We start from the raw sequence: 55352 nt of genomic DNA, 5'->3' as shown, positions 1-55352 counted from the left end.
CGCGGTTCGGGCTTCTTCGTGCTCAATGACGGCGGCTCGCTGACCTACACCCGCGCCGGTACCTTCAATGTCGACAAGGACGGCTTCATCACCAACAGTGCCGGCACCGCGCGCTTGCAGGGTTATGCGGTCGATGAGAACGGCAAAATCCTCAAGGATGTGATCGGCGACCTGAAAATCGACCAGTCGAACCTGCAGCCGAAAACCACCGGCAACATTTCCTCGAGCATCAACCTGAACTCCAGCAAGCCGATCATCGATCCGGCGGTCACCCCGTTCGACCCGACCAAGATCGACACCTACACCGACATGTTCACCACCCCGATCTACGACAGCCAGGGCAACCAGCACAACCTGGACCAGTACGTGGTCAAGACCGGCGCCAACACCTGGCAGACCTACACCCTGGTAGGGGGACGCAACCCGGACGGCTCGGCCTTCGTCCCGGCCAGCCTCGGTTCGCCGGCAACGCCGAGCAACCAGGCGGCCATGACCATGAACTTCGGTTCCGACGGCAAGCTGCTGGACATCGACGCACCGGCCAGCGGCAGCCCGTACACCGTCAGCGGCAACTCGATTGTCATGGGTGCGGGCGTCTGGACCCCGGGTACGGTCAAGGATGGCGTGTGGACGGCCAACGGTGCGGTGGGCAATGCCACGGGCGTCACCAACGACCTGGCCCTGACCACCCAGTACAACTCGGCGACCATCCGCAACCTGCCAACCCAGGACGGCTACGCCACCGGCCAGATCACCAACCTGACCATCGACGGTACCGGTACGCTGTTCGCCAACTTCAGCAACAGCAAGTCCAAGGCGATCGGCCAGGTCACCCTGGCCAGCTTCAACAACGAGCAGGGCTTGCAGGCCGCCGGCGGCACGAGCTGGAAGGAGACCTACCTGTCCGGTTTCGCCGCATACGACGCCGGCCAGACGGGCACCCTGGGCTCGGTGGTGTCCAACTCCCTGGAAGACTCCAACGTCAACCTGACCAATGAGCTGGTGGACCTGATCAAGGGCCAGAGCAACTACCAGGCCAACGCCAAGACCATCTCCACCCAGAGCACCATCATGCAGACCATCATTCAGATGGCCTGATGCCGGTGGGTTAAACCTGCGGTACAAAAAAGCCCCTCATCGAGGGGCTTTTTCGTGGGGGCGGGAAGGGTCAGCCCATCATGTCCTTGATCATCCGCTCCTGTTCCATGAGCTCGCGTTGCCGCGCATCGATCCGCGACGACAGCGGGAAATTGCTGCCGGCGCGCCGCTTGGCGAAGTCCAGTTGCTGAATGGCCTGGCGGTAGTCGCCGACCAGCGCGAAATACTCGGCGCGTGCCTGGTGCAGGCCAATGATGTTGCCGGACAGGCCGCGGGTTTCGGCAACCATGTACCAGACATCCGGGTCGTCCGGCCGCGTCTTGAGCAGGGCTTCCAGGGCCTTTTCGGCATCGGCTGGGCGATTCTGCTTGAGCAGCAGGTCAACCCGCACCTGGTTGAGCGGGTAGTTGCGCGGGAACTGGCTGAGCATCCGGTCGACCCGGCTTTGCGCGTCGGGCAGGCGATTGCTGGCCATGTCCAGGTCGACCTGGGCCAGGTTGTAGATGATTTCGTTCGGTGCCTTGGCCAGGAGCGGTTTCAGGCTCTCGCGGGCATCGCTGAGCTGGCCGGCCTTGATCTGGGCAATGGCCAGGCCGTAACGCGCCACGTCGTTTTTCGGGTTTTCGTCCAGCTGCGCGCGAAAACGCTTGGCGGCCAGGCCCGGGGTTTCTTCGTAGTGCAACTGTACGCGGGCGCGAATCAGCTGATAGGTCTGGGTGTCTTCCTTGCCACCGATGGGAGCCTGTTCAGCGCGGTTGCGGGTGTCGGCGATCCGCGATTCGGTCACCGGGTGCGTCAGGAGGAATTCTGGCGGCTTGGCATCGAAGCGGTACTGGCGCCCCAGCCGTTCGAACATGCTCGGCATCGAGCGCGGGTCGTAGCCGGCTTTCTCCAGGTTGACGATACCGATGCGGTCGGCCTCCTGCTCGTTCTGCCGGGAGAAGCGCCGTTGCTCCTGGATCGCGGCAGCCTGGGTCCCGGCAATTGCCGCGATCCCGGCGTCACCGGCGCCAGCCGCGGCCACGATGATCCCGGCGAGCAGGGCGGCCATCATCGGCACTTGCATGCGTTGCTGGGCTTCTACGCCGCGGGCGAAGTGGCGTTGCGACAAGTGCGCCAATTCGTGGGCCAGTACCGAGGCGTACTCGCCTTCGGTCTGGGCGTTGAGAAACAGGCCACCGTTGACCCCGACAATCCCGCCTGGCGCAGCGAAGGCGTTGAGCTGCGGGCTGTTGATCAGGATGAACTCAAGACGCCGGTCGTTCAACTGACTGGTTTCCACCAGGCGATAGACACTGGTTTCCACGTAGTTTTTCAGTTGGGGGTCATTGAGTTGTGACACCTGGCTGCGCAGCATGGCCAGCCAGGCGCGCCCCAGGTCATGCTCCTGCTGGGGCGAGACGATGGCAGAACTGGCGTCGCCAAGTGACGGCAAGTCGTCGGCGAAGCCTGGTGAGGCAAGCAGGCAAGCGAGCGTCAGCAGCGTGGGGCGCAGAAAATTCATGCACAAAGCCTTAGTCGACAAAGAGCTTACTGTAGCCGGACACTTGCCTCGGGACCAGATATTCTAGGCGGCTCAATCACCTGTGCGGAGTGAAGTCATGACCGACGCTGTAGCCCATGATGCCGAACTGGACGCCAGTGGGCTCAATTGCCCGTTGCCGCTGCTCAAGGCCAAGATGGCGCTCAATGGCCTGCCCAGTGGCGCCGTGCTCAAGGTGATCGCCACCGATGCCGGCTCGCAGCGCGACTTTCGCACCTTTGCCCGTTTGGCCGGTCATACCCTGCTGCGCGAAGAAGACCAAGCCGGTGTCTATCGCTACTGGCTGAAAAAAGCCTGACTGGCTGCCTACCCTTAAGGATCATTGATGTTCAAAGTGCTACGCGACTGGATTCAGCGCTACTTCTCCGACGAAGAAGCGGTGGTACTGGCCGTCCTCCTGATCCTGGCCTTCACCGCCGTGCTGACCCTGGGCGGCATGCTTGCGCCCGTGTTGGCGGGCATGGTCCTGGCGTACCTGATGCAGGGCCTGGTCAGCACCCTGGAGCGCCTGCGCCTGCCTGGCGGGGTCGCGGTGGGGCTGGTGTTCGCGCTGTTCATGGGGGTGTTGCTGGTGTTCATCGTGGTGGTGGTGCCCTTGCTCTGGCATCAGCTCACCACCCTGTTCAACGAACTGCCCGGGATGCTCGCCAAATGGCAGTCGTTGCTGCTGTTGCTGCCTGAGCGATATCCGCACCTGGTGTCGGACGAGCAGGTGCTGCGGGCCATCGAAGTGGCGCGCAGCGAAATCGGCAAGTTCGGCCAGTGGGCGTTGACCTTCTCGCTGTCGAGCCTGCCCCTGCTGGTCAACATCATGATCTACCTGGTGCTGGTGCCGATCCTGGTGTTCTTCTTCCTCAAGGACCGGGCCATGATCGGCCGCTGGGTACTCGGCTACCTGCCGCGTGAGCGGGCGCTGATGACTCGGGTCGGTCAGGAAATGAACCGGCAGATCGCCAACTACATTCGCGGCAAGGTCATGGAAATGGCCATCTGCGGCGGGGTGACCTACATCGGTTTTGTCGCCATGGGCCTCAACTACTCGGCGCTGCTGGCGCTGTTGGTCGGGGTGTCCGTGGTGGTGCCCTATGTCGGCGCGGTGGTGGTGACCGTGCCGGTGATGCTGATTGCCTTGTTCCAGTGGGGCTGGAGCGATCAGTTCATCTACCTGATGGCGGTCTACGGGATCATCCAGATCCTGGATGGCAACGTGCTGGTGCCGTTGCTGTTCTCCGAAGCGGTCAACCTGCACCCGGTGGCGATTATCTGCGCGGTGCTGCTGTTCGGTGGGCTGTGGGGGTTCTGGGGCGTGTTCTTCGCGATTCCCCTGGCGACGCTGTTCAAGGCCGTGCTGGATGCCTGGCCGCGCAAGGAACCGGTGGTTTCGCCGCTGTTGTAGTGCCGGGCCCATCGCGAGCAGGGTTTACACCGATCCTGCTCGCAATGGCGTCATCCCAGGCGCCGAACAAATCAGCCCTTGGCCAGCGCCTGGGCCGCCGCCAATACGGCATCCACATGCCCCGGCACTTTCACCCCGCGCCATTCCTGACGCAGCACGCCGTGCTGGTCGATCAGGAAGGTGCTGCGATCAACCCCCATGTACTCCTTGCCATACAGCTTCTTCAGCTTGATCACGTCGAACAGCTGGCACAGGGCTTCGTCCTTGTCGCTGATCAGCTCGAAGGGGAACTGCTGCTTGCACTTGAAGTTCTCGTGGGACTTCAGGCTGTCGCGGGAAACGCCGAACACTTCGGTGTTGGCCGCGACAAACTGCGGGTACTGGTCACGAAAACCCTGGCCCTCGGTGGTGCAGCCCGGCGTGCTGTCCTTGGGGTAGAAGTAGATCACCACCTGCTTGCCCTTGAGGGCGGCCAGGCTGACGGTCTGCCCGCTGGTGGCGGGGACTTCGAAGTCGGCGACCGGTTGGTCGATAGCGACGGCCATGAAAGCTTCCTTACATTGGGTTCTGTGGGCGCCACGGTTCGATCAGCGCGTCCAGGTTCAGCGCGTCGGCGAAATCGAGGAACTGATCGCGCAACCAACTGATCTGCACACCGGCCGGCAGGGTCACGGTGAAGGTGGCGTTGAGCATGGTGCCGCCAGTCTGGGGGGCCTGATAGGTGTCGCAGGTCAGGTTTTCCAGCTCGACGTTATGGTCGATGAAGAACTGGCACAGCTCATTGACGATGTCCGAGCGGTAGGCGGAACTGACGTAGGCCACATACGGCAGGGCCTGCGGGCGGTTTTCCAGCGCTGCGCTGCGCACCACGTTGACGGTGAAGGCGTGTTTCTTGGCCAGGCTCGGAAGACCGGCTTCCAGGCGCGCCAGGGCGTCCCAGGAACCGGAAATCTCCAGAATGAGTGCACTGCACTCGCCATGGCGAGTCAGGCGGGAGGTGACCACGGCGCAGCGATTTTCATGGCTGGCGCGGCACAGGACGTTAGTCAGCTCCATGGGGTTGGCGCCGAGGGCACTGATGACAAGGAATTGTTCGCGAACTGTGGGGGTGGACATGCAGCATTCCTAAAGCGATGAGCGGTCGGTACGTTTATAGGCTGATTCGTCGGGTGTGGGTCCGGATGCGCTATCAACAAAGCCTGAGCCAGAGGGTTGCTTCGAGCTCAAACAAGGTGAGTTCGGGTAGATGGCAACGCAGGGGCGGGGCTTGTGGAGCCGAAAATGGAGGCTTGAACCCGGCGCACGAGCCTGTCGGTACTGATCAAAGTCTGAAGGGTAGCGAAAAGCGGCGCCAAGGGGAATGGCATGAGCGCAGTACTTCGCTTGTGCAAGCATCTTGGCGCCAGTACCATTACCGCTCTCTTTTTCCGGCAGGAGCGGTTGCATGATTGCGGGCAGTATGGTGGCACTGGTCACACCCATGGATGCACAGGGTCGTCTGGACTGGGACAGCCTCAGCAAACTGGTAGACTTTCACCTGCAAAACGGCACCCACGCCATCGTGGCCGTCGGTACCACGGGTGAGTCGGCAACCCTCGACGTAAACGAACATATCGAAGTGATTCGTTATGTGGTCAAGCAGGTAGCCGGGCGTATCCCGGTGATCGCCGGTACCGGCGCCAACTCGACGCGTGAAGCGATCGAGCTGACCTCCAATGCCAAGACCGCCGGCGCCGATGCCTGCCTGCTGGTGACGCCGTACTACAACAAGCCGACGCAAGAAGGCCTGTACCAGCACTTCAAGGCCATCGCCGAAGCCGTCGACATCCCGCAGATCCTCTACAACGTACCGGGCCGCACGGCGTGCGACATGCAGGCCGAGACCGTGATCCGCCTGTCGACCGTGAACAACATCATCGGGATCAAGGAAGCCACAGGCGACCTGTCCCGCGCCAAGGCCATCCTCGATGGCGTGAGCGAGGACTTCCTGGTGTTCTCCGGTGACGACGCCACTGCCGTGGAACTGATCCTGCTGGGCGGCAAAGGCAACATCTCGGTAACCGCCAACGTTGCCCCGCGCGACATGGCCGACCTGTGCAACGCCGCCCTCAAGGGTGACGCCGTGACCGCACGGGCGATCCACGAAAAACTGATGCCACTCAATAAAACCCTGTTTATCGAGTCCAACCCTATCCCCGTGAAATGGGCGCTGCATGAGATGGGCCTGATGCCGGACGGTATCCGTCTGCCGCTCACCTGGCTCAGCGAAGCCTGTCACGAACCGCTGCGACAGGCCCTGCGCCAGTCCGGCGTATTGGTTTAATTGAGGAAGTAATACGCATGAAGCGACTGGCCGGACTTTCCGCACTTGCCTTGATTATCTCCAGCACCAGTGGCTGTGGATGGGTCTGGGGCCCGGAAGGTTATTTCCGTGACCGTGGTAGCGATTACCTCGAAGCGCAACAGACTGCCCCGATGCAACTGCCGCCGGATGTCCAGACCGCCAAGCGCCTGGACCCACTGCTGCCGATCCCGCGCAACGTGGCCGACGACACCGTCAAGGGCGAGTACGTGGTGCCACGTCCGCAGCCGTTGACGGCAATTGCCGAGGCCAGCGACTACAGCCTGCAGAAAAGCGGCGACTCGCGCTGGGTGATGGCGCAGCGTCCACCGGCCGAAGTCTGGCCAGTGGCGGTGCAGTTCTTCCAGGACAACGGTTTCCGCCTGGACCAACAGCGTCCGCAAACCGGCGAATTCACCACCACCTGGCAGCGTTCCGACGAACTGTCGGCAACCATGACCAAACGCCTGGCCAGCGCCGGCGTGGCCTCCGATGCCGAAACCCGCGTACGGGTGCGCATCGAGCCAGGCGTGCAGCGCAACACCAGTGAAGTCTACGTGGTCAGCGCCGAGCGTCCTGCCGGCAGCAGCGACGACGTGGCCTTCACCAACCGTTCGGTCAACACTGGCCTGGACGCTGCGCTGGTCGACGACATGCTGGTCAGCATGAGCCGCATCTCCGAGAAGGGCGGTTCGGTGTCGATGCTCGCTTCCCGTGATTTCGATACCCCAAGCCGTGTCAGCCTGATCGAAGACGGCAGCGGCAACCCGGTGCTCAACGTCGGCAACGATCTGGACCGTGCCTGGTCGAGCGTGGGTCGCGCGCTGGAGCAAGGCGAATGGCGCGTCGAAGACATCAACCGCAGCCTGGGCCTGTACTACATCAACCTGGCCGAAAAAGCCGAGCGCAAAGACGAGAAGCCTGGCTTCTTCGCCAGCCTGTTCGGCAGCTCTCCGGTCAAGGAAGAAGTCGAGGCCCGCGCCGAGCGTTACCAGGTGCGCCTGAGCAAGGTCGGCGAGAACGTCCAGGTGACCGTCGAGAAAGACATCAACACCGTTGCGCCGGCTGAAGTGGCGCGCAAAGTGTTGGGCGTGATTCAGGACAACCTGGGCTGATCTGATGCGTTTTGCCGTTCTCGGCAGCGGTAGCCAAGGGAACGGCACGCTGATAGCCAGTGACGACACCGTCGTGCTGGTCGATTGTGGTTTCTCCCTGCGAGAAACCGAAAAACGCCTGCTGCGCCTGGGGATAAACCCGGCGCAACTGAGCGCGATACTGGTGACCCACGAACATGCCGACCACGTGCATGGCGTGGGTTTGCTGTCTCGGCGCTACAATATTCCGGTTTACCTCAGTCGTGGCACCTTGCGCGGGATGCGCAAGCCGGTTGATCCGGCAGGGTTCGTGGCCGGGGGAGACCATCTGCAGATCGGCGGGCTGGACATTGGCGTGATCGCCGTGGCCCACGACGCGCAGGAGCCGACGCAGTACGTCTTCAGTGACGGCACCCGGCGTTTTGGTCTGCTGACCGACCTGGGTTCGTACTGCGCCACCGTGCTGGATGGCTACAAGGACCTCGATGCGTTGATGATCGAGTCCAACCACTGCCGCGACCGTTTGGCTCGTGGTCACTACCCGACCTTTCTCAAGCAGCGGGTGGGGGGTGAACTGGGACATTTGAACAACCACCAGGCGGCATTCCTGGTGTCCGAGTTGGGCTGGAAAGACCTGCAACACCTGGTACTGGCCCATCTGAGCAGCAAGAACAACCTGCCGCAGCTGGCCCGGCAATGTTTTGTCGACACCCTCGGGTGCGACCCGGACTGGCTGCAACTGGCCGATCAAGATTCAGGGCTCGACTGGCGACATATCGCCTAGCCCATCTACTTAGCAAGCGGAGCCCATCATGGAAAAACGTGAAGAACTCTACCGCGGCAAAGCCAAGTCGGTTTACCAGACCGACGACGCTAACCGTTTGATCCTGCTGTTTCGCAACGACACCTCGGCGTTCGACGGCAAGCGCATCGAACAGCTCGACCGCAAAGGCATGGTGAACAACAAGTTCAACGCCTTCATCATGCAGAAACTCGAAGCCGCCGGCGTGCCGACCCAATTCGACAAACTGCTGGGCGACAACGAGTGCCTGGTGAAGAAGCTGGACATGATCCCGGTTGAATGCGTCGTGCGTAACTACGCCGCCGGCAGCCTGGTCAAGCGCCTGGGTGTGGAGGAGGGCATGAAGCTCAACCCTTACACCTTCGAACTGTTCCTCAAGGACGACGCCAAGGGCGACCCGTTCATCAACGAATCCCACGTCGTGGCGTTCGGTTGGGGCACCGCCGAGCAACTGGTTCGCATGAAAGAACTGTCGCTCAAGGTCAACGAAGTGCTGAGCAAACTGTTCGACGACGCCGGCCTGCTGCTGGTCGACTTCAAGCTCGAATTCGGCGTATTCCATGACGGCAGCATCGTCCTGGGCGACGAATTCAGCCCGGACGGCTGCCGCCTGTGGGACAAAGCCACCGGCAAGAAAATGGACAAGGACCGCTTCCGCCAGGGTCTGGGCGACGTCATCGAAGCCTACGAAGAAGTCGCCAACCGCCTTGGCGTACCGCTGTAATCGACGCAAGCATCTGATAGCACGGAAAAAAATTCACTTTAGGGTTTGCATTCGGTGAAGCGGCTGTTATGATGCGCGCCGTTGGAGAGATGCCAGAGTGGCCGAATGGGACGGATTCGAAATCCGTTGTACCTTCACCGGTACCTAGGGTTCGAATCCCTATCTCTCCGCCATTACATAGAAAAAGCCCCCGTCGCTGAAAAGCACGGGGGCTTTTTCGTTCTGTGTTTTTTTATCTTCGGGACGCTGCCAGCGTAGTTAAGGACTACTCATCACTGAATGAGCGAGCTTGCTCGCGATGGTCCCAAGAGCGCCACGTTTCACCGGTGAGCAGGGGGTTATGCTCGCGGCCATAGCAAGCAGACGGCTCTCACATAAGACTCGAGGTGACTCAGTGCTTTCTTGGCATACCGATCACGCCGAAACCACCACCCCACCCGCCAACGGCACCGCTCCCGCCACCTTGCACAACTCCACTCCCGCCGCGGCAAAGCGGATGGCGCTGCGCATGTACATCACCCCACTCGTGGTGCTGCACACCACCTGGGTCGTGCCGCTGATGGGGTCAATGATGTGGACCAACGGTTGATCGCGCTCGATCCAGGCGCCCGGGCTGTGCAGGAACACCACCAGCCCGGCGCACGGGGCGCGCAGGGTCAGGGAGCCGTCGAAGGGGGTGATGGGCTGGAGCAGGGCGGGTAGTGGCGGCGGGGTGCCGGCGAGCAGGCCCCGGTGTTGAAGGAAGGCGTAGAGCGCGGCGGCGTCCTGGCGGGCCAGTGGGTGTTCGACTTGTGCTTCGCCGCGCAACTCGACGGTGGCGGCGACGCAGCCGGAGGGGATCGGGATGCGGCCGGCGAACTGTTGTGCCAGACGCCACCAGGGTTGACCGCAGGCTTCGTCGAACGAGCCGGCACCGGTGCCGCTGGCCAGCAGGGTGGCCTGGGCGCCGATGTAGCGGGCTAGCGGTTCGAGTTGGGCCTGATAGGGGGTTTCGCCGTACAGGTGGACCACCGCCTGGGCGTCGCAATGCAGGTCGAGGACGAAATCGGCGTCGTGGGCCAGCAGCAGTTGGGCCTGGCGCAGGGAGTCGAGCTCGCTGCCCGGCAACATTCGCTTCAAGGCTGCGGCCATGGCGCGGCGAATGAGCTGCTGGTTGTGTTGCGGGTCGTCGTTCAGCTCAGCGCCAAGCTGCGCCTGGATCATCTGCGCCAGGTCCGGGTAACGCCGGTTGAAGTTCTCGCCGCTGTTGAAGTCAAAACGACCCATGGCATCGTGCATCAGGGTCTGTTCCAGGCCGATCGGGTTGGCGATCGGCACCAGCACGATTTCCCCGAGGACCTCGCCACGGGCCTCAGCCTCGTCCAGCAGCAAACGCAAATGATGCAGCGCCAGCATGCCGGGCAACTCGTCGGCGTGCAGGCTGGCTTGCAGGTACACCTTGCCGGCGCCCCCGGGCTGACCGTAATGCAGGCTGATCAGCTGGCGCTGGGTGCAGGGATTGCGGGTCAAGAGGGGGTGGTGCCGGACGTGCATGGGGTCTTCCTTATGGGGGCCGTCGCAGCATCTTTATGAAAAACACCGACCCCCACAATCGAATAATTTGCCCGCCACTGGTGAGCAATATGATCCTTTCGCCCCGTCATCGACGGCCGCTCTGTTCAATTAAATTGGACAAAGACGCAAATTTATTTCGATTGATGTAATTGTTTTGTCACCAATACTAGAGCCCTCGAATCAGGCCGCGCATGCCTGACATAACCATAACAATACAGAGGTGCTCGCATGACCAGTTGTGCCCAGGCGCTCGTCCAGTTACTCGAAGGCTACGGCGTGGAGTCGGTGTTCGGCATTCCCGGCGTGCACACGGTCGAGCTGTATCGCGGATTGCACGGCAGTTCGCTGCGCCACATCAGCCCACGGCACGAGCAGGGTGCCGGGTTCATGGCCGACGGTTATGCCCGCGCCAGCGGCAAGCCGGGAGTGTGCTTCATCATTACCGGCCCCGGCATGACCAATATCCTCACCGCCATGGGCCAGGCCTACGCCGACTCGGTGCCGATGCTGGTGATCTCCACCACCAGCCGCCGCGAGCACCAGCGCCTGGGCCACGGCTACCTGCATGAAATGCCCGACCAGCGTGCCGTCGTCTCCGGGGTCTGCGCCTTCAGCCATACCCTGCAGCGCCCACAGGAATTGCCCGAACTGCTGGCCCGCGCCTTTGCGCTGTTCAGTTGTGCGCGGCCGCGGCCGGTGCACATCGAAATCCCCCTCGACGTGCTGGAGATGCCAGCTGATGGCCTCGACCTGCGCCCGCGCACCTTGCCGCAAGCCCCGGCTCCGGCCGCGGTGAATATCGACGCGGCGGTGCAACTGCTGGCCGCCGCGCGCAAGCCATTGATCCTCGCAGGTGGCGGCGCCCGACGTGCCGGCCCGGTGCTGCAAGCGCTGGCCGAGCGGCTGCAGGCCCCCGTCGCCCTGACCACCAATGCCCGTGGCCTGCTGGCGCCGGAGCATCCGTTGCTGCTCGATGGCGTGCAGTCGTCGGCCCATGGCCGGGCGTTGTTTGCCGAGGCCGATGTGGTCCTGGCGGTCGGCACCGAGCTGGGCGAAACCGACTACGACTTCTTTGGCCTCGGGCCGCTGGTCTTGAATGCGCCGCTGATTCGCCTGGACATCGACCCGCTGCAGATTCTCGGCGCGGCCCGTGCCGATGTCGGTTTGCTGGGCGACGCCGGGCAAGGTCTGCAGGCGCTCCTCAATGCCGTGCCTGAACGCTCCGCCTGCGACTGGGCCGGCCTCAGCGTGGCGCGGGTCAATGCCGCCGAGCGGGCGAGCTGGAGCCCCAAGCAAAACGTTATGCAGCACATGCTCGACACCCTGCGCGACAGCCTGCCGGCACCGATTGTGGTCGGCGACTCGACCCAGCCGGTGTACCAGGGCGCGCTCGGCTACCGGGCGCCGCAAGCCAACAGCTGGTTCAACGCCGGCACCGGTTTCGGCACCCTGGGCTACGGCTTGCCGGCGGCGATCGGCGCCAAGCTGGCGATGCCCGAGCGCCCGGTGCTGGCGGTGGTGGGGGACGGCGGGGTGCAGTTCTCCAGCGCCGAGCTGATCGCTGCGCGTGAGGCCGAGGCGGGGGTGATCGTGGTGCTGTGGAACAACCATTGCTACGCCGAGATCCGCGACTACATGACCGCCCGCGAAATCCCGCCGCTGGGTGTCGACATCCTGCCGCCGGACTTCGCCGCGCTGGCCAAGTCCTGCCACGTCCAGCACCAGTCGGTGAGCAGCCGCGAGCAGTTGCGCGAAGCACTGATCCGCCTGGCCGACACCCGCCAGCCGGTCCTGCTGGAACTGGACGCCGCAGCCTTCCTGTCTGCCTGAGCACCCCTTTGCCGAATCCCTTGGGAGAGAGCCGCATGGAATTGCAGAAACGATTTGCCCGTAAATGGATCGACCAGCACCGCCAGCAGTTGTCCGATTGGCACCAGATCATCTGGCACTACGCGGAACCGGCGTTTCGCGAGTACAAGTCCTGCGCCTGGTATGTAGAGCTGCTGCGCAAGGAAGGCTTCACCGTGGAAGAGGGCAGTGGCGGCATGCCGACCGCCTTCTGCGCCACCTTCAGCAACGGCAATGGCCCGGTGTTGGCGACCTACGCCGAGTACGACGCGGTCCCCGGCAATTGCCAGGCGGCGACCACCCGCAAGATGCCGCGTGAGGGTCTGTCGCGGTTTGCCCCCGGGCACACCGATCCGCATTCGGCGCTGGGCATCAGTGCCCTGGGTGGGGTGCTGGCGGCCAAGGCGGCGATGCTCGAGTTCGGCATCCAGGGCACCATCCGCTTCTTCGGCGAGCCGGCCGAAAAGCTGCGCGCCTCCAAGCCGGTGCACGCCGCCAAGGGGTACTACGACAACCTGGATGCGGCCATCAGCTTTCACCCCACCTATATGTTGCCGCTGAACAACACCACCACCTGGGATACCCATTGCGGGATCGCCTACGCCTACATCTACAGCTTCACCTGCGAAGATCCCGAGAACTGGATCGCCGCCGACCGCTACAGCCCCATCCCGCAGAACCACCTGGCCGCCCGCGCGCCCGGGGCCAACGATGCGCTGATGCACTTCTACAACCTCAACGAAAGCCTGCGTCGTTCGACCCTGCCGTTCACCGGCCTGTGGAGCTACAACGAAGCCATCCTCACCGCCGGCCAGGCCACCGCCGATAACCTGCCGCCGCATCTGTCGCAGATCCAGTACCTGCTGCGCTGCGATTCGATCGAGCAGGCCGAAACCATCTCCTCGGTGATGGACAACAATGCCGCCGCCGCTGCGATGGCCACCGGTTGCCAGTGGAAAAAGACCTGGGTGTGCAAGTCCCGTGGTGGCCTGGCCAACCATGTACTGGCCCAGGCCACCTACGACAACCTGGCCGCCATCGGCGCGCCGCAATGGGGCCTGGAAGCCTGCGAGATCGCCCGGGAAATCCAGCGCAACCTGGGCCTGGAACCGATGGCCGAACCCTTCCTGCCGGCCATCGAACAATTGATCGAGCCGCAGGAATGCGAACGTCAGATGCGCCTGCAAATGCCGGCCTGGCAGAAGTACCTGACCTCCGACGACTACCCCGAATACACCTGGCATTGCCCGACCGTGCGCCTGCTCGTCGCGCGGCCGATGCTCGCCGCACCCGCCGGCCATGTCTACCCGGACTGGGTCTCGAACGCCCTGGGCGGCATCCCGCAGACCATCGACCCGATGATCGACGTGGCGGCCAAAACCATCGCCAGCACTTTGCTCGACCTGTTCTGCAACGACGACCTGCTGGCGGCGGCCAAGGCCGAGTTCGACCAGCGCACCGGCGGTGGCATCGGTGGCGAACACTGGCAGGCGCCCCTGCTGCCCGCCGACTTCCAGGCGCCGCACCGTTTCCGCTGGCCGGAGTACATCACCACCGTGCGCGGCGAGGAGTGGTGGATCCCGGCGCGCGAGGACGAGTAATGCCCCGCCGCCCTGCGTACCGCAACCCCCAGTCTTCGAGGAGCCAGACGTGCAAGCACTCACCAACGTGAACATCCCGCAGCCGGCAGCAGACACCTCGGTCGTCGCCATTGACGACCTGCATAAAAGCTACGCCGACCACCACGTGCTCAAGGGCATTTCGATGCGCGCCAAGGAGGGCGAGGTGGTCTCGCTGATCGGCTCCAGCGGCTCGGGCAAGAGCACGCTGCTGCGCTGCATCAACCTGCTGGAAATCCCCTGCAGTGGCAGCCTGCGCATCAATGGCGAGGAAGTGCGCCTCAAGACCGGGCGCCACGGGGTCGCGCAGGTCGCCGATCCGCGTCAGGTCGAGCGCCTGCGCACCCGCCTGAGCATGGTGTTCCAGAGCTTCAACCTGTGGCCCCACCGCACGGTGCTGGAGAACGTCATCGAAGCCCCGGTCTATGTGCTCGGCGAGGACCGCAAGGAAGCCACCGCCCACGCCGAGCAACTGCTGGAAAAAGTCGGCCTGATCGACAAGCGCAATGTCTACCCGGCGTTTTTGTCCGGTGGCCAGCAACAGCGCGTGGCCATCGCCCGGGCCCTGGCCATGCGCCCGCAAGTGATGCTGTTCGATGAGCCGACCTCGGCCCTCGACCCGGAACTGGTGGGCGAAGTGTTGCGGGTGATCCAGGGCATCGCCGAGGAAGGCCGCACGATGATTCTGGTGACCCACGAAATGGCCTTTGCCCGTGATGTGTCGAGCAAGGTGATTTACCTGCACCAGGGCCGGGTCGAGGAAGAAGGCCCGCCCCAACAGGTACTGCTGGATCCGCGCAGCGAACGCTGCCGGCAATTTGTCATGGCCCAGGACAACCGCGGGTAATCACCTCGGTTTTTTCAACCTCGATAACAACAACCTGAAAGAGGCACCCTGCATGAAAAAAACTCTGTTGGTTACCCTGCAAGCCTGCTTGCTGGCCGGCATCGCGAGCAGCGCGATGGCCGCGGACAAACTGGTGTTCGGCATCGCCCTGGAACCCTATCCGCCGTTCTCGTTCAAGAGCGGCAAGGGCGACTGGAGCGGCTTCGAGCCGGAGATGATCACCGCCGTCTGCGCCCGTATGCAGGCCGAATGCACCCTCAATGAAATGTCCTGGGACGGTCTGATCCCGGCGCTCAAGTCGCAGCAGGTCGACGTGGTGCTCAACTCCCTGTCGATCACCCCCGAGCGCCAGCAGGTGATCGACTTCACCCAGCCGTACTTCTTCACCCGCGCCCTGTGGATCGGCGAGCGCAACCTGGAACTGGACCCAACCCCGGCCGGCCTCAAGGGCAAGATCATCGGCGTACAGGGTTCCACCACCCACGCCGCCTTCGTCAAGAAGTACTACGCCGAGGACTCGACCATCCGTTACTACAACGACCAGGACGACCTGCTCGCCGACCTGCGCAGCGGGCGTGTCGATATCATGCTGGCCGACCAGTTGGTGGTCGAGCCGCTGCTCGAACTGCCGGACAACGCCATGCTCGCGAGCAAAGGCGTGGCTCCGCTCGACCCCTTGTTCGGTGACGGCGTGGGGGCGGGTGTGCGCAAGGGCAACGATGCGCTGCGTGAGCGCCTGAACGTCGCCCTGCAAGCGCTGCGTACCGACGGCAGCTACGAAAAAATTCGTGAGCGCTACTTCAAGACCGACATCTCGGCCCTCGAGTAAGCCGGTACTTCAAGCAAACCCAGCGAAGGTGTGCTCATGACTGTTTCTGAAATTTCCCGGCTGTTTTTTACCGACGGCTGGCTCCAGGCCCTGGCGCAGGGCATGGTGAAAACCCTGGGTATTTCCCTGGGCGCCTTTGTCCTGGGCCTGTCGATCGGCTTGATCGTGGCCATGGTCAAACTCAAGGGACCACGCTGGATGGTGGTCTGCGCCAATTGCTACACCACCCTGTACCGCGCGGTGCCGGAGCTGTTGCTGATCCTGCTGCTGTATTACGCCGGTGCCGACCTGATCAACCTGACGATGGCGGCGCTCGGTCAACCGAGTGTCGAAATCAATGGCTTCATGGCCGCCGTGGTGGTGCTGGGCATTGTGCAGGGCGCGTACTCGGGGGAGATCATCCGCGGGGCGATCGAGTCGATTCCCCACGGCCAGATCGAAGCCGCGCGCTCCTATGGCATCAACCGCTTGATGCTGGTACGCCGGGTGATCCTGCCGAGCATGCTGCCGTTCGCCATCGCCGGCCTGTCCAACCTGTGGCTGGTGCTGGTCAAGGAAAGCGCGCTGATCAGCGTGGTCGGCTACAGCGAACTGCTGACTGCCGGGCGCCAGGCCGCGGCCTCGACCAAACACTACTTGCTGTTCTACCTCGCGGTCGCGGCGTTCTATTACCTGATCACGCTGGTTTCCAGTTCGGTGTTCCGGCAGGTCGAAGTTCGCTTCGAACGCTGGATGCCACGGCACTCATAGGGAAGGGCAGGCATGGACTTTCAGTGGTTGAGCAGTTTTTACAACGAGTTGGTCAAGGGGGCAGGGCTGACCCTGCAACTGTTGCTGATCTCGGGTTTTTTCGGGTTCCTGATGGCGGTGGGCGTGGCCCTGGGGCGCTTGTCGAAGAACCGCTTCCTGGCCAACGGCCTGCGGTTCTACACCAGCGTCCTGCGGGGCACGCCCTTGCTGGTGCAGATCTACGTGCTTTACTACGGCGTGGGTAGCCTGTTCGCCACCTTCCCGTTGATTCGCGGCAGCATGTTCTGGCCGTACTTGCGTGAAGGTTTCTGGTACGTTGCGTTCGCCCTGACCCTGAGCGTTTCGGCCTATGTCGGCGAAGTGCTGCGCGGTGGCTTGCGCGCGGTTCCGCGTGGCGAGCTGGAAGCGGGGCGGGCCTATGGCATGCGGCCCTGGCTGGTACTGCGGCGAGTGTGGATGCCGCGTGCCTTGCAGATGCTGCGCCCGACCCTGGCGGGGGAGAGCGTGATGCTGCTCAAGGCCACGGCGCTGGCCTCCACCGTCGCGGTCACCGACTTGCTCGGTGCAGCCAACCTGGTGCGTGCGCAAACGTTGCGGGTCTATGAGCCGCTGCTGGTGGTAGCGGTGATTTACATCATTCTGGCGATCTTGATCGAACAAGGCTTTGCCCGTATCGGCAAAACGCCCCAACGACAGGCCTGACTTCACACTGTGTTGATACGTCGGCCCGAGGGCTCACAAGGAGTTATTCATGAAATATTCGTCCATGGTCCAGCGCATCAGCGGTGAGACGGTCAGTGCCTGGGACATTCACTACGCCGCGTGTGATGCGCAGGCCCGGGGTGAAGATGCCATCGTCCTGAGTATCGGCGATCCGGACTTCGCCACCGCCGACGAGATCTGCGCGGCGGCGATCCAGGCCTTGAACGAAGGCGACACCCACTACTGCCACGTGATCGGCCGCCCGGCCCTGCGCGAGGCGATTGCCGCCAAGCAGACGGCCTTGCTCGGCCAGCCGGTGTCCGCCGCCAACGTGGCCCTGGTGGCCGGTGCGCAGAATGGTTTGTACGCCACCGCCATGTGCCTGTTCGAAACCGGCGATGAAGTGCTGGTGCCGGCGCCGATGTACCTGACCTACGAGGCCAGCATCCAGGCCAGCGGTGCCCGCCTGGTGCCGATTGCCCAGCCGGCGGAAAACGATTTCCGCTTGACCCTGGCCGCCATCGAGGCGGTGGTGACCGACAAGACCCGCGGCATCGCCCTGGCCACGCCCAACAACCCCACCGGCAACGTCTACACCCGCGAGGAACTGGAGGCGGTGGCCCTGGTCGCCCAGCGGCACAACCTGTGGGTGATCAGTGATGAGGTCTACGGCCAGCTCACCTACGATCGAGAACACCAGAGCGTGGCGACCCTGGAAGGCATGGGCGAGCGCACCGTGGTGCTCAACAGCCTGTCCAAATCCCATGCCATGACCGGTTGGCGGGTCGGCTGGGTGGTGGGGCCACAGGAACTGATCGGCCACCTGGATAACCTGCTGCTGTGCATGCTCTATGGCTTGCCGGGCTTCATCCAGGCCGCCGCGTTGAAGGCGCTGGAACTGGATGAGCAGGTGGTCGGCCAGGCACGTGAGTTGTATCGCCGTCGGCGTGACCTGGTGGTCGCCGGGTTGCGCAACGTGCCGCTGCTCAAGTGCAAGGTGCCCGAGGCTGGCATGTTCATGCTGGTGGATGTGCGGGATACCGGCCTGTCGAGCACCGATTTCGCCTGGCAGCTGTTCCGCGCCACCGGTGTCTCGGTCCTCGATGCCAGCGCCTTCGGGGCCAGCACCGCCGGCTTCGTGCGCATTTCCTTCACTGTCTCAGATGCCGCGTTGAGCGACGCCTGTGGGCGAATCGCCGGCTTTATCGAAGGGCTTCAAGCCCGCAACTGACGGTGGCTCATGGCACCCGGCGCCCCGAGTGAAGGGGCCGCCGGGCGTCATTCGTCTCAAGCCTGTTTGTAGCCCAACTGCTTGTCGATCAGGTCATACACCTGCTGGTGGGTGGCGTTGTTCAGCAGCTTGGTGCGGCAAGCCCGTTCCAGGAAATCTTTGACTTCTTTCTTCGCGGTCGCGGGGTAAAGCCCTGCCACATACTCGGCTTCATGGTCCTGGGTGCAGTTGAAGTACAGGTCGTCTTTGGCTTTGTCTCTGGCCACGGGTAGCTCCTTGATGGATGTCGGTTTCGCGCAGAGGCGGCGAAACTCCCTTGAGGGTAACCAGGTTTTTTCCGTGGACCAGCCCTGCTGGCGAAAAAGGAAAAGGCTGTACGACGTGGGTGGACTCGCGCGATTTATTAAACGCGGGTGTGCAATCAATCGTCGATGCCGATGGACGGCGCTCCCCACGGCTTCATAAACTGTCGCCAGGCTTGGGGACTGGGGGCGGTAGATGAATCGCAATGAACTGCGCAAGGCCGACATCAACCTGATGGTGGTGTTTGAAACGCTGATGCTCGAACGCAACGTGACACGCGCGGCGGAAAAGCTGTTTCTCGGCCAGCCCACAATCAGCTCGGCCCTCAACCGCCTGCGAACCATGCTCAACGACCCGCTGTTTATCCGGGTCGGTCACCGCATGGAACCCACGGCGCGGGCCGAAGAGCTGATCCTGCACCTGTCTCCGGCGCTCGACGCCTTGTCGTCGGCCCTGAGCCTGACCCGCGAGTTCGATCCCGCCAGCAGCACCATGACCTTTCGCATCGGCCTGTCCGATGACGTCGAGTTTGGCCTGCTGCCCCCGCTGTTGCGCGCCTTGCGCCAGGAAGCGCCGCAGGTGGTGTTCGTGGTCCAGCATGTCGACTACTGGCGGATTCCCGACTTGCTCGCCTCAGGCGATATCACCGTGGGCATCAGCCAGACCCGTGGCCTGCCGGCCAACGCCAAGCGCAAATTACTGCGCCACATCCAGCCCAGCATCCTACGCGCCGACGCCTCGGACACGCCGTTGACCCTCGACGAATACTGCGCCCGGCCCCACGTGCTGGTCTCGCACACAGCCAACGTCAGCGGCTTTGCCGATGAGTGGCTGGCCGAGATTGGCCGGACCCGCCAGGTGGTGTTGTCGGTGCCGCAATACAGTGCCTTGCCGGCCTTGCTGGCGGGCACCGACCTGATCGCCAGCCTGCCGGACTACACCGCCGCAGCCATGGCCGCCTCGGGGCAATTGTTCAAGGAGCCGTTCCCGTTCCACACCCCGACCCTGGACCTGTCCATGGTCTGGCTCAGCCACGTCGACACCGACCCGGCCGAACGGTGGCTGCGCTCGCGCCTGGAAACCTTCATGAGTGACCGCGGCGCACCGCAGATCTAGGCTTATGTCGCAGAGAGTGGCAGGAGCGGTCTGTGCTACATGTAGGCACTTTGATCGACACCCCAAGGAGCACAGTAATGCCTCACCTGCACATGGAATACACCGACAACCTGCCAGGGCTCAACGCGGACGTGGCGCTGCTGCGTTTCAACCACGCGCTGGCCGGTTCCGGGCAGTTTGCCGACGAGTTCGACATCAAGAGTCGGGCCGTGCAGGTGGGCGCATTCCGCGTGGGGACCGGCATGGGTGAGCGGGGCTTTGTGGCGGTGCGGCTGGCGATACTCAGCGGCCGTTCACCGGCGATCAAGAAGCAATTGTCCGATAGCCTGCTGGCGGTCCTGCAGGACGTGTGCGAATGGCCGGCCGGGGTCGAGGTGCAGCTGTGCGTCGAGGTCCTGGACATCGACCGCGAGTCCTACACCAAGACCGCCATCGGTCGCTGAGACCCGCCGCACACCTCAATCCAGCGCTTGCGCGGCGCATGCCTTGGTCACCTGCTCGCGCAGCCAGGTATTGGCGCTGTCCAAATCGCTGGCCTCGCTCCACAGCATATCCAGGCTGAACCCCGGCAACCCCTGGGGCGCCTCGTAATGGCTGAAGCCGGGTTCATTGGCCAGCAACTGCTGGATACGCCGTGGCATGGCCAGCAGGTAATCGGTGCCGACAATCAACTTCAGCGCCGCACTGTAGCTATTGGCCCGCGCGACAACCTGCCGTTTATGGGCCTGTTGCGCGAGCCAGCCATCGACCATGTTGGTACTGGACGTCCAGGGCGTGGGAAAGACATGCCGGCGCTGGGCGAAATCCTGCAGGCTGAAGCGCGGCGTCGGGTGGGGCGCGTGGTGGTCGACCACGCACACCAGGTCATCGGTGAGCAGCACCCGGGACTTGAAGTCACGGTGGTTCTGATGAAAGTTCGGGCCGAAGCCGATCACCAGGTCGATGCGCCCGGCGTGCAGGTCCTCGGCGGGAATGTCACTTTCGAGTTTGTGCACATTGATGGTCACCGGCAGGTCGACCTGGGCGAAGCGTTGCAGCAGGCGCGGCAGGATCAACTGTTCGAAATACTCCGGGGCGCAGAGGTTGAAGGTCACGGCCCGGCGAGTCGGGTCGAACGCCTGGACCCCGGCATGGCACAGGTTGATGCTCTCGATGATCTGCAGCACATGGGGGTACATGCTGCTGGCCCTGTCGGTCGCCCGCATGCCGGTCCGGGTGTTGATGAACAACTCGTCCTCGAAGCTGGTGCGCAGTTTCTTCAGGCAGTAACTCACGGTGGATTGGCTGACGCACAGGGCGTCGGACACGCCACTGACATTGCACTGTTCATACACCGCGATGAACACCATGAGGTCCTGCATATCGAGCTTGCGCAGCAAGTTACTGTTGAGCATCCATCGGATCCGTTCAGCGGCGTGCGCAGGTTGCGCACACGCCTGAACCGGGAATGCTAACGGAAGGCGCCGCTCAGGACCATGCGCCGCGGATCCGCTTGCTCAGTCGATGTGCCTGGCGTAGTGGCGCGGGTCAAAGCGCAGGACCATCACCATCATGACCAGCACCACCGCCGTCAGCGCCCACCAGGCCCATTCGAAACTGCCCAGTTGGTCGCGGATCATCCCGGCAATCAGCGGCGAAACACCGGCAATCAGGTAGCCGATACCTTGTACGAAGGCCGTCAGGCCGCCGGCGCGCTGGGGATGGTCGAGGTGGTCCAGCGAGACGATCAGGCTCATTGGAAACAGCCCGCCGATGCCCAGTCCCAACAGGCACGGCCAGAGCAGGCTCAGGGACTCGGGGCTAAGGATCAACCCGCAGAAACCGGCGACGATCAGGCCCAGCAACACCATCAGCACCAGGCGTTTGTCGCGGCTGCGGTTGGCCAGGGCCGGGGCCAGCAGGCCGGAGATCACCTCCATGGCCGTCAGGAACCCCAGCAGCAGGCCGGCGTTCTGTTCGCTCCAGCCTTTCTCCACGTAATACGGTGCCAGCCATGCCAGCACGCAGGTGTAGGAGGCCGTGCCCAGGCCGAAGAAAATGGCCAGCAACCAGGCGCGGGGATTGCCGGCAAAAGCTGGGTTGTTGACGGTTGGGCGGGCCTGGGGGGCGATGGCTGAACGTTGCGCGTACCAGAACAGCAAGGCGACCACCGCCAGTGCCGCCCAGATCGCCAGGCCGATGCGCCAACTGCCGGTGCGCACCATCACCAGGGGCGCGAATGACGCGGCAATGGCTGCACCGGCCATGATCGAGGTGACGTACAGGCCCATGAACAGCGAGACGTTATCGCTGAAGCGGGACTTGATCAGTGCCGGCAGCAGTGCCTGGATCAGGGCGATGCCGATGCCGGCCAGGACGGCGCTCAAGATCAGTTCGGCGGCCGAGTCGAGGAACAGCCTCGAGGCGGTGGCCAGGCCGATGATGATCAGCGACAGGACCACGGTGCGATGTTCACCCAGGTGGTGGCTGATGCGCATGCCGAAGAACATTGCCAGCCCCATGGCCATGACGGGCAGCATGGTGAGCAGGGCGGCGAGGCTGAAGCTCAGGGGGATGTCGCTGCGGATGCCGGTCAGCAGCGGGCCGATGGCGGCCATGGACGGGCGCAGGTTCAGGGCGACCAGGACGACGGCGAGTATCAGCCAGATGGCGGGGCGGGAGGTGGCGCGTACGGTTTGCATAATCGGACCTTTGGGGGGGCGTGGGTTGGATTAGGCGGGTAGGGGGTGGGCGGCGGCAAATCAGAAAGTCTGGGGGGGGATTTAGAAATTAAATGTGTTGGGGGGGGGCAGTTCGTTGCTTCGCTGCGCCTCCCCCCAGGTGCATATCTTCGCTCAGCCTGCCGTACCTGGAAGAATGCGCCGCCCTAAAGATAATCGCTGGCAGGCCGCAAGCGGGCGCCAGCTCCCACAGGTTCGGCGTGCCCCTGCACAAATTCTGTGGGAGCGGGCTTGCCCGCGATGGCGATCTGCGCCACACCACAGATCTCAGCAATACCCCAATCTCCCGTAGCAGCTGTCGAGCCTGCGAGGCTGCGTTCGAGGACGCAGTCCTCGCAGGATTGCAGTGAGGGAATGTTTAGCCAGTCTGCAACCAAGGTTCTTCAAGTGTGGATTTAACGACTTATTGCCCCGTGTGACGCTGTTCGCCCTCTGTGTTCTGCGGTTTACCTTATGGACGGTTGCTCGATCGACACTCACCCCGCGGCTGTGCCTGGCGCTAGTGCGTCATGCCGTCAGCCTCGGCGTCGATTCTTGCCCGCCAGCGCATTGAACCTGTCTGCCCTGCCTTCGGAATTGGCCTTTTGGGCGCTATGGCACTGCCGCCATGCGCGCCCACCGGATGTGCGTATTTCCCGTTGAAGCATTTCAACGGCCCTGGTGTTGCGCCGGGGCCTGACTGGTGGTGCCTGCGCGCCGCCTGACCCGGACATACGAGCGTTCCCATGAGTGTTGCCACGAGCCCCTTTGCCTCTCTGCAAGAAGCCAGCGATTTTCTGCAAGCCAACCCGGATATCGAGATGTTCGAGCTGTTCATTGTCGACAACAACGGTGTGCCCCGGGGCAAGTTGTTGCACCGCGATGAGTTGCTGGCGGTCTACCAGAGCGGGCGGCCGCTGCCGAGCACCATTTTGGGCCTGACCATCAATGGCGACGACGTGGAAAACTCCGGGCTGGTCTGGGAAGTCGGCGACATCGACTGCCGCGCTTACCCGGTCAGTGGCAGTTTGCAGCGCATGCCATGGCGCCAGATTCCGACGGCGGCGGTGCAGGTCAGCATGCATCCGCAAGAAGGCATGCCGGCGACCGTGGCCGATCCCCGGCATTTGCTCGCCAACGTGATCGACGGACTCAAGGCCGATGGTTATTACCCGGTGATGGCCGCGGAGCTGGAGTTCTACTTGCTCGACCAGCAGCGTGACAGCCAGGGTCGCCCGCAACCGGCGCGGGACGTCGACGGCGGGCGTCCACGTTCGACCCAGGTCTACGGTTTGCGCGAGCTGGAGCAGATCGAGCCATTTCTCGCCGACCTCTACGCCGCCTGCAAGCTGCAGGGGATTCCGGCGCGCACGGCGATTTCCGAATACGCGCCGGGCCAGGTCGAGATCACCCTGGAGCATCGCGCAGATGCCCTGCAGGCCATGGACGAGGCGGTGCGCTACAAGCGCCTGGTCAAGGGCGTGGCCCACAAGCATGGGATGAGTGCGTGTTTCATGGCCAAGCCATTCGATGACCTGGCCGGCACGGGCATGCACATGCACGTCAGCATCGCCGACAAGGACGGCAACAACCTGTTTGCCAGTGAGGCCCCCGATGGCACGCCGCTGCTGCGCCAGGCGGTCGGTGGCATGCTCAGCACCTTGCTCGACTCCCTGCTGTTGTTCTGCCCCAACGCCAACTCCTATCGCCGCTTCCAGACCAACAGCTACGCGCCGCTGGCCGCCACCTGGGGCGTCGACAACCGCACCGTGAGCCTGCGGGTGCCCGGTGGGCCGGCGTTCTCGCGGCATATCGAGCACCGCATCTGCGGCGCCGATGCCAACCCCTATCTCGCCGCTGCGGCGATCCTGGCGGGCATTCATCGCGGCATTCGCGAGCAGCGCGACCCGGGAGCGCCGGTCGAGGGCAACGGTTACGCCCAGGCCAAGGAATTGCTGCCCACCGACTGGCTGACCACCCTGCGTGCACTGGAAAGTTCGGCCTGGGCCCGGGATGCCTTTGGCGCGCCGTTCCTCGGGGTCTACCTGGCAGTCAAGCGCGCCGAGTACCGCCAGTTCATGGGCGAAGTTGGCGAGCAGGACTGGCGCTGGTATTTGCATCAGGCGTGAGATAGGAATAATTAACAAACAGGACGCCAACAAATAGTGGTTAATCCACTATTTGTTGGCGTCTTTTTCACGAAACATTGATGCCGGGCTGCTTAGAGTTTGTGCTGTGTTCAGGAAAGAATAGTTCGTTCTTTGCTGGCGGCACTGACTTCAGGAACAAGCAGACCTCCCATGTTTAAAATTAAAGCCGTGCGCCCGGAATGGGTGACGTTGATTGCCAGTGTATTGCTGTTGGCGGGCTACAACGCTGTCCTCTGGCAACACCTGTTCGACATTACCGCCAGCGATGCCCGGGGTATCGGCATGCGGGTGGCGTTCGGCGTAATGATTGCCTGTGCTTTCAACTTGATCCTGACCCTGCTGGCCTTCCGTCCTTTGTTCAAACCCTTGCTGACCCTGATCTTCATGATCAGTGCCGGTGTCGCGTATTTCATGAGTCAGTATGGTGTGCTGATCGATGCCGCCATGTTACGCAACTTCGCCGAGACCAATGCCACCGAAGTGCGCGATCTATTGTCGCTGAAGTTACTGGCGTACAACTTGTTATTGGGTGTACTGCCGTCGTTTATTCTGTGGAAAACCCCAATTAGTTATCGTCGCTGGCACCGTGAGTTGTTCAGCAAAGTGTTGGTTGTTGGCGCCTCTGCCGTGGTGATCGGTGGCGTGGCACTGCTTAACTATCAAGGCCTGTCTTCGTTGTTTCGCAATCACCACGAATTGCGCTTGATGGTGGTGCCGAGCAATTACATCGGCGCCTCCTTCGGTTATGTGCGCGAACAAGTGAAGTCGGCGCAGCAACCGTTCGCCAAACTCGGCGAAGATGCCCAGCGTAATCCGAGCTGGCAAACCCACGGGCGCAAATCCCTGACCGTACTGGTGGTGGGCGAAAGTGCCCGCGCCGAGAACTTCGGCATTCTTGGCTATGGGCGTGACACCACGCCAAAACTGGACAAGGAAGCGGGGCTGATCGCCTTCACCGACGTGCATTCCTGCGGCACGGAAACCGCGGTCTCGGTGCCTTGCATGTTCTCCAACATGGGCCGCAAGGACTACGACGCCAGCAAGGCGAAGAATGAAGAAGGCCTGCTGGATGTGCTCAAGCATGCCGGGCTGGACGTGATCTGGCGGGACAACCAGTCGGGCTGCAAGGGCACCTGCGACCGGGTGACCCTGGAAGATGTCAGCAACTTCAAGGACCCGGTGCTCTGCGCCAACAGTGAGTGCCGCGATGAAATCCTCCTGCAGGGCCTGCAGCACTTCATCGACACCCTGGACAAGGACACCGTGCTGGTCCTGCACCAGATGGGCAGCCACGGTCCCGAGTACTTCAAGCGTTATCCCAAGGAATACGAGCGCTTCACCCCGGTGTGCGAGAGCAACGCGCTGAACACGTGCAGCCGGGAAAGCATCGTCAATGGCTACGACAACACCCTGGTCTACACCGACCATGTGCTGTCGACCCTGATCGACCTGTTGCGCAACAACCAGGACAAAGTCGACACGGCCATGCTGTACCTGTCGGACCACGGCGAATCCCTGGGCGAGTACAACCTGTTCCTGCATGGCACGCCCTACATGCTTGCCCCCGATCAGCAAAAGCATGTGGCGATGCTCGCCTGGTTCTCCGACAGCTATCAGAAGGCCTTCTCGGTCGACACCCACTGCTTGCAACTGAGTCGGGAAAAACCCTTGAGCCAGGACAACCTGTTTCATTCGATGCTGGGGTTGCTGGAGGTCAACAGCAAGGTCTACAACCCTGACCTGGACTTGTTCACCGGCTGCCGAGGGGCCGTGGTCGACGGCGTTCTGGCCAAGGATTGAACGCCAGCCACCTGATCACTACGCCAGCCCCCAGGCTGGCCCCAGCTGACACCTTATAAGAGTCGCCCCCATGTCCGCCCACCCCCCATCTTCCATCGAGCGCGAATCCGCTGAGCGCCATGGCCAGCAGTACGCCTGTGCCTGTGTCGAGCCCCAGCCACCGGGCTGGCGCCAGCGCCTGGCGCAGTGGCGCCGCGAGCAGTTGCTGCGCAACGCGCTCAACAAGGCCGGGGAGCCTGGCCTGGTGTTGGATGTGGCCTGTGGCGTCGGGCGTTACTGGCCGGTACTGGGGGAACACAGTAACCGGGTGATCCTGGCGGCCGACCCGTCCCCGGACACGCTCAAGCATGGCCGTACGCACCAGTCGGCGAGCCTGCTGGCGCGTATCCGGACCTTCCAGAGTTCGGCCTTCTCCATCGGCCTGTCGGCCAACGCGGTGGATTGCATCGTCTGTTCGACGCTGTTCCAGCAGCTGCCGAGCGCCGAGCACCGCATGGCGCTGCTCCAGGAGTTCCAGCGGGTGAGCCGGGACACCCTGATTGTGGTCGTGCGCCTGGCGGGTCGCGGCAACTGGACGGCCGCCCTGACGGCGCAAGTGGAACCCGGGGTAGGCAAAAGCCAGCTGGAGGCCGAGTTCAAGGCGGCCGGCTTCGAGGTCCTCATGCACCAGGATGTGTTGCCGGGCATTGCGGCAACCCGGGTGTACGTGCTGCGCAAACTCAACCAGGACTGATCCGGCGAGCGCCTGGCCGCGTGCCGTAGATCATTTCGCCTACGCTCTTGCTCCGTGGATGCGCGGAAATCGCCGGGGGCGATATATACTGCGCGCCATTCTTCAAGGGAGAGCCGTGTGGCCATCGATATTCACTGGATTCGCGACAACGATAGCCTCGGTCAGTTTTGCGCCCAATGGCAGCAGTTGCCGTTCGTCGCCCTCGACACAGAATTCATGCGGGTCGACACCTTCTATCCGATTGCAGGCTTGCTGCAGATCGGTGATGGCGTGCGCGCTTACCTGATTGACCCTTTGACCATCGACAACTGGCAGCCCCTGGCCGCATTGCTGGAAAACCCGGCCGTGCTCAAGGTGCTGCATGCCTGCAGCGAAGACCTCGAAGTCCTGTTGCGCCTGACCGGCAGCCTGCCGGCGCCGCTGTTCGATACCCAGCTGGCCGCCGCCTACCTGAACCTGGGCTTCTCCATGGGGTACTCGCGTCTGGTCTCGCAAGTGCTGGACATCGACCTGCCCAAGGGGGAAACCCGCTCGGACTGGCTGCAGCGTCCGCTGTCGGAGACCCAGATCAGCTACGCCGCCGAAGACGCCCTGCACCTGGCAGAAGTGTTCGTGCGCCTGCGGCCCAAGTTGTCGGACGACAAGTTCGCCTGGGTCCTGGAGGATGGCGCCGAACTGGTGGCCAACCTGCGCCGCGAAACCGACCCATACGAGGTCTACCGCGAGGCCAAGCTGGCCTGGAAACTGTCCCGCGCCCAACTGGCCGTGCTGCGCGAGCTGTGCGCTTGGCGTGAGCTTGAAGCCCGGGCCCGTGACCTGCCGCGCAACCGTATCGTGCGTGAGCATTCGTTGTGGCCGTTGGCCCGGACCCAGCCGGACAATCTCGCCGCGCTGGCGAAAATCGAAGACATGCACCCGCGCACCGTGCGCCAGGACGGCGAGTTCCTGCTGGACCTGATCAAACGGGCCGCCAGCGTACCGCCGGAGCAATGGCCAGCGGCGGTGCCCGAGCCGTTGCCGATCGAAGCCGCCGCCCTGGTCAAGCGCCTGCGCGCACTGGGCCAGGCCGAAGCGGAGCGCTTGAACATCGCCCCCGAACTGATGTTGCGCAAGAAGACCCTGGAGGCCTTGCTCAAGAGCGGCTTCCCGGACGGTCCTTACCAATTGCCTGAATCGCTGCGTGGCTGGCGCCGCGAATTGATGGGCCAGGCCTTGCTCGACAGCCTGGCCACTGCCGGAGAACAGCCTTGAAACGTATCTGCTCGATCTACCGAAGCCTGAAGAAAAACGAAATGTACCTCTACGTGCTCAAGAGCGATGCTCTGGAGCGCGTACCGGAAAGCCTGTTGCTGGCCTTCGGCAAACCCCATCACGCCTTCGACCTGGTGCTGACCCCGGAGCGCAAGCTCTCGCGCGAAGACATTACCCAGGTCCTGGAAAACCTCGACAAGCAGGGCTACCACCTGCAAATGCCGCCAGCCGAAGACGAGTACATCGAGCACTTGCCCGAAGAGTTGCTGCGACGTAACGATCCGATCTGACGGCGACCGGTTCAGGCTCGGTCCCGGGCCTGCCGGCCCACCACGATGGATTTTCTGGCGGTGGCCGCAAACGGGGGAGCGCACTCCCTCGGCGGCCTTGTGCACTGTTTTTTAAGGTTTGAACCATGCGCGTTCTGATTGCCGAACACGACCACGCTGTGTATGCACAACTCCTGGGTCAGCTGGCGCCCGAGCTGCAGGTCATGACCAGCGGCGACTCCGCCGAGCTGGCCAGCCTGGCGGCCGATTGCCCGGTGTGGCTGGGGCAGCCCGACCTGCTGGCGACCCTGTTGCGCCAAGGCCATAAGCCCCAGTGGCTGCAGTCGACCTGGGCCGGCATCACGCCGCTGCTGGTCGAAGGACTGCCACGGCATTATCGCCTGACGCGCGCCGTGGGGATTTTTGGCCAGGTGATGGCCGAGTACGTCCTGACCTACATGCTCGGGCATGAGCGCGAAGTGTTGCCGCGCCTGGTCAGCCAGGTCGAGCGCAAGTGGGACAGCCGCCAGGGCCAGAGCCTGGTAGGGCGCAAGGTGCTGATCGTCGGCACCGGGGACATCGGCCAGAGCGTTGCCGAGTTCCTCAAGCCCTTTGGTGTGCAGTTGTACGGCATCGCCAGCACGCCCCGTGAGCAGGCGCCGTTCATCGAAGTGGCCGGGTTGCAGGACCTCGGGCGCCTGGTGGGTGAAGTCGACTACGTGGTCAACCTGCTGCCCAACACCCCGAGCACCCATGATCTGTACGACGCCGCGCTGTTCAAGCAGTTCAAGCCAACGGGCCTGCTGATCAACGCCGGGCGCGGTGTGGCGGTGGTCGATGCCGACCTGGTGGAGGCCTTGAAAGAAGGGCACCTGGCCGGCGCGGTCATCGATGTCTGCCGCCAGGAACCGCTGCCCCAGCGCCACCCATTCTGGACCGCCTGGGGCCTGCTCTTGACCGGCCACAGCTCGGCACCGACTTCACCGGTGCTGATGGCACAACTGTTTCTCGACAACATGCGCGCCTTTCAGACCGGCCAAGCGCTGCGCGGCGAAGTGGATTTCAACCGCGGCTATTGAGACAACCCCAGTAACCCCAACCCCCACTGTGGGTGTGCGCAGCACCAGGCGAACACCCAGAATCACTGTAGGCGCTCGCTCCCACACGGGTTTTGTGGGTATGTGGGGGATTAGCACCCCCCCGGAATGACTGTGCTTACAGGGTGAAATCACCCTCGGCTGCCAGTTCGCTCAGCGGCCGGCGTGGGCTTGGGACTTCCCGGGCTTGCAGGTATTCGGCCAGGGTGGCCTTGTCGCCCAGCTTGCCGATCGCCACGGCGGCATGCAGTGCGTAGCCTTCTGGAATATTCAGTTCCTTGCGAGTCAGCTCCTGATCGAAGCCGGCCATGCCGTGGGTGTGCCAGCCGCTGATGGACGCTTGCAGGGCCAGGTGGCCCCAGGCCGAGCCGGTGTCGAAGGTGTGCCACAAGGCCGGGGTTTCGGCATCGGCACCTGGCGCGGTAAAGGTGGTTTTCGAGATCACGATGACCAGCGCCGAAGCGTGCTGGGCCCAACCCCGGTTGAACTCATTCAGCAGGCCAAGGAAACGCTCCCAGTTCGGCGTGTCCCGGCGGGCGTATAGAAACCGCCAGGGTTGCGAGTTGTAGGCCGAGGGCGCCCAGCGTGCCGCTTCAAAGAAACTCAGCAGGGTGGATTCCGGGATGGCTTCACCGGTAAACGCCCGTGGCGACCAGCGCTCGGTGAACTGTGGGTGGATGGCATATTCGGCAACGCGGGGGTTGGCGCTCATGAAAGAGATTCCTGGCAAGGTCGATGAGGGAGCACAGCAACAAAAACCGGGGGCGCACAGTTGGCTGGGCAGTGGAGTTTTTGCGACCTGCAAAACTACTGCGCCCCGGGAAAACTGACAAGCACTGGCGTACCGGCAGTCGCCAGCGCTTGGCCCGCGGGGGCTGGGGCACTAGACTGGCGGCCTTTTCTACCGCTGATGCAGATGCTCGAACCATGGCCGCCAAAGTTGAACCGTTCTGGATACGCAAGACCCTCGCCCAACTCGACCAGCAGGAGTGGGAGTCGTTGTGCGATGGCTGTGGCCTGTGCTGCCTGCAAAAGCTTGAGGATGAAGACGACAACAGCGTCTATTACACGCGGATCGCCTGCAAATTGCTGGACCTCAAGACCTGTCAGTGCACCGACTACCCGAACCGCCGCGAATCGGTGCCAGACTGCATCCAGCTGACGCCGGGCAAGGCCGATGAGTTCAAGTGGTTGCCGCCTACCTGCGGTTATCGCCTGGTCAGTGAAGGCAAGGACTTGCCGCTCTGGCATCACCTGGTGTGCGGCGATCGCGACGCGGTGCACCATGAGCGAATCTCCCAGTCCGGGCGCATGCTCGCCGAGGGCAGTGTGGCCGAGGATGATTGGGAAGATCATCTGATTTTCCGCGCAGGTTAAGCGCCGCGCGTTGTCCAAGTGAATCACGAAGGAGTGTGTATGGCTGTGCGCTTGCCATTGGCATTGTCGCTGCTGGTGCTGAGTTCATCGGTGTGGGCGGCCAAGAAGGTCGATCTGGACTACCACGTGCGCCTGTTACCGCAAAGCGACCAGGCCGAAGTGCGCCTGACCCTGGCCCAGGGCTCGGCGGTGCGCAGCCTGGATTTCGATCTGGCGGACGGCAGCCGATACAGCGATTTCAAGGCCGACGGCCAGTGGCAACTGACCCCGGGCAAAGCTGTGCGCGGGGTCTGGCGACCTTCGGCCGACAAAGCCAGCCTGACCTACCGAGTGCGTATCAGCCAGGCGCGCAAGAACACCACCTTCGAGACTCGCATGACGCCGAGCTGGGCCTTGATGCGCGGTGATGACCTGGTGCCGGCAGCGCGCCTGGATCAACAGGATGGCATCGAGCTGGTGTCGCGCCTGGCGTTCGAATTGCCGGCGGGCTGGAAAAGCATCGAGACGGCCTGGCCGCGCATCGGCAAGAACCGCTTTCGCATCGACAACGTTTCCCGACTGTTTGACCGGCCCACCGGCTGGATGCTCGCCGGCAACCTGGGAACGCGCCGGACCCGCCTGGGCGAGACCCAAGTCACGGTTGCCTCGCCACGCGGGCAGGGCATGCGCCGCATGGACGTGCTGACCCTGCTGACGTTCGTCTGGCCGCAGGTACAGGCGCTGTACCCTCGGCACCCGGGCAAGCTGCTGATCGTCGGCGCCACCGACCCGATGTGGCGCGGCAGCACCGCCGGGCACGAGTCAATCTACCTGCACAGCCGTCTGCCGTTGATCAGCGAAAGCGGCAACAGTCCGTTGCTGCGTGAGCTGGCGCAGATGTTTGCGCGGATCAGCGACGAAGAGCGCAGTGACTGGATCAGCGAAGGATTTGCCGAGTACTACGCCATCGAACTGCTGCGCCGGGCTGGCGGCATGAGTGATGAGCGCTATCAGATGCTGGGAAACAACCTGGCCAAGGCCGGCCATGGGGTCAGCAGCCTGCGGGGCGAACAGGCCAACCCGGCCCAGGTGGCCAGGGCGGTATTGCTGATGCAGGAGTTGGATCGCGAGATTCGCCTGAAAACCCGCAACAAGCGCTCACTCGACGACATGCTCCGCGGCGCCATGCACCTGGAGCGGGTCAGCACCCAGGAGTTCGTGGCACTGGCCGAAAGCATCATCGGCGAGCCCTCGAAGGTCCTGGGGAGCGAGTTGTTGCACTAGCGCATGGGTCGCGGGGTTCTACGCCCCGGCCTTGGGTGACTTCAACGAGTCGTTAGCGGTCGCGGTGTGGGTCGCGGCCTCGGCATTGGCCTTGAGGGTTTTCAGGTCTTCACCGGCCCGTTCGATTTTCGCGCGGACGTTGTCCAGGTCCTGGCGGCTTTTTTCCAGGAAGCTTTTTGCCGAGCTATGGCCGGTGATGCCCCGCGCCAGGGCGACGCCACCGAGCGCCACCTGGATCAGGCCGAACACGCCGCCACGGCGCAGGCCCTTGCCCACCATTACCACGCCACCCGCCAGCGAGCCGATACGCTCCCAGCCTTGCACATTTTGGGTCGGCTGGGTCTGGAAGGGAGTGGAGTTGATACGTTCTACGCGTTTGAGTTCGTTCATCATCTGTCTCCTCAAGGGGCAATGGATACAAAACTGACTGCGCCAGGGCTCGAGTCGTTCCGTCGGGCGTGGGGCCGATCAGCGGAATTTTGGTCCGGAGCGGGTATTCAGGCCCTTGGCCATGCGGTCGTACAGCACCACGTTGACGGTGGCAGCCAGGTTCATGCAGCCGGTGGTGGGAATGTAGACCACGTCTTCGCACCAGTCGCGGATCTCTTTGTCCAGCGACCCGTCTTCGGGGCCGAAGATGTACAGCGCGCGGTCCGGGTGGGTGTACTCGGGCAGCGAGCGGGCGCCTTCCACCAGTTCGACCGCAACCGGGACGCAGCCCAGCGGGAGGATTTTTTTCAGGTCGTCGATGCCGATCAGCGGAATGTCGTAGTGCACGCGCTTGGTGTCGGTGACGAAGTCGGCGGCGCGTTCATAGCGCTTGCCGGTGTAGAACACCGACGCCACGCCATAACAGCCAGCGGCGCGCATCACCGAGCCAACGTTCTCCGGTGATTTGGGGTTATACAAACCAATGCAGCTGTACCGTTTGTCTGCCACGAGCGGGGTGCCTTCGGGAAAAAGAGGGCGATTATACGGGGAATGGGGGAGGGTGTCTGATTTGCGGATTGCTGGTGTTTGCGGCATCACCATCGCGAGCAGACGGAGCGCTGCTCGCGATGAAGCAACCTTTTCAATCGTCTTTTTTCATCAACCCAGCCAGCGCGGCAAACGGGTTGTGGGTCGCCTTGGCGATTTTCGGGGTGCTCAGGGAGCCTTCGCTGAAGTACTGCTGGTCGGTGTAGCGCGAGTGTTCGTTGTCGTGGCAATACAGGCACAACAGCTCCCAGTTGGAACCGTCCTGCGGGTTGTTGTCGTGGTTGTGGTCGCGGTGGTGCACGGTCAGCTCGCTCAGGCGCTTGCCAGAGAACTCGCGGGTGCAGCGCCCGCAGACGTGCGGATACATCTTGAGGGCCTTGTCGCGGTAACCCATTTCCTTGTCGCGCTGGTTGTCAGCGAGGATTCGGTCCAGTTTCGAGGTGTTGGTTGGGGTGGACGAACTCATGGGTTCACCTTTGTAGAAGACGAATGACGGTTATCAGCAGAGTTTAGCTCAGCCCTTGAGCTTCTCGGCAATCCAGATGGTGTGGCGGGTGCCCTTGTTGCCATGGGCGAACACCTGCACCTCTTCGGCCTTGAAGCCGGCTTTTTTCAGTTTGTCGGAAAACTGCCGGTCGGCACTGGCCGACCACACGGCCAGCACGCCCTTGGGGCGCAGGGCCTTGGCGCAGGCGGCCAGGCCACCGGCGGAGTACAGCCAGCTGTTGGCTTTCTGGGTCAGGCCTTCGGGGCCGTTGTCGACGTCGAGCATGATCGCGTCGAAGCCCTGGGGTTCGGCCTGCAGGACCTTGGCCACGTCTTCCATGCGGATCACTGTGCGCGGGTCCAGTAGCGGCTTGCCGGCTTTCTCGCCCAGCGGGCCACGGTTCCACTCCACCACCCCCGGCACCAGCTCGGCGACCACCACTTGCGCACTCTTGCCCAGGTGCTTGAGCGCCGAGGCGAGGGTGAAGCCCATGCCCAGGCCGCCGATCAGCACACGTGAGTTCGGTCGACCGGCGACTTTGCGGCAGGGAATCTCTGCCAGGGCATCTTCAGAGCCGTGCATGCGGGTGTTCATCAGTTGCCCGCCATCGCCGCCCTGGATCTTGATGACGAAATCTTCGCCGTACTCGAACAGGCACAGGGCTCCGCCGTTTTCGGGGATTGGGGTGGTGTCGAGCAGAACGAAACGTTTCATGGGAATCTCATTGGGAAAACTGGCATTGATCAGGGCATTCTTGCGCGGTTGGGAGTAGCCTTGAAGCATCAAGCAAGGGCAATGGAGCCATTGATGAAGCGCACCATTCTAACGGTCATTGTGCTGGCCGCGCTCTCGATTAGTGCGGGTCACGCGCAAGAGTTGCAGGCAATCCCGGTCACACCTTCGGCGGCTCCCGGCTCACCCGGCACCGCAACCCCCACGCCCTACCCACAGATCACCCCCACGCCAGTGCCCAAGGCCGGCAGTGGCAGCAGCCGTGAGCTACTGCTGCCGCCTATCGAAAAGCCCAATCCACCCAAGGACCAGACCTTGCCGGGGCTGGAACCAACCCCGGCAAAGAGCAAGACCCCGGGCGGTTGAAACGCCGATAGGGCGTCTCAGGCGATCCCCAATACCTTGAACACAAAGGCGTATTCCAGGGCCACGTCGCGCAGGCCCTGGTAGCGCCCGCTCATGCCGCCGTGCCCGGCACCCAGTTCGGTCTTGAGCAGCAACAGGTTGTCGTCGGTCTTGGTCACCCGCAGTTTCGCTACCCACTTGGCCGCTTCCCAATACTGCACGCGGCTGTCGTTGTAGCCGGCGATCACCAGGGTCGCCGGGTAGGCTTGCGCGCGGACGTTTTCGTAAGGGGCGTAGGCCTTGATCCGTGCATGGACCTCGGGCTCCTGCGGGTTGCCCCACTCGTCGTATTCGGTGACGGTCAGCGGCAGGTCCGGGTCGAGCATGGTGTTGAGCACGTCGACAAAGGGCACTTCGGCAATGGCCGCGGCGAACAGCTCCGGGCGCTGGTTGAGCACCGCGCCGATCAGCAGGCCGCCGGCGCTGCCACCGCTGATCGCCAGTTGCGCCGCGCTGGTGAAACCGTGGGCGATCAGGTGTTCGGCGCAGGCGATGAAGTCATCGAAGCTGTTCTGCTTGTGTTCCTGCTTGCCGGCGCGGTACCAGGCCTCGCCCAGCTCACCGCCGCCGCGCACATGGGCGATGGCAAAGGCCACGCCACGGTCGAGCAGGCTCAGGCGCGCATGGGAGAACCACGGGTCGAGGCTTTCACCGTAGGCACCGTAGCCATAGAGGTAGAGCGGGGTCGGCTGACCGAGCATCTCCCGCTTGACCACCAGACTGATCGGCACCTGGGTGCCATCCGGGGCCGTCGCCCACAGGCGCTGGCTGACGTAGGCGTCGGCATCGAATGGGCCGAGCACCGGGGTTTCCTTGAGGACTTGCTGCGCGCCGCTGGCCAGTTCCAGCTGCCGGACCTGGGCCGGACGATTCAGCGCTTCATAACGCAGGCGGATTCTGTCGCTGACAAACTCCAGGCTGTTCTGCACATACAGGCTGTAGGCCGCGTCCGGCAGTTGCACGCGATACGTCGGCAGGCCCTGTGGGTGCACCTCGATTATCGGCAAGCCGCCGATCCGCAGGCTCAGGGTCATGGCGCTGGCATTCAGGCTCAGGCCTTCGAACATCACCTCGTCACTGTGGGGGATCAGGTTCTGCCACTGGGACTCGCTCGGCACCCGCCCGGTGTCCGGGGCCTGGTACAGGGCGAAGTTGATGCCATCGCGGTTGGTGCGGATCAGCCAGCTCCATTGGCCGTCGAGCAGGCCATGGTCGACGTCGTATTCATGGTCTTCGACCCGCGGCGCCAGGCAGCTGAAGGCTTGCTGCGGCTGGGAGGCGTCGAGTGCCCAGACTTCACTGGTGGTCTTGCTGCCCAGCGACAGCAGCAACTGGCGCTCGGAGCTGGCGCGGTAGCAGTGCAGGAAAAAACGCCCGTCCGGCTCATGGAACACTTCTTCGGCGGCGGTGCCGTCCAGGCGGTAGCGGTACAGCTTGTGCGGGCGATGGGTGTCGTCGAGCTCGGCGAAAAACAGCGTCAGGCTGTCGTTGGCCCAGGTCATGCTGCCGTCGCAGTCCTCGAACGCAAGCTCGCTGACCTTGCCGCTGGCCAGTTCCTTGACGAACAGGGTGTAAACCTCCTCGCCCGTGGTGTCCAGGCTGTAGGCCAGGCGCTGGTGGTCGGGGCTGATGCTGAAGGCGCCCAGGGAGAAAAAGCCGCCATTGGCCAGCACGTTGGGGTCCAGCAGCAACTCTTCGGCGCTTTCATCTACCTGCAGGCCGTCATCGGCCGGGCGCGGGCAGCGGTAATGCCGGGCGTACTCGTCACCGGCGGTGGTGCGGGTGTAGTACAGGTACGGACCCCAAGGGGAGGGCAGCGACAGGTCGGTTTCCAGAATCCGTCCCTTGATTTCGTTGAACAGGTTTTCCCGCAGCTCAGCCTGGTCGGCCAGCATGGCCTCCTGGTAGGCGTTTTCGGCCTTGAGGTAGTCGAGCACGGGCGCCGTGTCCCGTTCCTGCAGCCAGGCGTATGGGTCATTCCCGTCGGCCTTGTGGGCAATCGGGGCGCTGCTGGCGTGGGCGGATTGGGGCATGGGCGGTTCTCGACGAGTGTGCAAAAAGGGCTTCACGGACAGCGTTGCAGCCTGATCAGTGAAAAGCCGTTATCATAAGCGCCTCTTTGCCTGCCATGCCATGGACACCATGACCGAGAACGACTATCTGATCGCTTGGGGCCTTTACGCCTTTGCCGCTTTGGGCTGCCTGTTGGTGTGGATGCGCATGACCCGCTGGATGTGGCGCTACCTGCGTGAGCCGCTGCGCCTGATCGTGGCGGTGCTGCTGTTCAGCCCGACCATCATCGACCCGGTAAAGGAAAAATTCGCCCCGGCCATCGCCATTACCGCCCTGGACCTGCTGTTCAAGGTCGGCAACAACGCCTGGCGCGCGATCTCCGACCTGTTCATGTACGGCATCATCGCCCTCGGGTTGTACCTGGTGTTCGTGCTGATCCGCCTGCCGATCGAACGTGCCGCCAAGGCGCGCAAGCAGCAGTCCGCTGCCGCCCAGGCCGCGGCCCAGGCGGCTGATCCCGATGACGACCAACCCTTCGGCGGGGCGGGTGATGATCGTTATGGTCGCCCCCCTGTGCCGAGCAACCCCCAGCGTTCGCGAGTCGAACCCCGTCTCTGACAGCCCTGCATTGAAGCGAGAGTCCCGGCATGTGTGAGTTATTGGGCATGAGCGCCAATGTCCCGACCGATATCGTGTTCAGCTTCACCGGGCTGATGCAGCGCGGCGGGCGCACCGGTCCGCACCGCGATGGCTGGGGCATCGCCTTTTACGAAGGCCGTGGCCTGCGTCTGTTCCAGGACCCGGCGGCGAGTTGTGATTCGCAGGTCGCGCAACTGGTGCAGCGTTATCCGATCAAGAGCGAAGTGGTGATCGGCCATATCCGCCAGGCCAACGTCGGCAAGGTCTGCCTGTCCAACACCCACCCGTTCGTGCGTGAGTTGTGGGGGCGCAACTGGTGTTTTGCCCATAACGGCCAGCTCGCCGAGTTCCAGCCGACGGCCAGTTTTTATCGGCCGGTGGGCGATACCGACAGCGAAGCGGCGTTCTGCGATTTGCTCAACCGCGTGCGCGAGGCCTTCCCCGAGCCGGTGGAGGTCGAGCAGTTGCTGCCCAGCCTGGTGGCCGCTTGCGCCGAGTACCGCAGCAAGGGCGTGTTCAACTGCCTGCTGAGCGACGGTGACTGGCTGTTCTGCTATTGCTCCACCAAGCTGGCACAGATCACCCGCCGCGCCCCTTTTGGCCCGGCGCGCCTGAAGGACGTGGACGTGATCGTCGACTTCCAGGCCGAGACCACCCCCAATGATGTGGTGACCGTGATCGCCACCGAACCGTTGACCGAAAACGAAACCTGGACCCGCTACGAACCGGGCCAATGGAGCCTGTGGCGGCGCGGCGAATGCGTCAGCCACGGCCAGACCGAATAGGGATCCGCCGCTATGTTGCTCAGTTATGTGCGTCTGGTGTTGTTTGCCATCGGCCTGTTGGTGGGCGTCCAGGTGCCAGGTTTCATCAATGATTACGCCAAGCGGGTCGAAGCCCACCTGATCGAGTCGCAGACCGGCCTGCAGGGGTTCCAGAACACTGCCGAGCAGTTCTTCAAGGGTGACCTGCAAGCGCTGGTGGCCCACTACCGCGCCAGCGAAGACCCGATCTTTCGCAGCGACGCCGACAGCCTGAACACCTTGCTCACCCGCCAGGTGGCGTTGGACAAGCAATTCCAGGCCATGCAAGGCCCGTGGTACATCCGCGTCCTGCAAGTGGCGCTGGCGGCCGACCCGGACATTCGCAAGGAAACCTGGAACGGCTACAGCTACCAGATCCTGCTGACCCCCGAAGCCATGGCCTGGGGCCTGGGCGGGGCGATGTTGCTGTCGTTCGGCCTGGAATGCCTGTTCCGCCTGATCGACTGGGTGGTGCTGGGCGGCAAGCGCCTGCGCCAGAGCCGGCCGATCGAAGAGCGGGATTTGCGCGGGCTGTAATGCCGAAGTCAAACCGATCGCCCGCGCAGGAAACCGTTCCTGTGCGGGCGAAGGTTTACCAGTCGAGCGAGTAGCTCATGCTGAACGTACGGCCTTCGGCGTTGGCATAGGGGGCCTTGGCGTTGGACTGGGCGAACAGGTTCTGGTAGTTACGATCGGTCAGGTTGAACACCCCACCTTCAAGCCGGCCGACCGGCAGTTCCACGGAGCCGAGCAGGTCCACCAGGGTGTAGCCATTGATGTCGCGTCCGTTGTCATCCTTGAGGGCCGCGTCGTAGCTGGCCAACTGCATGCCTTGCAGGCGTAGTGTGTAATCGTCCTCGGTATAACCGACGAACAGGGTGGTTTTTGCTGGTGAGATACGCGTGGCTGGCAGGTCGATCCATTTGCCGTTCTGCTGAGTCTCGCCCTTGGCCCAGGCATAAGTGCCCCCCACCGACCAGCGATCGGTTGCGCGATAGGTCAGGCTGTTTTCGATGCCGCGAACCCGTTCCTTCTGATCGATCAGGCGCAACACGCGCTCATTGGCATCGTAGAACTGGGTCACGTCCGAGGTGTTTTCATACACAGTGACATCGGCTTGCCATTGGTCCCAGTCGCCACGCCAGCCCAGCTCGTAGCTGTCGACCTTGATGGCTTGGGCGTCGAGGGTCTGGATGTTAAAGGAGCTGTTCACATCACGCAGGAAGCGCTGGATGTCCGGCAGTGAAAACCCCTGGCTGTAGTTGACGAAAACATCCTGGTTCTCGCTCAGGTGATAGACCGCCCCCAGGTTGTACAGGGTGGCGTCGTATTTAAGGGTTTCGCCGGGCAGGGTCGCATAATTGCCGGTCTGGACGATCTCCCCATAAGCGATGCTGTCGGAGACGTCGCTTTCGATCCATTCACGGCGAATACCGCCGCGCACTGTCCAGTCGGCGATGTCCCAGGACATTTGCCCGTAGATGGCCTTGGTGGTGGTCTCGGTATCCGGGCCCAGTTCGAAGGTGGTGCCGGTCTTGGTGTAGTCCAGGCCCTTGACGCTGTACTGGTCGCCTCGTTGAGTGGAGCGCTCGTTATCGTAGTCGGCCCCCCAGACCAGGTTGCCCGTGGCACTGCCGATGGCTGGTAGCGGTGTGTCGATGGCCGCGCGCAGGCCATAGACATTCTGCACGCTATTGTTGTCGGAGATGCCCGCGAAGCCTCGCGACACGTCAGGGAAAAACAGCGCGTCGGCGCGGCGCCAGTAGCTTTCCAGTTGCAGGCCCTGACCGTGGAAGTCCTTGTCGGTGTAATTGAGGTTGACCGCCTGGTTATGGGTATAGGGTTGATCGTCGAGGCGCAGCCCTTTGATTGCGACGGCTTCTTGCTTGTTTTTCGGGTCCTTGGTGTAGCCGGTGTCCTGTTCGTCCTTGTAGTCCTGCAGCGACAGGCTGACTTTCTTGTTCTCGTCCAGCTCGTAACCGAAACGACCTTGCAGGTCATAGGTCTCGGTGTCCATGCTGCTGCCCTGGGAGGTGTCCTGAGGGATACGGTGACCGTTGCCGTCAAACTGATCGTTGCGTTGCGTCAGGTCGGCGGACACATACCAGTCCAGGGCATCCTTGCGCCCGGTGGCACTCTGGAAGGCCTCGTAGGCGAAGCCTTTGCGGTTGAAGTTGTTGCCTGTGGTCATGCCCAGTTTGCTGCTGTAGGCCGCTTCCTGGCCCTGGTTACGCTTGGTGATGATGTTGATGATGCCGCCTGAAGCGCCGGCACCGTAGACACTGCTGGCACCGGAGACCACTTCGATGCGTTCGATGCTGGCTGGGGAGATGCTGTTGAGCTGGCGGAAATTGTCGCGCGTGGCGTTCTGCGACACACCGTCGATCAATACCAGCACGCTGCGCCCGCGCAGGGTCTGGCCGTAGTTGCTCATCCCGCCGGTAGACGGTGCAAGGCCGGGAACCAATTGCCCAAGAATGTCGGAGACCCGACGACCCGCGCCGCTCTGCTCACGGATTTGCTGTTCGTCGATCACCTGGACCGAGCCCGGGATCGAGGCAATGCTCGCTTCACTGCGGGTCGCGGAAACGACCGTGGCCTGGATGTTCAGGGCGTCGGACTGCTGTTCGGTGTCATCGGCCCAGCTGTAGGCACTGAAGCCACCGAGCAATGGAATCAACAGGGAGAGTTTGGTTCGGGTCATGAGGTCGTCTTTTTCTAGTTTTGATTAGCGTGGGTAGATAAAGGTGTGGGAGCGGGTGTCACGGTGAATGCCCGCACCCAACGGATTCCGAGGGCCGCCAGTGCGTAGGTCAGGGCCACCAGCCAGAAGCTGTGGGCCAGGCCGATCACACCCATGCCGACTCCGCCGAGCACAGTGCCGAGCAAGGCACCGGCCTTGGCCGCGCTGTTGCCCAGGCCGAGGGCAAAACCCTGCTGGCTGGCGCACACGGTATTGGCGATCAATGCATAGGCAACGGGAAGCAGGGCGCCTTGCCAGATGCCCCAGACCAGCCGGCTGGCGAGAAACCCCAGCCATTCGTTGGCCAGTGCCGTGGCGGCCAGCGTCAGGGCACACAGCCAGGCGACACCCTCGATGACGCGCAAGGTGTAGGCCGGTTGCCAGCGGTCGAACAAACGTCCCCACAGCGGTGCGGAAATCGCCAGGGTCGCGGCACTCGCGGCGTAGGTGGCGCCGATCAGCCAGCCCGGAGCGTGCAGGATGTTGGCGACGTACAGGGCGTAGAACGGCTGCGGGATCATCTTCGCGGCCTGGATCAACACGATCACCAACAAGATTGCATTCAGCCAGCCTTTGGGCAGGGCCACTGGCGCGGCGTTTTTTTTCGGTGAGGCCCGCGCCCTGTCGGCCGGCAGGAAAAAACTGCCCAGCGCGCATAACAGGCAAATCGCCGTTGCGCCGTAACAGAGCAAGGCGAAGCCCGAGATGTCCATCAGCCAGCCGCCCAGTACCGGGCCGATCAGCGAGCCGACGGCGGTCGCCGATTGCAGGCGGGCCAGGGTATGGCCCCGCCGGGAACTGTCGCAGCAGGCCAGGGCATAGGCTTGGGCCGCTGCGAGGAAACCGGCCAGCGCGCCTTGCATCACGCGAATGGCCACCAGCAGCCAGGGATCATTGGTGATCGCCGCGAGCCCTTGGCAGAGCGCCAGCGCCAGCAGCGCACGAATGATCATCGGCTTGTGTCCGGTGCGGTCGCCCAGGCGACCCCACACAGGCGTCAGGAGCATGGCCGCGAGCATCGGGCCGGCATAGACCAGTGCCGATAGCATCGCGGTGTAGCCGGCACCCTCTGGCCCAAGCAGATGCTGGATCTGCAAGGGCCAGAACGGGCCGCTCATTTCCATGGCGCCCATGGAGACAAACTGGATGACGATCAGCAGTCGCAATGCGCGCCCGTCAGCGAGCATCGGCGCTGGCTCGCAGTGGGTTGCCGAGGCGTCCGACAATGTCGGCATGACTGTCGAGCAAGCGCATGCGCATGAACGACTTTGCCGGCCAGTCTTGCTCCAGCAAGGCCTGGCGTTCGCTTTCCCAGCGTGCCGGCTCGACGCGCTCGCGCACGCTGTCAAAACACTGTGCAACCTGCGTTGCCAGGCGATCCCAAAGGATGTCTTGCGGCACACTCCAGTGGCGGGCACAGAGCAATGTCAGCTCGCCCAAGTGGCACATGAACGTGGTGTGCAGGAGTTTGTCGCGGACAAAACCCGTGTCGTCGTACAGGGTCATTTTCGGATCGTGCAACTGGATATCCAGGCCCTGTGCATGCAGGGTTTTACGGTCGATGCGAATGTCACCAAAGTCACGCAGCAACAGGCGATTCAACTGACCGTCAGCACCCATGACCATGAAGCTGTTTTGCTGGTGCGCTTCGAACGCCACGCCATACATCAGGTAGATGCCCAGCAGCGCCGGCACGGCAATCGACAGGTAATCATCGAAGAACGCCAGCATGGCCTCGCTGTCATCACGACCCTGAGCCAGTTGGACCCAATCGCGCAGTAGCGGTTGTTCGAATTCGTTGACGGCGAACAGGCTGCCGACCGGTACCGCCAACTCGCCTGCTTGCAGCAACGTCAGAGGGTTGCCGCGGTACAACACGCCGGCATGCCGGGAGCGATCCTCGTCTACCGGTTGTGCGGCGTAGTGCACGCCGATGCGCTCCGGCACGATGTTCAGCAGGCGCTGAATCTGTGGCTCCTGGTCGAGAATCTGCAGCATCAACTGGCTGATGCGCGGGCCCATCCGGGCCGAGCGTGGTGACACCGTGCGTTGCACGCTGGTCAGGCGCAATGCCACGGGCAGCTTGACCATCGGCGCAACACGGCTGGCCTGGGGTAAAACCGTGCGCAAGGACATGGTTGGGTGACCGGTGAAGGCGACGATGTCAGTGATGATCAGCAGGTTGTCCGCGATCTCGTTGGCGAACGAATGTGGCAGTTCCTCATGGGCTTGCCAGGGGTGCGATGGCAGCGGTAGGTAGTCCGCTGCGTCCAGGCCCCGCTGGTGCAAGTGGCGCTGCAATTGTTCGGCGGCCTGGGGGAAGTGGCCCTGCCACCAGTCCCAGTAATCTGCGGTGCCGGCCAGTGCTTCGACGTGGGCGTACTGGCGGTGCAGGGCACACAACACGATCGGAAAACTCGCTTCGAACTCGGGCGAGAACGCGATGACCTGAGCGGCACTCAAGCCCAGCTTGGTCTTGTAGTTCGGGTGCCATGGATGGCCGAGCGTGCCCCACTGTTCCAGCAGCGATGTCGGGTTCGGGTGCCCGGGACTGGCGTGGAGCCAAGCCAGCAGGTTGTTGTCGTACTCGGCGCCGATTTGCTCCCTCAGGCGCTCGGTCCAGCCATGGTGGAACGCCAGGCACAGTGTGTCGTTGCTGAAGCTGTCATCCAGCTCCAGTGCCAGACGTTCCAGGACCTGTGCAGAAGCCGGTGGGTTGAGCAACGTGCTGAGGTGCTCGAGCAGCTCGCTGGGCAACTGGATCTTGTGCGGTTGGCGGTCGGGGGTGTGCAGGACGATGCTGCCACGTACATCCCAACTGTTCATCCGCGTGCCGCAGAGGTGATCGAAGTGGAGTTGCGCTCCGTCGCCAAGTGTTAGCCAGCAGTGGTTGTTGCCGTCGAACGTGCAAGCGTCGGGGGTAATCAGGCCTTCGCGAAACAGCGCCTGGATCAGGCGCTGGAAACTGCGTTGGGCCGCGGGAGCCAGGGCATTGCATAAATGATCGAGGGTGATGCGGTGGGACTGGAACGCCTCGGTGCTGAGGGCTTCGCTCCAGCGAGAGAGCAACTGCTGTTGTTTTTGCGTATAGGCGCGCATCAGGCCCTGTTCCTTGAGGCTGAGGTTGACTGAAAGCGCGCTGAGAATACCAATTAAAAAGACTAATGCAAATGATATGGATTGCTATTTGAGTGCCTGTTCGTTCAGACCCTGTCCAACGGTTTGCTCAGCACCATGTACTGCTCGCCTACTTGCTGTGCATAGCGCTCCACCACGTGCTGGCACAAGGTCACGATTTCTTCGACCCATTCGGCCCCCACTCGCCACGACACCACCACCTGCAGGTTGGGTGGGCGCTGGTCGATGGCCAGCAGGGTCAACTCGCCGCGCGCCAGTTCTTCGCTCACCAGCACCGGCGGCAGGGCGCCAATGCCGAAGCCGTCACGCAGCAGGCGGGTGATCGCCGACACCGAGTTCACGCAGTTCAGGCGCGGCGCGAGCACACCGTTGGCCTGCATCAGGCTGAGCACTTCCTGGTGCGGGTGGGAGTTTTTCGAGTAGGTGATGATCCGTTCGCGGGCCAGTTCGGCGAGGCTCGCGTACTCGCGGTTGTAGATCGAGTTGCTGGCGACGATCCAGCCGATCGGGTGGCTGGCCAGCTCCAGGCTGCGCACGCTTTCCTGGCGCAGCAGGTCGGTTTGCAGGATCAGATCGAGAAAGCCTTTTTGCAGTTGATCGCAGAGGTTGAGCGAGGTATCGGCGACCAGCTCGATTTCCAGCAACGGATAGTGATCGGTGATCTGCGCCACCAACGGGCTGAGCCAGGTGTGGATCACCGTGTCCATCACCCCGATGCGCACCCGTCCGGCCTTGCTCGAACGGGTTTCCAGGGACTGCTTGAGCGCCTGCATGGTGTCGATCATCTGCTCGGCATAGTCGAGCACTTTCAAGCCCTCGGGCGTCAGCTTCACACCCCGTGAATCGCGCAGGAACAGCTTCACCCCCAGCTCGCCTTCGAGCACGGCGATGCGGCTGGAAATCGAGGCCTGGGTGGTGAACAGCTTGTCGGCGGTGAGGCGAAAACTTTTCAGCCGGGCGACCCAGACGAAGGTTTCGAGGAACTTGAGGTTCATGAGATCAACTTTTTCTTATGTCTTGGCAGGGGTTTTATTAGTTGGACGGGCAGGGCGCCGTCGTCGAAAAATGCGCCAGAGCCCACGATATGCGTCGTAGCGGCTCAGAACAATACCAATAAAAATTACGCGGAGATTCGCCATGAGTGCGCCCGACACGACCGACGCCGTCCAGACCCCGGTCGGCAGCCGCCCCGGTCCCTTTGACTGGTATCGCAACATCAACCAGCAAGAGCGCCGGACCTTCTGGAGCTGCAAGATTGGTTATGGCCTGGATGGCATGGACACCCAGATGCTCAGCTTCGTGGTGCCGACGCTCATCGCGATGTGGGGCATCACCACGGGCGAAGCGGGCTTGATCCACACCAGCACCCTGATCGCCTCGGCCATCGGTGGCTGGGTCGCGGGGATCCTCTCCGACCGCATCGGTCGGGTGCGCACCCTGCAACTCACCGTACTGTGGTTCGCCTTCTTCACTTTCCTCTGCGGCTTCGCGCAAAACTACGAACAACTGCTGATCGCCCGGACCCTGATGGGCTTTGGTTTCGGTGGTGAATGGACCGCTGGCGCGGTGCTGATCGGCGAAGTGATTCGCGCCAAGGACCGTGGCAAGGCAGTGGGCATGGTGCAATCCGGCTGGGCCCTGGGTTGGGGCCTGACGGCGATCCTCTACGCGATTCTGTTTTCCCTGCTGCCGCCTGAAGACGCCTGGCGCGCACTGTTCCTGCTGGGCATCGTGCCCGCCGTGTTCGTGATCTTCGTCCGTCGTCTGGTCAAGGACCCGGAAATCTACCGTGAAGCCAAGGCCCGCCAGGAGCCGAGCAACCCGTCGAAGTTCTACGAGATCTTCGCCCCCGGCATGCTCAGCACCACGATTCGCGCCTCGTTGCTGACCACCGGAGCCCTCGGCGGGTACTACGCAATCACGTCCTGGTTGCCGACCTTCCTGAAGAACGAACGTGGCTTGAGCGTGCTCGGCACCGGCGGGTACCTGGCCATGGTGATTGTCGGCTCCTACGTCGGCTACGTGATCAGCGCCTACCTGACCGATATTCTGGGGCGCAAGAAAAACTTCATTCTGTTCGCGGTCGGTTCGTTCACCATTGTCCTGCTCTACACCCAGTTGCCGGTCAGCAATGGCGTGATGTTGTGGCTGGGCTTTCCCCTGGGGTTCTTTGCCTCGGGCATCTTCAGTGGCATGGGGGCCTTTCTCACCGAGCTGTTCCCGACCCGCATCCGGGGTTCGGGCCAGGGCTTTTGCTACAACGTGGGCCGTGCGCTGGCGGCGTTGTTCCCGCTGCTGATCGGCCTGCTCAGCCAGACCGTGCCGCTGAGTGTGGGGATCGGTGCGTTCGCGGCCGTGTCCTACGGTGTGGTAATCCTGGCGGCCCTGAGCCTGCCGGAAACCCGTGGCAAGCAACTTGACGCGCAGTAACTGCTAATCTGCGGGGCTGCTCGAAGCCCCGTGGTCAAAACGATAAAAATTCACAGGAGCACTGACCGTGAGCCGCCTGTTACTGAACTGCGATATCGGCGAAAGCTTTGGCAACTGGACGATGGGTCTGGATGCCGAGGTGATGCCGTTCATTGATTGCGCCAACATCGCCTGCGGTTTCCATGCCGGTGACCCCAGCATCATGCGCAAGACCGTCAGCCTGGCCCTGAGCCATGGCGTGCGGATCGGCGCCCATCCGGCCTATCAGGACCTGCAAGGGTTTGGCCGCCGGTCCATGGCCTACAGCGCCCAGGAAATCCAGGACCTGTTGCACTATCAGATCGGCGCGCTGGACGGCATCTGCCGTGCCCAGGGCGGGCGCGTGAGTTACGTCAAACCCCACGGGGCGATGTACAACGACATGATGGCCAACCCGGCGCAGTTGCGCGCAGTGATCCAGGCCGTCGCGGCCTACGACCGGCAACTGCCGCTGATGCTAATGGCCACCCGTGACAACCGCGCTGCCCAGGCGTTGGGCGATGAATACGGGGTGACGCTGTGGTTCGAAGCCTTCGCCGACCGTGCCTATGACAGCGCCGGGCACCTGGTGTCGCGGCAGTTGCCGGGGGCGGTGCATCACGATGCCGAAAAAATCATCGAGCAGGCGCTGATCATTGCCCGTGGCGGCGAATTGCTCGCCAGCGACGGCAGCCCTTTGGTGCTGCAGGCCAACACCCTGTGCGTGCACGGTGACAACGCCAGTTCGGTGGCGGCCGTGCAGCGTATCCGCGAGGCCTTGAATCAGCAGAGCCCATCATGAAGCCACGGGTTGAAGTGGTGGCGATCGATTGCCTGATGGTCCGTCTGTTCGATGAGATCGCCGAAAGCAACATGCCGTGGATGCTCGCCGCCTGCGTGCGGCTGCGGGAAAACTTTGGCGTTCACCTGATTGACCTGGTGCCGTCCTACACCACCTTGATGGTGCATTACGACCTGCTCGCCCTGAACCCGGCCCAGGCTCGGGAGCTGATTGCCCAGGCCTTGAACGGTCTGACGCCGGATGCCCAGGCCAGTGGTCAGTGTCATGTGCTGCCGGTCTGGTACCACCCCAGTGTCGGCCCGGAGCTGAGCCTGCTGGCGCAACGCAGTGGCTTGGCAGTGGATGAGGTGATCCGTCGGCACAGTGAGCGCGAGTATCAGGTGTTCGCCCTCGGGTTTGCCCCGGGTTTTGCCTTCATGGGCCTGGTGGAAGAAGTGCTGGCCGCGCCGCGTCTCAATACCCCACGCAAGCGGGTGGCGGCCGGCAGCGTCGGGATTGCCGAGCGCCAGACGGCGGCCTACCCGGTGGTGTCGCCGGGGGGCTGGAACCTGATTGGCCGCACCCCGGCCAGACTGTTCGACCGTGGGCGCGATGGCTACAGCCTGATGCAGCCGGGCGATACCGTGCGCTTCGCCGCGGTCAGCCACGCCGAGTTCGTCAACCTGGGTGGCGATGACACCCCGCTGGAGGTATCGGCATGAGCCGCTTGAGCATTGAGGCCAGCACCGCGCTGTGCCTGTTGCAGGACGCCGGGCGCTTCGGCGTGCGCCACCTGGGCGTGACCCAGGGCGGGGCGGCGGACTGGTTGTCGATGTCCTGGGCCAACAGCCTGCTGGGCAACCCGCTGGAGGCGGCGGTGATCGAGGTCACCCTCGGCGGCTTGACCCTGCAGGCCCAGGACGATTGTTGCCTGGCGCTGGCGGGTGCCGATCTCGGCGCGTTGCTGGACGGCCAGCCCCTGGCCCCGTGGCGCAGTTTTACCCTGCGCAAGGGCCAGCGCTTGCAGTTCACGCAACCGTTGCTGGGGGCCCGGGCCTATCTGGCGGCGCCCGGCGGCTTCACTGCGCCGCAGGTGTTGGGCAGTTGCGCCACCGTGGTACGCGAGGAACTGGGGGGGCTGGACGGCTTCGGTCAGCCATTGGCCAAAGGTGCGGAACTGAGTTACGCCGGGCCGGCAACGACGTTGCGCGAAGTACCGGGCGAGCAGCGCCCCGACTTCCGTCGCGCGCCTGTGCTGGATCTGGTGCTGGGGGCGCAACATGGCGAGTTCAGTGGGCAAAGCCTGTTCGATGCCTTCAACAGCACCTGGACCCTGGACACCCGCGCCGACCGCATGGGCATGCGCTTGCTGGGCCCGGCCTTGCAGTATCAGGGCCGACCGATGATCTCCGAAGGCATTCCGCTGGGAGCAGTGCAGGTGCCGCCAGACGGGCAGCCGATCGTGTTGCTCAATGACCGGCAGACCATTGGCGGTTATCCACGGTTGGGGGCGCTGACGCCACTGGCCCTGGCCCGCCTGGCGCAGTGCCTGCCGGGGCAGACAGTGCGACTGGCCCCGGTGGTGCAAGAGACCGCGCATCGCCAGCACCGGGAATTGCTGCAGCGGTTCAGGTGATCGCAGGCTTGCCCGCGATGAGGCCAGAACATTCAATATCGCGGGTGCCTGACCCCCCGCCATCGTCGGAACGGCGCCCCGGAGCAGGCTGCGATCTGTCCGGGTGTTAAACGGTCATTTGGAGAGAAACCGCATCCCTTCTTCCAGCCCACGCAAGGTCAGGGGATACATCTGGTCCTCGATCAAGTCGCGCACGATCTTGGTCGAGGAGGTATAGCCCCACGTGTCTTTCGGGTAGGGGTTGATCCAGATGAGCTTCTTGTACTTCTCCATGAAGCGCTGCATCCACACGTAGCCCGGCTCTTCGTTCCAGTGCTCGACACTGCCGCCGGCCTGGGTGATTTCATACGGCGCCATGGCGGCGTCGCCGATGAAGATCACTTTGTAGTCGGCGCCGTACTTGTGCAGCAGGTCCTGGGTCGAGGTGCGCTCGGAGGTGCGGCGCATGTTGTTCTTCCACACCGACTCATAAACGAAGTTGTGGAAGTAGTAGTACTCCAGGTGCTTGAACTCGGTCTTGCAGGCCGAGAACAGCTCCTCGCAAGTCTTCACGTGGGCGTCCATCGAGCCGCCGATGTCGAACAGCAGCAACAGCTTGACCGTGTTGCGTCGCTCCGGCCGCATCTGAATGTTCAGCAGCCCGGCATCGCGGGCGGTGTGGTCGATGGTGCCATCGATGTCCAGCTCTTCCGCGGCACCCTGGCGCGCAAATTTACGCAGCCGGCGCAGGGCGACCTTGATGTTGCGGGTGCCCAGTTCCACCGAGTCGTCGAGGTTCTTGTACTCGCGTTGATCCCAGACTTTTACCGCCTTGCCCTGGCGCTTGCCGGCATCACCGACCCGGATGCCTTCCGGGTTGAAGCCGCCGGAGCCGAACGGGCTGGTGCCACCGGTGCCGATCCATTTGTTGCCGCCGGCGTGGCGTTCCTTCTGCTCTTCAAGGCGCTTCTTGAACTCTTCGATCAGCTTGTCCAGGCCACCCAGGGACTGGATCTGCGCGCGCTCCTCATCGCTGAGGGAACGCTCGAATTCCTTGCGCAACCAGTCTTCGGGAATCAGCGCCTGAAGGTGGTCGTCGAGTTTTTCCAGGCCATTGAAGTAGGCACCGAACGCCCGGTCGAACTTGTCGAAATGCCGTTCATCCTTGACCAGGATGGCCCGCGCCAGGTAGTAGAACTCGTCCATGTCGGCGAAGGTCACGCGCTGTTTCAGCGCGTTGATCAGGTCCAGCAGTTCGCGCACCGAGACCGGAACCTTGGCCGCGCGCATTTCATTGAACAGGTTGAGCAGCATGGCAGCAGCCTCTTAGCGGGTGCCGCGACGGCTCATGAACGCCAGGCGCTCGAGCAACTGCACGTCCTGCTCGTTCTTCACCAGGGCCCCGGCCAGTGGCGGGATGGCCTTGGTCGGATCGCGCTCGCGCAGTACCGCTTCGCCGATGTTGTCGGCCATCAGCAGCTTGAGCCAGTCCACCAGTTCCGAGGTCGACGGCTTTTTCTTTAGCCCGGGCACTTTGCGCACATCGAAGAACACGTCCAGCGCTTCGCTGACCAGGTCTTTCTTGATGTCCGGGTAGTGCACGTCGACGATCTTCTGCAGGGTGGTGCGGTCCGGGAAGGCGATGTAGTGGAAGAAGCAGCGGCGCAGGAAGGCGTCCGGCAGCTCTTTCTCGTTGTTGGAGGTAATGATGATGATCGGACGTTGCTTGGCCTTGATGGTCTCGTCGATTTCGTAGACGTAGAACTCCATCTTGTCGAGTTCTTGCAGCAGGTCGTTGGGGAACTCGATGTCGGCCTTGTCGATTTCGTCGATCAGCAGGATCACCCGTTCCTCCGACTCGAAGGCCTCCCACAGCTTGCCCTTTTTCAGGTAGTTGCGGATGTCGTGGACCTTGTCCACGCCCAGTTGCGAATCGCGCAGGCGGCTGACCGCGTCGTACTCGTACAGGCCCTGGTGCGCCTTGGTGGTGGACTTGATGTGCCAGGTGATCAGGCGCGCGCCGAAGGATTCGGCCAGTTGCTCGGCAAGCATGGTCTTGCCGGTGCCCGGCTCACCCTTGACCAGCAGTGGCCGCTCCAGGGTGATGGCGGCGTTGACCGCCAGCTTCAGGTCATCGGTGGCGACGTATGCGCGGGTGCCTTCGAACTTCATCGGTAATTCCTCGAACAGTAGCGCCGACCTGCGCCGGGCAGGGCGGGGGAAAGAGATCACATGCCCGACTATAACGCGGCGCCCGGTCGACTGTGAACGCAGACGGCTTATTCAGTCTCTGAATGGGGCGTCACATGGTGACTCAGTCAGCTGACGGCTTGGGCTGCTCGTATCGTGCATTAAAAGCCTGGATGAAGCCGTTGCGCAGAATCTGCAGGAAAGCCTGGAAAGCACTGATGTCCTGTTTATGCACGCTGCCACTGAGTTCGACCCGGGTGGCGAACTGGTTTTTCGGCTGGTTCTTGAGCACGGTTTCAGTGGTGCCCACCAAGGCCTCCCAGACCGAACGCAGGATGCCTTTCTTTTCATTGGCCACATCCTGCTGCCAGTTGAACACATCGACATCGCGCAACAGCGGCTTGATGTAGCCCTTGAGCTGGCCTTTGTTGGCCTGGGCTTCGATGACCACGTCGCCGTGGCCGGCATTGAAGTCGAACTTGCCATAGGCCGCGGCGAAGTCATTCATGCGCTTGAGTTCGATGTCCTTGACCCGCAGGCGGAACTCGAACTCCTCGAAATTGCTCAAGGGGTCGAAGGTGGCACTGGCTTCCAGCGGTGCGTGCCCCAGCAGCAGGGCCTTGCCCTCGAAGCGCGCGTCGCGCCGGCCCTTGACGTCCACCACGTTGGTCAGGTTGAACACACTGGCATCGACCTGGGTGGCTTGCATGTCGACCGGCGGTTTGGAATTGAAGTTGTGAAAGGTGATGCGCCCGTTATCGATGCGCACTTCGTCCAGGGTGATGGGCAGCAGTTTGCCCAGCTGTTCCCGCCAGTCGGTGCCACGACCGGTCTGGGAGGCCTGCTGGTTGCCGCCGTCGACGAAGTTCAGCTCGGGTTTGACGAACAGCACCTTGGCCACCACGGCGTGGTCGTACCACAGTGAGTGCCAACTGACGGACAGGTCGATCAGTGGCGCCTTGACGAACGGTACCGGGACCTTGCCCTGGACCTTGACGATCTGCAGCCCGTTGATCCGGTAGGCGCCGCGCCACAACGCCAGGTCGACATCGCTGATCTGCCCGCGGTAGTCGCCCATCTCCGCCAGCTTGTCGTTCAGGTAGTCGCGCACCAGGTAGGGCAGGGCGACGTGCAGGGCCACCAGCAGCAACGTTATGCCGGCCAGCGACCAGAGGGGCCAACGGTATCGACGTTTCATGGCGTCTCGCTCAGGGGGTATAAGACGATGGACTGCGTGGGCGCGCAGACGTTCGTCTCGACTGGACGCCCAAGGGTGCGAGGCATACCCTTGAAGGCTTCTTCAACGCTGTACAAGGACCCAGCCATGAGCCGTATTTTTGCTGACAACGCCCACTCCATCGGCAATACGCCGTTGGTGCAGATCAACCGTATCGCGCCACGTGGTGTCACCATCCTGGCCAAGATCGAAGGGCGAAACCCGGGTTATTCGGTCAAATGCCGGATCGGCGCGAACATGATCTGGGACGCTGAAAGCACCGGCAAGCTCAAGCCGGGCATGACCATCGTCGAGCCGACCTCGGGCAATACCGGCATCGGCCTGGCCTTCGTCGCGGCCGCGCGTGGCTACAAGCTGATGCTGACCATGCCGGCCTCGATGAGCATCGAGCGGCGCAAGGTGCTCAAGGCCCTGGGTGCCGAACTGGTCCTGACCGAGCCGGCCAAGGGCATGAAGGGCGCGATCGAGAAGGCCGCAGAAATCCTTGCCAGCGATCCAACCCAATACTTCATGCCGCAGCAGTTCGATAACCCGGCCAACCCGGCCATTCACGAAAAGACCACCGGTCCGGAAATCTGGAACGACACCGACGGTGCGGTGGATGTGCTGGTGGCCGGCGTAGGCACTGGCGGCACCATTACCGGCATCTCGCGCTATATCAAGCACACCCAGGGCAAGCCGATTCTTTCAGTGGCGGTGGAACCTGTGGTCTCGCCCGTGATCACTCAATTGATGGCCGGTGAAGAAATCAAGCCAAGCCCGCACAAGATCCAGGGCATTGGTGCCGGTTTTGTGCCGAAGAACCTTGATCTGTCGATCGTCGACCGGGTCGAGCTGGTCAGTGACGAGGAGTCCAAGGCCATGGCCCTGCGCTTGATGCAGGAGGAGGGGATTCTCTGCGGGATTTCCTGTGGTGCGGCGATGGCAGTGGCCGTGCGCCTGGCCGAGACCCCGGAAATGCAGGGCAAGACCATCGTGGTGATCCTGCCTGACTCCGGTGAGCGTTATCTGTCGAGCATGCTGTTCAGTGATCTGTTCACCGAGCAGGAGAATCAGCAGTAAGGCATGCGGGTCGGGGCGGGCGCCGCAAGCGGGCACCCGCCCCGACAGCAGAGGAATGAAGGGCGTTGGGTTTGATCCCGGTCAGTCAGGGTTCAGTAACCTTGTGTTACTTAGGTTTGTTGCGCAAACCTCAATACTGAATGTTAGGAAGTGCGGTTTTTTGCAAGGTCGGCAGTGAGTATCATGGCCGCCTGCCACGTCGGGTAAATGGCGCTGCGCAGTGACGTTATTCTTCAAGGAGTTGTTGCATGAGTTTTTCTTTCGCCGCCAAGGCTTCGCTGTTGCTGCTATTTGTCGGCAGCACCCTCTATGTGCACTTGCGCGGCAAGGCGCGGTTGCCGGTCCTGCGGCAATTCGTCAACCATTCGGCTTTGTTCGCCCCCTACAACGCCTTGATGTACCTGTTTTCCGCGGTGCCTTCCAAGCCCTACCTGGACCGCAGCAAGTTTGCCGAACTGGATGTGCTCAAGGACAACTGGCAAGTCATTCGCGACGAGGCCATGCACTTGTTCGACGAAGGCTATATTCGCGCCGCCGAGCACAATAACGATGCCGGGTTCGGTTCGTTCTTCAAGAAAGGCTGGAAGCGTTTTTACCTCAAGTGGTACGACAAGGCGCTGCCGTCGGCCGAGGCCCTGTGCCCCAGGACCGTCGCGCTGGTCAATAGCATCCCCAACGTCAAGGGTGCGATGTTCGCCCTGTTGCCCGGTGGCAGCCACCTCAACCCCCACCGCGATCCGTTTGCCGGCTCCCTGCGCTATCACCTGGGGCTGTCCACGCCGAACTCCGACGCCTGCCGCATTTTTGTCGACGGCCAGGCCTACGCCTGGCGCGATGGCGAAGACGTGATGTTCGATGAAACCTACGTGCACTGGGTCAAGAACGAAACCGAGCAGACCCGGGTGATTCTGTTCTGTGACATCGAGCGCCCCTTGAGCAACCGCCTGATGACCCGCCTCAACCGCTGGATCAGTGGCCTGCTGGGCCGCGCTACCGCGCCGCAGAACGTGGATAGCGAGCGAGTGGGCGGGATCAACCAGGTGTATGCCTGGAGCAAGAACTCCAGCGACCGGTTCAGTGCGCACTTCAAGCAATGGAAGCGTCGCAACCCCAAGCTGTACCGCATCCTGCGCCCGGTGTTGGCGGTGCTGGTGTTGACCTTGCTCGGTTACTGGCTGTTCGGTTGATCCGCAACCCGCAAAACCGAGGCACGTCCCACCTGCAACAGGTTGTTGCAAACCATGTCGAGCGCTGGTTATAGTCAGCGCTCGACGGGTTTGAAGCCCGGCGCTTTCCCTCCTGAAAAAGATCAGCCCATGCCTGCATCCCACCTCAACGCGGTAGTCGATTCAGCGGTCAACGCTGGCGTCGTGCCGTGCGGGAATCTGCAGCCTGCGCAGATCAGTCACTACCCCCCTCCTGTCTGTTGCACGCCAGTGTGCGCGGTGGTCTCGCCGCCAGGTGTCGGTTGCTCGGCCTGATCAGCATTCGCTGCGGTGCCCTGCGTCATACCTGAACACAAAAAAACGAATTTCAGTTTTTGGCTGAATTGGCTTATTGCCTGATGACAGGTGGTCCAGATGTTGCTCATTTCAAAAAAAACCGCGCTCGCGGCGGCTTCCACGAGCGTGTTCGTCCTGCTCTG

Annotated in this window: 55 protein-coding genes and 1 tRNA gene (2 of these 56 cut by a window edge); 36 read left to right on the top strand and 20 right to left on the bottom strand. The window is 62.8% G+C overall.

Features of this window, described 5'->3' with window-relative positions:
• A protein-coding gene (flgE, locus tag Q1W70_RS03670) for a flagellar hook protein FlgE (protein ID WP_166592280.1) crosses the window boundary here: on the top strand, positions 1–1098 show its 3' portion. The gene continues 252 nt to the left of window position 1, outside the view; only the last 1098 of its 1350 coding nucleotides appear in the window; the start codon falls outside the window, past its left edge; the stop codon is at positions 1096–1098.
• Positions 1099–1168: 70 nt separating this feature from the next.
• On the opposite strand, the gene Q1W70_RS03665 is transcribed toward flgE, so the two are convergent.
• Positions 1169–2602 carry a M48 family metalloprotease gene (locus tag Q1W70_RS03665; RefSeq protein WP_166592279.1) on the bottom strand — a complete coding sequence of 478 codons (1434 nt, stop codon included), beginning with the start codon at positions 2600–2602 and terminating at the stop codon, positions 1169–1171.
• Between the two features lie 97 nt (positions 2603–2699).
• Here Q1W70_RS03665 and Q1W70_RS03660 point away from each other — a divergent pair, with 97 nt between their 5' ends.
• Both Q1W70_RS03660 and Q1W70_RS03655 read left to right on the top strand, forming a co-directional pair.
• Positions 2700–2939: a sulfurtransferase TusA family protein gene (locus Q1W70_RS03660; protein WP_166592278.1), complete on the top strand. Its 240-nt coding sequence runs from the start codon at positions 2700–2702 to the stop codon at positions 2937–2939.
• A 27-nt stretch (positions 2940–2966) separates the two neighbouring features.
• Complete coding sequence (locus Q1W70_RS03655; RefSeq protein ID WP_302098638.1) at positions 2967–4037, top strand: AI-2E family transporter; 1071 nt, start codon at positions 2967–2969, stop codon at positions 4035–4037.
• 71 nt (positions 4038–4108) lie between these two features.
• On the opposite strand, the gene Q1W70_RS03650 is transcribed toward Q1W70_RS03655, so the two are convergent.
• Both Q1W70_RS03650 and Q1W70_RS03645 read right to left on the bottom strand, forming a co-directional pair.
• Positions 4109–4582 carry a peroxiredoxin gene (locus tag Q1W70_RS03650; RefSeq protein WP_166592276.1) on the bottom strand — a complete coding sequence of 158 codons (474 nt, stop codon included), beginning with the start codon at positions 4580–4582 and terminating at the stop codon, positions 4109–4111.
• 10 nt (positions 4583–4592) lie between these two features.
• Entirely contained in the window at positions 4593–5153 is a 561-nt protein-coding gene (locus Q1W70_RS03645) for a glycine cleavage system transcriptional repressor (RefSeq protein WP_095080353.1), read from the bottom strand.
• A gap of 328 nt (positions 5154–5481) precedes the next feature.
• Between Q1W70_RS03645 and dapA the strand changes: the two genes are divergently transcribed.
• The 5 genes from dapA to Q1W70_RS03620 all read left to right on the top strand — a co-directional run bounded on the left by dapA (position 5482) and on the right by Q1W70_RS03620 (position 9171).
• Complete coding sequence (gene dapA / locus Q1W70_RS03640) at positions 5482–6360, top strand: 4-hydroxy-tetrahydrodipicolinate synthase (protein ID WP_185818680.1); 879 nt, start codon at positions 5482–5484, stop codon at positions 6358–6360.
• 17 nt (positions 6361–6377) lie between these two features.
• On the top strand, positions 6378–7493 hold the full coding sequence (gene bamC / locus Q1W70_RS03635; protein ID WP_166592274.1) for an NlpB/DapX family lipoprotein: 1116 nt from the start codon (positions 6378–6380) through the stop codon (positions 7491–7493).
• A 4-nt stretch (positions 7494–7497) separates the two neighbouring features.
• On the top strand, positions 7498–8256 hold the full coding sequence (locus Q1W70_RS03630) for an MBL fold metallo-hydrolase (RefSeq protein WP_166592273.1): 759 nt from the start codon (positions 7498–7500) through the stop codon (positions 8254–8256).
• A 28-nt stretch (positions 8257–8284) separates the two neighbouring features.
• A complete protein-coding gene (gene purC / locus Q1W70_RS03625) occupies positions 8285–8998 on the top strand; it encodes a phosphoribosylaminoimidazolesuccinocarboxamide synthase (RefSeq protein WP_095171833.1) in 714 nt (237 codons plus the stop codon).
• Between the two features lie 83 nt (positions 8999–9081).
• Positions 9082–9171, top strand: a tRNA-Ser gene (locus Q1W70_RS03620).
• Positions 9172–9412: 241 nt separating this feature from the next.
• Here the strand turns inward: Q1W70_RS03620 and Q1W70_RS03615 are convergent.
• Positions 9413–10531 carry a succinylglutamate desuccinylase/aspartoacylase family protein gene (locus Q1W70_RS03615; protein ID WP_302098637.1) on the bottom strand — a complete coding sequence of 373 codons (1119 nt, stop codon included), beginning with the start codon at positions 10529–10531 and terminating at the stop codon, positions 9413–9415.
• Positions 10532–10780: 249 nt separating this feature from the next.
• Between Q1W70_RS03615 and Q1W70_RS03610 the strand changes: the two genes are divergently transcribed.
• The 7 genes from Q1W70_RS03610 to Q1W70_RS03580 are packed head-to-tail and all read left to right on the top strand — an operon-like array spanning position 10781 to position 18378.
• Positions 10781–12382, top strand: a complete 1602-nt coding sequence (locus Q1W70_RS03610) for a 5-guanidino-2-oxopentanoate decarboxylase (protein WP_185818682.1) — start codon at positions 10781–10783, stop codon at positions 12380–12382.
• A 35-nt stretch (positions 12383–12417) separates the two neighbouring features.
• The gene (locus tag Q1W70_RS03605) at positions 12418–14001 is read left to right on the top strand and encodes an amidohydrolase (protein ID WP_166592263.1); all 1584 of its coding nucleotides are present in this window, start codon (positions 12418–12420) and stop codon (positions 13999–14001) included.
• A 49-nt stretch (positions 14002–14050) separates the two neighbouring features.
• Positions 14051–14866 (top strand): ABC transporter ATP-binding protein, encoded by an 816-nt coding sequence (locus tag Q1W70_RS03600; RefSeq protein WP_269780236.1) that lies wholly within the window; start codon positions 14051–14053, stop codon positions 14864–14866.
• Positions 14867–14918: 52 nt separating this feature from the next.
• Positions 14919–15695, top strand: a complete 777-nt coding sequence (locus Q1W70_RS03595) for a transporter substrate-binding domain-containing protein (RefSeq protein ID WP_166592262.1) — start codon at positions 14919–14921, stop codon at positions 15693–15695.
• 36 nt (positions 15696–15731) lie between these two features.
• Positions 15732–16445 (top strand): ABC transporter permease, encoded by a 714-nt coding sequence (locus tag Q1W70_RS03590; protein WP_166592261.1) that lies wholly within the window; start codon positions 15732–15734, stop codon positions 16443–16445.
• Positions 16446–16457: 12 nt separating this feature from the next.
• Entirely contained in the window at positions 16458–17147 is a 690-nt protein-coding gene (locus tag Q1W70_RS03585) for an ABC transporter permease (protein WP_095171708.1), read from the top strand.
• A 49-nt stretch (positions 17148–17196) separates the two neighbouring features.
• Positions 17197–18378, top strand: coding sequence for a pyridoxal phosphate-dependent aminotransferase (locus tag Q1W70_RS03580; protein WP_166592260.1), 1182 nt, complete (start codon positions 17197–17199; stop codon positions 18376–18378).
• 56 nt (positions 18379–18434) lie between these two features.
• Here Q1W70_RS03580 and Q1W70_RS03575 read toward each other — a convergent pair whose 3' ends face one another.
• Entirely contained in the window at positions 18435–18644 is a 210-nt protein-coding gene (locus tag Q1W70_RS03575; protein WP_166592259.1) for a hypothetical protein, read from the bottom strand.
• A 232-nt stretch (positions 18645–18876) separates the two neighbouring features.
• Here Q1W70_RS03575 and Q1W70_RS03570 point away from each other — a divergent pair, with 232 nt between their 5' ends.
• Positions 18877–19797, top strand: a complete 921-nt coding sequence (locus tag Q1W70_RS03570) for a LysR substrate-binding domain-containing protein (protein WP_302098636.1) — start codon at positions 18877–18879, stop codon at positions 19795–19797.
• 77 nt (positions 19798–19874) lie between these two features.
• Positions 19875–20240 (top strand): 5-carboxymethyl-2-hydroxymuconate Delta-isomerase, encoded by a 366-nt coding sequence (locus tag Q1W70_RS03565; RefSeq protein ID WP_166592257.1) that lies wholly within the window; start codon positions 19875–19877, stop codon positions 20238–20240.
• 15 nt (positions 20241–20255) lie between these two features.
• Here Q1W70_RS03565 and Q1W70_RS03560 read toward each other — a convergent pair whose 3' ends face one another.
• The gene (locus tag Q1W70_RS03560) at positions 20256–21191 is read right to left on the bottom strand and encodes a LysR family transcriptional regulator (protein WP_182343799.1); all 936 of its coding nucleotides are present in this window, start codon (positions 21189–21191) and stop codon (positions 20256–20258) included.
• Between the two features lie 102 nt (positions 21192–21293).
• Positions 21294–22478 carry a cyanate transporter gene (locus Q1W70_RS03555; protein ID WP_182343801.1) on the bottom strand — a complete coding sequence of 395 codons (1185 nt, stop codon included), beginning with the start codon at positions 22476–22478 and terminating at the stop codon, positions 21294–21296.
• A gap of 764 nt (positions 22479–23242) precedes the next feature.
• On the opposite strand from Q1W70_RS03555, the gene Q1W70_RS03550 reads away from it, so the two are divergent.
• From Q1W70_RS03550 to Q1W70_RS03525, 6 genes are all read left to right on the top strand, one after another.
• On the top strand, positions 23243–24625 hold the full coding sequence (locus Q1W70_RS03550; RefSeq protein ID WP_166593172.1) for a glutamine synthetase family protein: 1383 nt from the start codon (positions 23243–23245) through the stop codon (positions 24623–24625).
• Positions 24626–24796: 171 nt separating this feature from the next.
• A complete protein-coding gene (locus tag Q1W70_RS03545; protein ID WP_166593171.1) occupies positions 24797–26446 on the top strand; it encodes a phosphoethanolamine transferase in 1650 nt (549 codons plus the stop codon).
• A 70-nt stretch (positions 26447–26516) separates the two neighbouring features.
• Positions 26517–27179, top strand: coding sequence for a class I SAM-dependent methyltransferase (locus tag Q1W70_RS03540; RefSeq protein WP_182343803.1), 663 nt, complete (start codon positions 26517–26519; stop codon positions 27177–27179).
• Positions 27180–27296: 117 nt separating this feature from the next.
• Positions 27297–28430 (top strand): ribonuclease D, encoded by a 1134-nt coding sequence (gene rnd / locus Q1W70_RS03535; protein ID WP_166592142.1) that lies wholly within the window; start codon positions 27297–27299, stop codon positions 28428–28430.
• Positions 28427–28720: a YcgL domain-containing protein gene (locus Q1W70_RS03530; RefSeq protein WP_095171651.1), complete on the top strand. Its 294-nt coding sequence runs from the start codon at positions 28427–28429 to the stop codon at positions 28718–28720. The genes rnd and Q1W70_RS03530 overlap by 4 nt, the downstream gene beginning before the upstream one ends.
• Before the next feature lie 125 nt (positions 28721–28845).
• Positions 28846–29778 carry a D-2-hydroxyacid dehydrogenase gene (locus Q1W70_RS03525; RefSeq protein WP_166592141.1) on the top strand — a complete coding sequence of 311 codons (933 nt, stop codon included), beginning with the start codon at positions 28846–28848 and terminating at the stop codon, positions 29776–29778.
• Positions 29779–29914: 136 nt separating this feature from the next.
• Here Q1W70_RS03525 and Q1W70_RS03520 read toward each other — a convergent pair whose 3' ends face one another.
• On the bottom strand, positions 29915–30508 hold the full coding sequence (locus Q1W70_RS03520; protein ID WP_166592140.1) for a nitroreductase family protein: 594 nt from the start codon (positions 30506–30508) through the stop codon (positions 29915–29917).
• 215 nt (positions 30509–30723) lie between these two features.
• Between Q1W70_RS03520 and Q1W70_RS03515 the strand changes: the two genes are divergently transcribed.
• Together Q1W70_RS03515 and Q1W70_RS03510 are read left to right on the top strand one after the other, a co-directional pair.
• Complete coding sequence (locus Q1W70_RS03515) at positions 30724–31173, top strand: YcgN family cysteine cluster protein (protein ID WP_166592139.1); 450 nt, start codon at positions 30724–30726, stop codon at positions 31171–31173.
• Between the two features lie 39 nt (positions 31174–31212).
• Positions 31213–32436: a hypothetical protein gene (locus tag Q1W70_RS03510; RefSeq protein ID WP_166592138.1), complete on the top strand. Its 1224-nt coding sequence runs from the start codon at positions 31213–31215 to the stop codon at positions 32434–32436.
• An 18-nt stretch (positions 32437–32454) separates the two neighbouring features.
• Here the strand turns inward: Q1W70_RS03510 and Q1W70_RS03505 are convergent, their stop codons facing one another.
• From Q1W70_RS03505 to Q1W70_RS03490, 4 genes are all read right to left on the bottom strand, one after another.
• Positions 32455–32826 (bottom strand): YgaP family membrane protein, encoded by a 372-nt coding sequence (locus tag Q1W70_RS03505; protein ID WP_166592137.1) that lies wholly within the window; start codon positions 32824–32826, stop codon positions 32455–32457.
• 78 nt (positions 32827–32904) lie between these two features.
• Complete coding sequence (locus Q1W70_RS03500) at positions 32905–33375, bottom strand: RNA methyltransferase (protein WP_095171660.1); 471 nt, start codon at positions 33373–33375, stop codon at positions 32905–32907.
• 133 nt (positions 33376–33508) lie between these two features.
• Positions 33509–33880, bottom strand: coding sequence for a YajD family HNH nuclease (locus Q1W70_RS03495; protein ID WP_095171662.1), 372 nt, complete (start codon positions 33878–33880; stop codon positions 33509–33511).
• A gap of 48 nt (positions 33881–33928) precedes the next feature.
• Positions 33929–34615 (bottom strand): spermidine synthase, encoded by a 687-nt coding sequence (locus Q1W70_RS03490; protein ID WP_166592136.1) that lies wholly within the window; start codon positions 34613–34615, stop codon positions 33929–33931.
• 93 nt (positions 34616–34708) lie between these two features.
• Between Q1W70_RS03490 and Q1W70_RS03485 the strand changes: the two genes are divergently transcribed.
• Positions 34709–34999: a hypothetical protein gene (locus Q1W70_RS03485; protein WP_166592135.1), complete on the top strand. Its 291-nt coding sequence runs from the start codon at positions 34709–34711 to the stop codon at positions 34997–34999.
• Between the two features lie 17 nt (positions 35000–35016).
• Here the strand turns inward: Q1W70_RS03485 and Q1W70_RS03480 are convergent, their stop codons facing one another.
• A complete protein-coding gene (locus Q1W70_RS03480) occupies positions 35017–37071 on the bottom strand; it encodes a S9 family peptidase (RefSeq protein ID WP_265537294.1) in 2055 nt (684 codons plus the stop codon).
• Between the two features lie 100 nt (positions 37072–37171).
• Between Q1W70_RS03480 and Q1W70_RS03475 the strand changes: the two genes are divergently transcribed.
• The 3 genes from Q1W70_RS03475 to Q1W70_RS03465 are packed head-to-tail and all read left to right on the top strand — an operon-like array spanning position 37172 to position 39030.
• A complete protein-coding gene (locus Q1W70_RS03475) occupies positions 37172–37669 on the top strand; it encodes an MFS transporter (protein ID WP_166592133.1) in 498 nt (165 codons plus the stop codon).
• A 29-nt stretch (positions 37670–37698) separates the two neighbouring features.
• Positions 37699–38475, top strand: coding sequence for a class II glutamine amidotransferase (locus Q1W70_RS03470; protein WP_166592132.1), 777 nt, complete (start codon positions 37699–37701; stop codon positions 38473–38475).
• Positions 38476–38487: 12 nt separating this feature from the next.
• A complete protein-coding gene (locus Q1W70_RS03465; RefSeq protein ID WP_166592131.1) occupies positions 38488–39030 on the top strand; it encodes a DUF2937 family protein in 543 nt (180 codons plus the stop codon).
• A 55-nt stretch (positions 39031–39085) separates the two neighbouring features.
• Here Q1W70_RS03465 and Q1W70_RS03460 read toward each other — a convergent pair whose 3' ends face one another.
• From Q1W70_RS03460 to Q1W70_RS03445, 4 genes are all read right to left on the bottom strand, one after another.
• Complete coding sequence (locus tag Q1W70_RS03460) at positions 39086–41197, bottom strand: TonB-dependent receptor (protein ID WP_166592130.1); 2112 nt, start codon at positions 41195–41197, stop codon at positions 39086–39088.
• A 14-nt stretch (positions 41198–41211) separates the two neighbouring features.
• The gene (locus tag Q1W70_RS03455) at positions 41212–42423 is read right to left on the bottom strand and encodes an MFS transporter (RefSeq protein ID WP_166592144.1); all 1212 of its coding nucleotides are present in this window, start codon (positions 42421–42423) and stop codon (positions 41212–41214) included.
• A complete protein-coding gene (locus Q1W70_RS03450) occupies positions 42413–44335 on the bottom strand; it encodes an IucA/IucC family protein (RefSeq protein WP_302098635.1) in 1923 nt (640 codons plus the stop codon). Before Q1W70_RS03450 ends, Q1W70_RS03455 begins: the two co-directional genes overlap by 11 nt.
• Before the next feature lie 104 nt (positions 44336–44439).
• Positions 44440–45369, bottom strand: a complete 930-nt coding sequence (locus Q1W70_RS03445; protein ID WP_166592128.1) for a LysR family transcriptional regulator — start codon at positions 45367–45369, stop codon at positions 44440–44442.
• A 142-nt stretch (positions 45370–45511) separates the two neighbouring features.
• Between Q1W70_RS03445 and Q1W70_RS03440 the strand changes: the two genes are divergently transcribed.
• From Q1W70_RS03440 to Q1W70_RS03425, 4 genes are all read left to right on the top strand, one after another.
• Positions 45512–46804 carry an MFS transporter gene (locus Q1W70_RS03440; protein WP_166592127.1) on the top strand — a complete coding sequence of 431 codons (1293 nt, stop codon included), beginning with the start codon at positions 45512–45514 and terminating at the stop codon, positions 46802–46804.
• 67 nt (positions 46805–46871) lie between these two features.
• A complete protein-coding gene (locus Q1W70_RS03435) occupies positions 46872–47624 on the top strand; it encodes a 5-oxoprolinase subunit PxpA (RefSeq protein WP_166592126.1) in 753 nt (250 codons plus the stop codon).
• Positions 47621–48325: a 5-oxoprolinase subunit PxpB gene (gene pxpB / locus Q1W70_RS03430; RefSeq protein ID WP_166592125.1), complete on the top strand. Its 705-nt coding sequence runs from the start codon at positions 47621–47623 to the stop codon at positions 48323–48325. The genes Q1W70_RS03435 and pxpB overlap by 4 nt, the downstream gene beginning before the upstream one ends.
• On the top strand, positions 48322–49239 hold the full coding sequence (locus Q1W70_RS03425; RefSeq protein ID WP_185818691.1) for a 5-oxoprolinase subunit C family protein: 918 nt from the start codon (positions 48322–48324) through the stop codon (positions 49237–49239). The genes pxpB and Q1W70_RS03425 overlap by 4 nt, the downstream gene beginning before the upstream one ends.
• Positions 49240–49353: 114 nt before the next feature.
• Here the strand turns inward: Q1W70_RS03425 and Q1W70_RS03420 are convergent, their stop codons facing one another.
• The 3 genes from Q1W70_RS03420 to Q1W70_RS03410 form a co-directional block, all read right to left on the bottom strand.
• Positions 49354–50532, bottom strand: a complete 1179-nt coding sequence (locus Q1W70_RS03420; RefSeq protein WP_095171681.1) for a vWA domain-containing protein — start codon at positions 50530–50532, stop codon at positions 49354–49356.
• 12 nt (positions 50533–50544) lie between these two features.
• Positions 50545–51390 carry an AAA family ATPase gene (locus tag Q1W70_RS03415; RefSeq protein WP_078473226.1) on the bottom strand — a complete coding sequence of 282 codons (846 nt, stop codon included), beginning with the start codon at positions 51388–51390 and terminating at the stop codon, positions 50545–50547.
• Between the two features lie 142 nt (positions 51391–51532).
• Positions 51533–52606, bottom strand: coding sequence for a DUF748 domain-containing protein (locus tag Q1W70_RS03410; RefSeq protein ID WP_302098634.1), 1074 nt, complete (start codon positions 52604–52606; stop codon positions 51533–51535).
• A gap of 126 nt (positions 52607–52732) precedes the next feature.
• On the opposite strand from Q1W70_RS03410, the gene cysK reads away from it, so the two are divergent.
• The 3 genes from cysK to Q1W70_RS03395 form a co-directional block, all read left to right on the top strand.
• Positions 52733–53707, top strand: coding sequence for a cysteine synthase A (gene cysK, locus Q1W70_RS03405; RefSeq protein WP_095171684.1), 975 nt, complete (start codon positions 52733–52735; stop codon positions 53705–53707).
• A gap of 248 nt (positions 53708–53955) precedes the next feature.
• On the top strand, positions 53956–54894 hold the full coding sequence (locus tag Q1W70_RS03400; RefSeq protein ID WP_166592122.1) for an aspartyl/asparaginyl beta-hydroxylase domain-containing protein: 939 nt from the start codon (positions 53956–53958) through the stop codon (positions 54892–54894).
• 393 nt (positions 54895–55287) lie between these two features.
• On the top strand, positions 55288–55352 hold the start of the coding sequence (locus Q1W70_RS03395) for a DMT family transporter (RefSeq protein ID WP_185818693.1). The gene runs 799 nt beyond the window's last position; only the first 65 of its 864 coding nucleotides appear in the window; the start codon lies at positions 55288–55290; its stop codon lies beyond the right edge, outside the window.

The sequence above is a fragment of the Pseudomonas kielensis genome (genome assembly GCF_030505375.1).
In the GTDB taxonomy this organism is placed as follows: domain Bacteria; phylum Pseudomonadota; class Gammaproteobacteria; order Pseudomonadales; family Pseudomonadaceae; genus Aquipseudomonas; species Aquipseudomonas kielensis.
This window is presented reverse-complemented; position numbering and strand designations above follow the sequence as displayed.

Coding starts and splice junctions, on each gene's coding strand:
- Q1W70_RS03545 (WP_166593171.1), top strand. CDS start 24,797: ATGTTTAAAATTAAAGCCGTGCGCCCGGAATGGGTGACGTTGATTGCC.
- cysK (WP_095171684.1), top strand. CDS start 52,733: ATGAGCCGTATTTTTGCTGACAACGCCCACTCCATCGGCAATACGCCG.
- Q1W70_RS03520 (WP_166592140.1), bottom strand. CDS start 30,508: ATGAGCGCCAACCCCCGCGTTGCCGAATATGCCATCCACCCACAGTTC.
- Q1W70_RS03525 (WP_166592141.1), top strand. CDS start 28,846: ATGCGCGTTCTGATTGCCGAACACGACCACGCTGTGTATGCACAACTC.
- Q1W70_RS03590 (WP_166592261.1), top strand. CDS start 15,732: ATGACTGTTTCTGAAATTTCCCGGCTGTTTTTTACCGACGGCTGGCTC.
- Q1W70_RS03655 (WP_302098638.1), top strand. CDS start 2,967: ATGTTCAAAGTGCTACGCGACTGGATTCAGCGCTACTTCTCCGACGAA.
- Q1W70_RS03415 (WP_078473226.1), bottom strand. CDS start 51,390: ATGAAGTTCGAAGGCACCCGCGCATACGTCGCCACCGATGACCTGAAG.
- Q1W70_RS03550 (WP_166593172.1), top strand. CDS start 23,243: ATGAGTGTTGCCACGAGCCCCTTTGCCTCTCTGCAAGAAGCCAGCGAT.
- Q1W70_RS03425 (WP_185818691.1), top strand. CDS start 48,322: ATGAGCCGCTTGAGCATTGAGGCCAGCACCGCGCTGTGCCTGTTGCAG.
- Q1W70_RS03400 (WP_166592122.1), top strand. CDS start 53,956: ATGAGTTTTTCTTTCGCCGCCAAGGCTTCGCTGTTGCTGCTATTTGTC.
- Q1W70_RS03605 (WP_166592263.1), top strand. CDS start 12,418: ATGGAATTGCAGAAACGATTTGCCCGTAAATGGATCGACCAGCACCGC.
- Q1W70_RS03650 (WP_166592276.1), bottom strand. CDS start 4,582: ATGGCCGTCGCTATCGACCAACCGGTCGCCGACTTCGAAGTCCCCGCC.
- Q1W70_RS03420 (WP_095171681.1), bottom strand. CDS start 50,532: ATGCTGCTCAACCTGTTCAATGAAATGCGCGCGGCCAAGGTTCCGGTC.
- Q1W70_RS03470 (WP_166592132.1), top strand. CDS start 37,699: ATGTGTGAGTTATTGGGCATGAGCGCCAATGTCCCGACCGATATCGTG.
- bamC (WP_166592274.1), top strand. CDS start 6,378: ATGAAGCGACTGGCCGGACTTTCCGCACTTGCCTTGATTATCTCCAGC.
- Q1W70_RS03630 (WP_166592273.1), top strand. CDS start 7,498: ATGCGTTTTGCCGTTCTCGGCAGCGGTAGCCAAGGGAACGGCACGCTG.
- Q1W70_RS03610 (WP_185818682.1), top strand. CDS start 10,781: ATGACCAGTTGTGCCCAGGCGCTCGTCCAGTTACTCGAAGGCTACGGC.
- Q1W70_RS03595 (WP_166592262.1), top strand. CDS start 14,919: ATGAAAAAAACTCTGTTGGTTACCCTGCAAGCCTGCTTGCTGGCCGGC.
- Q1W70_RS03455 (WP_166592144.1), bottom strand. CDS start 42,423: ATGCTCGCTGACGGGCGCGCATTGCGACTGCTGATCGTCATCCAGTTT.
- Q1W70_RS03515 (WP_166592139.1), top strand. CDS start 30,724: ATGGCCGCCAAAGTTGAACCGTTCTGGATACGCAAGACCCTCGCCCAA.
- Q1W70_RS03580 (WP_166592260.1), top strand. CDS start 17,197: ATGAAATATTCGTCCATGGTCCAGCGCATCAGCGGTGAGACGGTCAGT.
- Q1W70_RS03660 (WP_166592278.1), top strand. CDS start 2,700: ATGACCGACGCTGTAGCCCATGATGCCGAACTGGACGCCAGTGGGCTC.
- Q1W70_RS03560 (WP_182343799.1), bottom strand. CDS start 21,191: ATGCTCAACAGTAACTTGCTGCGCAAGCTCGATATGCAGGACCTCATG.
- Q1W70_RS03450 (WP_302098635.1), bottom strand. CDS start 44,335: ATGCGCGCCTATACGCAAAAACAACAGCAGTTGCTCTCTCGCTGGAGC.
- Q1W70_RS03465 (WP_166592131.1), top strand. CDS start 38,488: ATGTTGCTCAGTTATGTGCGTCTGGTGTTGTTTGCCATCGGCCTGTTG.
- purC (WP_095171833.1), top strand. CDS start 8,285: ATGGAAAAACGTGAAGAACTCTACCGCGGCAAAGCCAAGTCGGTTTAC.
- Q1W70_RS03510 (WP_166592138.1), top strand. CDS start 31,213: ATGGCTGTGCGCTTGCCATTGGCATTGTCGCTGCTGGTGCTGAGTTCA.
- Q1W70_RS03475 (WP_166592133.1), top strand. CDS start 37,172: ATGGACACCATGACCGAGAACGACTATCTGATCGCTTGGGGCCTTTAC.
- Q1W70_RS03480 (WP_265537294.1), bottom strand. CDS start 37,071: ATGCCCCAATCCGCCCACGCCAGCAGCGCCCCGATTGCCCACAAGGCC.
- Q1W70_RS03570 (WP_302098636.1), top strand. CDS start 18,877: ATGAATCGCAATGAACTGCGCAAGGCCGACATCAACCTGATGGTGGTG.
- pxpB (WP_166592125.1), top strand. CDS start 47,621: ATGAAGCCACGGGTTGAAGTGGTGGCGATCGATTGCCTGATGGTCCGT.
- Q1W70_RS03445 (WP_166592128.1), bottom strand. CDS start 45,369: ATGAACCTCAAGTTCCTCGAAACCTTCGTCTGGGTCGCCCGGCTGAAA.
- Q1W70_RS03555 (WP_182343801.1), bottom strand. CDS start 22,478: ATGCAAACCGTACGCGCCACCTCCCGCCCCGCCATCTGGCTGATACTC.
- Q1W70_RS03485 (WP_166592135.1), top strand. CDS start 34,709: ATGAAGCGCACCATTCTAACGGTCATTGTGCTGGCCGCGCTCTCGATT.
- Q1W70_RS03490 (WP_166592136.1), bottom strand. CDS start 34,615: ATGAAACGTTTCGTTCTGCTCGACACCACCCCAATCCCCGAAAACGGC.
- Q1W70_RS03615 (WP_302098637.1), bottom strand. CDS start 10,531: ATGCACGTCCGGCACCACCCCCTCTTGACCCGCAATCCCTGCACCCAG.
- Q1W70_RS03440 (WP_166592127.1), top strand. CDS start 45,512: ATGAGTGCGCCCGACACGACCGACGCCGTCCAGACCCCGGTCGGCAGC.
- Q1W70_RS03505 (WP_166592137.1), bottom strand. CDS start 32,826: ATGAACGAACTCAAACGCGTAGAACGTATCAACTCCACTCCCTTCCAG.
- Q1W70_RS03460 (WP_166592130.1), bottom strand. CDS start 41,197: ATGACCCGAACCAAACTCTCCCTGTTGATTCCATTGCTCGGTGGCTTC.
- Q1W70_RS03565 (WP_166592257.1), top strand. CDS start 19,875: ATGCCTCACCTGCACATGGAATACACCGACAACCTGCCAGGGCTCAAC.
- dapA (WP_185818680.1), top strand. CDS start 5,482: ATGATTGCGGGCAGTATGGTGGCACTGGTCACACCCATGGATGCACAG.
- Q1W70_RS03495 (WP_095171662.1), bottom strand. CDS start 33,880: ATGAGTTCGTCCACCCCAACCAACACCTCGAAACTGGACCGAATCCTC.
- Q1W70_RS03585 (WP_095171708.1), top strand. CDS start 16,458: ATGGACTTTCAGTGGTTGAGCAGTTTTTACAACGAGTTGGTCAAGGGG.
- Q1W70_RS03665 (WP_166592279.1), bottom strand. CDS start 2,602: ATGAATTTTCTGCGCCCCACGCTGCTGACGCTCGCTTGCCTGCTTGCC.
- Q1W70_RS03540 (WP_182343803.1), top strand. CDS start 26,517: ATGTCCGCCCACCCCCCATCTTCCATCGAGCGCGAATCCGCTGAGCGC.
- Q1W70_RS03410 (WP_302098634.1), bottom strand. CDS start 52,606: ATGAAACGTCGATACCGTTGGCCCCTCTGGTCGCTGGCCGGCATAACG.
- Q1W70_RS03645 (WP_095080353.1), bottom strand. CDS start 5,153: ATGTCCACCCCCACAGTTCGCGAACAATTCCTTGTCATCAGTGCCCTC.